Raw genomic sequence first — 55349 nt, forward strand, 5'->3', positions numbered from 1 at the left:
GTGTTCCAGGCGATCCAGGCCAGGATCACGATCGTCATGTAGACGAGGAACTTCGCCGTGCCCATGAAGCGCGCGATGCCCTCCGACCACTGGCCGAAGGCCTCCGGGTCGAACCGGGGCAGCGTGATGCGGCTGTCCCGCGGCTGGTCCAGGCCCCGCCGCCGCTCAGCCACGGTCGCCGCCGTTGCCGGGCGTGGTGGCCGGCGCCGGCGCACCGGCGACGCCGGGCATCGCGATGGTCAGCGGCTCGGCGTGGTCGCGGTCGCGCCAGTCCTCGGGCAGCAGGTGGTCGAGCACGTCGTCGACGGTGACGGCGCCGACCAGCTTGTCGTTGTCGTCGACCACGGGCATCACCACCAGGTTGTAGGTCGCCATCCGGCGAGTGATCTCGGCGAGCGTGGTGTCGGGGTCGAGCGGGTCGATGCCGTTGTCGACGACCCCGCCGAGCAGCGCCGACGGGGGCTCGCGCAGCAGGCGCTGGAAGTGCACGACGCCGAGGTACCGCCCGGTGGGGGTGGCCATCGGCGGCCGCGTGACGAAGACGCCGGCGGCGACCGCGGGGGACAGCTGCGGCTCGCGGATGCGGGCGAGGGCCTCCGCCACCGTGGCGTCGGGCGCCATGACGATCGGCTCGGAGGTCATGACGGAGCCGGCGGTCCCCGGCGCGTACTCCAACAGGGCCCGCACCGGCGAAGCCTCGTCCGGCTCCATCAGGTCCAGCAGCACCTCCTGCTCCGGCTTGGGCATCTCGGCCAGCAGGTCGGCGGCGTCGTCCGGGTCCATCTCCTCCAGGATGTCGGCGGCGCGCTGTGGCTCCAGCGCCGTGATGATCTCGATCTGGTCGTGCTCGGGCAGCTCCTCCAGGACGTCGGCGAGGCGCTCGTCGTCCAGCGCCGCGGCGACCTCGACGCGCCGGGCCTCGGACAGGTCCTGCAGCACGTTGGCGAGGTCGGCCGGGCGCATGTTGTCCAGCACGGCGAGCAGCCCGGCGGTGCCCTGCGTCTGCGGCTCGCCGGCCAGGCCAGACACCTCGTTCCACTCGAGCTGGTTGAGGTGGCCGCGGCGGGTGAGGCGGCCGGTGAACTCGCGCACCGCGACCCGCGACAGCGCCCACTCGCCGGTGCGGTCGGCGTCCATGGCCACATCGACGACGGCGCCGGTACGACCGGTCGCCACCACGGTGACGTGCCGGTCCATGAAGTCCTCGAGCACCAGCAGCTCGCCCGGGCGCTTCTCGAAGCGGCGCAGGTTGAGCGTGCCGGTGTTGAGCACCACGGCGTCGGGCTCGATCGCGGTGATGCGCCCGATCGGCAGGAAGATGCGCCGGCGCATCACCATCTCGGCGACCAGCCCGACCACGCGGGGCGGCTGGTTGCCGGTGCGGGCCCGCGCGACAGCATCGCGCACCCGCCCGACCTGGTCGCCGTTCGGATCGAACACGCTCAGGCCCGCGAGGCGCGCGATGTAGACCCGCGGCGCAGTGCTCACAAGAATCAAGCCTACTTAAGGAATCCACCGCGTTGCGGTTGGACCGAACCTGCCGGGCCCGCGCGGCCTAGGCTGCCAACTATGAGCCTCCTGCGGTACAGCATCGTCGACGTCTTCACCGACCGCCCGTTCACCGGCAACGCCCTGGCGATCGTCTTCGACGCGCAGGACCTCGCCCGGGAGCAGATGCAGGCGATCGCGCGCGAGTTCAACCTCAGCGAGACGATCTTCGTGCTGCCGCCGTCGAGCCCGGAAGCGACGTACCGTGTGCGGATCTTCACACCGGGCACCGAGCTGCCCTTCGCCGGCCATCCGAGCGTCGGCTGCGCGGTGACGCTGCTGCGCAACGGGATCGTCAAGGGCCCCGACGTGGTACAGGAGTGCGGCGCCGGCCTCATCCCGATCCACATCGACGAGGTACACGGCGCGGCGACCGTCACCGGCGGCAAGCCGACCGTCGGCCACGCGCTCGACCACGTGCCGCTCCTGTCCGCGATCGGGCTCACCGAGGCCGACTTCGCCGGCCCCGCGCCGCGCAGCGCCGGCTGCGGCCTGGAGTTCACGTTCCTCTCCGTCACCGAGGACGCCGTCGCCCGCGTGCGCCCCGGCTCGCTCGTGGACAACCTGAGCGTGTTCCACTGGGACGCCGAGCGGCGCTTCGCGCACGTGCGGGTGCTCGTGCCCGAGGTGGGCGTGGCCGAGGACCCGGCGACGGGATCGGCGGCGCTGGGGTTGGGGGTCTGGCTGGTGTCCAGCGGCTTGTTGCCGGGCGACGGCGTCTCGGAGTACGAGATCGCCCAGGGTTTGGAAATCCATCGGCCCTCGGCGCTGCACTGCTCGGTGACCGCAAGCGGCGGCTCGGCCGTGTCAGCCACCGTCTCGGGTCACGTCGTGCCGATCGCGTCGGGCGAGATGGTGGTCCCGCCGTTCGTGGGCTGACGGCGCCGTCACGGCATGCCGATGGCCTCGGGCGTGATCGCCACCTCACGCTCGGTGCGCGAACGGCGCCGGCCGCCGAGCACGACCACGGCCACGCCGGCCAGCAGCACCGCGATGCCCGGCAGCGTGCGCGCAGGCGGCAGCTGGTCCAGCCACAGCCACGCGATGCACAGCGCGCCCGGCACCTCCAGCAGAAGCAGCACCGCGACGGTCGTGGCACTCACCCGGTGTAGCGCGTAGTTGACCAGCGTGTGGCCGAGCAGCTGGGGCCCGGCCACCATGGCGGCGATGGCGAGCACGGTCCTTCCGTCGTACCCCCAGAGCTTCGTCGTGTCCGCCGCGCACACGATCGCGAGCAGGGCGGCGCAGACGGAGTAGCAGATCGTGGCGTACGTCGTCGTGGCGAGCTCCGTGCGGGCGCGCTCGCCGAGCAGCGTGTACCCGGCGGCGGCGATCCCGCCGGCCAGCGCCAGCGCGTCGCCCAGCAGGGCCCGCCCCGACAGCTGCGGGTCGGCGCCGGTGGCCAGCGCCACCCCGGCGACCGCGACCGCGATGCCGGCCCAGGTGCGCCCGGGGACCCGCACGCCGCGGGCCGCCGAGATCAGCGCCGTCCAGACCGGGGTGGTGCTGACCAGCGCCACCGACATCGCCACGCTGGTCAGCTTCGCGCTGGGCACCCACGTGCCGAAGTGCACCGCCAGGCAGACTCCGGACAGCGCGGTGACCCCCAACGTCCGCCGCCCGCCCGGCCGCAGCAGGTCGCGCAGCTGCCCTCGGCGGCGGATGAGCGCCGCCGGCGCGAGCACGGCCGCGCCCGCCGCGTTGCGCCAGAACGCGATCGCCAGCGCCGGCGCCGCCGCGAACGCAATCAGCGGCGCCGATGCCGAGACGGCGACGATCGCGATGGCGAGCGCAATGAACGTGGTGAGTCCGACCTGGCGCATGGTGCGAATTGTCGTTGATCCGACACCGGGTGCTCGCACGGCCAGGTAGACCGTTCGGAGGATGTGATGGGGGCCGAACGGTCGTTCGGCGTCGACCTGGCCGACCGGTTGCCGCTGCCGGTACGCCGGCGACGGCGGAGGCCGGGAGCTCACCGGCGCGTCCCGCTTCGGCCTGACCGCCGTTTAGCTGCGCCCCCGACGCCGAGACGGACCGGCGGGGCGCGGTGATCGAATCGCTTGACGAGGTACCGGACCTCGTGGGTGCGCCTATGCTGGTGCCGTGACCGTGACGGCGGCGCTGTCGCTGACGGATGGCCATTTTCTCGCCCGCCTGGCGGCGGACGCGGTCCACGCGCGGCTCACCGGCAAACGCCTCAGCGCGCGCATCCCGCCCGACAGCCCGCTCCACGACGACGGCGCCACGTTCGTAACCCTCGAACGCAACGGCGCCCTGCGCGGCTGCGTCGGCAGCCTGGAGCCGGTCCGCCCGTTGCACCGCGACGTGGTCCAAAACGCGATGCGCGCGATGAACGACCCGCGGCTGCCGCCGGTCACGCCCCTGGACTGGCCGTCGCTGGACGTCAAGGTCTCCGTGCTGGACCGCCCCGAGCCGATCGCCTCCGAATCCCGCGACGACCTGCTCGCCGCGCTGCGCCCCGGAGTGGACGGCCTGATCCTGCTCACCGACGACGGCCGCCGCGCGACGTTCCTGCCGTCGGTGTGGGCGAAGGTGACCGACCCGGAGCTGTTCTTGGCGGCGTTGCTGCGCAAGGGCGGCTGGCCCGAGGTCGGCTGGCCGGCGGGGCTTCGGGCGTCGCGGTACGGCTCGACGGAGTTCCACAACCACGCCCCGCGGGCGGCGCTGCCCCTGGTTGCGACGGCCGTGACCAGCAGCCCGGCCACGATCGACGGCGTCGCGCCCGACCCTGACGCCGCCGCAGGCGGCCCTGGTGGCGTCGCGTCCGGCCCTGACGGCGCGGCGTCCGGCCCTGACGGCGCGGCGGGCGGGCCCGGCGGCGCCTCGGGCGAGCCTGGTGGCGTGGCAGGCGGGCCTGGTGGCGTGGCAGGCGGTCCTGGCGGTCTTGCGTCCGGGCCTGGCGACGCTGCGGGTGGGATCGGCGGCGCGGCGGACGGTCCTGGCCTCGGGGCCGGTGGGCACGAAGCGTGACGACAGCGCTGCCGGCGGCGCCTGCGGCGTGATTGGATGAAGAGCGTGGACGCGCTCGTGGAGGAGGCGGCGAAGAAGGCCGCGGTCGCCTGGGTCGCCGTCGGCGGCCGCCCGGCGAAGCTGGTGTGGTGCGCCTGGCTCGGCGGCGCGCTGCTGGTCGTGACCGGCGAGGGCGAGCAGTCGGTGCCCGGCCTAGCAGAGGCCGCGGGCGTGCCAAGCGCAGCGATCGCGGACGGCCCGCGCACGGCAGGCGCCGCGACTGCGGACGGTGCGCGTGCAGCGACCGCAGGCGGGGCGCGCGCGGCCGTGGCAGGCAGGGCAGGCGCGGAGGCCGCCGCGATCGCGGACGCGGCGCGAGCGGACGCCGCGCGAGCAGGGGCGGCCGTCGAGGTGAGCCTGCGCGGCGACCACGGCGGGCGCATCGTGACGTTCCCCGCCGAGGTGAGCCGGATCGCGCCCGACGACGAGGCGTGGGCCGAACTCGTCCCGCAGCTGGCCGGCAAGCGGCTCAACGGCGCCGGCGGGGCCGAGGACCTCGCCCGGGCGTGGGCGGAGCGCTGCGTCGTCTGCCGGCTGACGCCGGTCGGCGGCACCGCGCCGATGCCGGACGACAGCCAGGCCGCGCCGCCGCGGCCGACGCCGGCGACGCGCATCCCGCGGCGGCCGTTCCGGCTTCACAAGGTGCGCGGCGCCACCCGCAACCCACGCCGCTAAAGCTGCCCGCCAACCCACGCTAAAGCTGCCCGCAATCCACGCCGCTAAAGCTGCCCGTGAACCGGCCGCCAAAGCTGCCCGTGAACCGAATGCCGACCGCAATCCACAAAGACGTCAATGACGAAGACGCGAGTGGAGAGCGATAGACGGCCTCGCGCGCCCCGGACCTTTCTGCTTGCAATGCTAGCACCCGCCGAAAAACTGATCTCGAAGGCGATTACGAGAAGTCACATCACGTTACGTTAAGTTGCCCAACGGTAGATGCCGCCGGTCACGCACCCGCGGAGTACGACGGCGCCTGCAGGGTGCGCTCCGGGCCAGCGCGGCATTATGTTTCCGCGATCATGCGTTTCTGCCCTGCTTTCGGGCCAGATTTTCATGATCGCGGAAACATAATGCCGTCGAGGGCCTGGAAACGCCGCGCTAAGCGAGGCCGACCGCGGCGAGGCTCTCGTCCCACAGGCGCGCCGCCAAAGTGGGGGAGGAGGTCTCGCGGTTCGGGCGGGAGAGCTTGCGGTCCACGTAGTAGCCGCCCGACGTGAGCTGAACCGGCGGCGTTGCCGCCAGCCACACCAGCGTGTCGGCGCCGCGCTCCGGGGTACGGGCGAACGGGGCCAGGCGCGCCATCCAAGGGATGCCGATCGTCGAGCCGAAACGGCTGCGGACGAAGCCGGGGTGGTACGACGCTGACATGATGTCCGGCCAGCGGCGGGCGGCCTCGGCGGCGAAGAGGATGTTGGCCTGCTTCGCCGAACCGTACTGGCGCCACAGGCCGTGGCGGTGGGTGCCGCGCAGGTCGGACGGGTCCAGGGCGCCCATCGCGTGCGCGCCGGAGGCGGTGCTGATGATCCGGCCGCCGCGGAGCTGCTCGCGCAGGAGGTTACTCAACAGGAAAGCGGCTAGATGGTTGGTTTGGAGGGTTGCGTCGAAGCCGTCGGAGGTCACCTGGTGGCCGCGCACGACGCCGCCCGCGTTGTTGGCGAGCACGTCGATGCGCTCGTACCGCTGGCGCAGGTGGTCGACGAGCACGTGCACGTCGTCGAGGTGGGCGAAGTCGCTGCGGTACGCCGGGACGGTGCGCCCGCCCGCGGCCTCCCGCACGGTGGCCGCCGCAGCCTCGAGGCGGTCGGGGTTGCGGCCCACGAGGACCGTGTTGGCGCCGCGGCGCGCCATGTCAATGGCGGCGGCGAGGCCGATTCCGGAGGAGGCACCGGTGATGACCACCGTACGCCCGGTGAGATCTCCCACAGGGGCATTCTGCGTACTCACGCGTCGAGGTTACCGTCTGGTATCCGCCCTTAACCCTTGCTAAGGAGCCTCGCCATGGCCGCCCTCGGACGTCCGCGCCGCTCGTGTCTCGCCGTGCCCGGATCGAGCGTGAAGATGCTCGGCAAGGCGCAGGGGTTGCCCGCCGACCAGGTGTTCCTCGACCTGGAGGACGCCGTCGCGCCGCTGGCCAAGCCCGACGCGCGCAAGAACATCGTGGCCGCACTCAACGACGGGGACTGGGGCGGCAAGGCCCGGGTCGTGCGGGTCAACGACCTGACCACGCCGTGGACGTACCGCGACGTCATCGAGGTCGTCGAGGGCGCCGGCGAGAACCTCGACTGCATCATGCTGCCGAAGGTGCAGAACGCCGGGCAGGTGCAGTGGCTCGACCTGACGCTGACCCAGATCGAGAAGACCATCGGGCTGCCGGTCGGCAAGATCGGCATCGAGGCACAGATCGAGAACGCGGCCGGGCTGGTCGACGTCGACGCGATCGCCGCGGCCAGCCCGCGCATCGAGACCATCATCTTCGGGCCGGCCGACTTCATGGCCTCGATCAACATGAAGTCGCTGGTCGTCGGGGCGCTCATCCCCGGGTACCCGGGCGACCCGTACCACTACATCCTCATGCGCATCCTGATGGCCGCCCGCATGCACGACCTGCAGGCCATCGACGGGCCGTTCCTGCAGATCCGCGACGTGGACGCGTTCCGGGAGGTCGCCGGGCGCAGCGCCGCACTCGGGTTCGACGGCAAGTGGGTGCTGCACCCGGGGCAGATCGACGCGGCGAACGAGGTCTACTCACCCGCGCAGGAGGACTACGACCACGCCGAGCTGATCCTCGACGCCTACGACTACTCCACGTCCGAGCAGGGCGGCCGCCTCGGCGCGGTCATGCTCGGCGACGAGATGATCGACGAGGCGTCACGCAAGATGGCGCTGGTCGTGTCGGCGAAGGGGCGGGCTGCGGGGATGAAACGCACCTCCGCGTTCACCCCGCCGAACTGAGAAACGCGCGTCGCATTGCCCGGCAGTGTGTCCGGCAGGCAGGATTTGCCCTATGGCACCCGACCTACGTTCCAGCGGCCCCGCCGGTAAGAGCGGCCGGCGCGACGCGAGCCGGCCGTCCTCCGCGCGGCGCACCCTGCGAGCCGTACCGTCCAGTGGCGGACCGGAGCTCGCTGGCGAGCCCGTCGGTGAGGAGACCCCGACCGCCGTCGACCGGCTCGACGGGCGGATCGCCCTGGTCACCGGCGCGGGCAGCCCCGACGGCATCGGCTACGCGACCGCCCGCCGGCTCAAGCAGATGGGTGCCGCGGTCGCGATCGTGTCCACCACGCGGCGCATCCACGACCGGGCCAGCGAGCTCGGCGTCATCGGCTTCGTCGCCGACCTCACCGTCGAGGCCGAGGTCGGCGCGCTGGCCGACGCCATCACCGACCAGCTCGGCCCGGTCGACGTCCTGGTCAACAACGCCGGCCTGGCCAGCAAGGCGAGCCCGGAGGTGCTGCGCCCGGTCGCGCAGCTGACCTACGAGGAGTGGCGCGCCGAGATCGACCGCAACCTCACCACCGCGTTCCTGGTCAGCCGCGCCTTCGTGGGCGGCATGGCCGAGCACGGCTGGGGCCGGATCGTCAACCTCGCCGCGACCGCCGGGCCGGTCAACGCGCTGCCCGCCGAGGCCGGCTACGCGGCCGCGAAGGCCGGCGTGGTCGGGCTGACCCGGGCGCTGGCGATGGAGCTCGTCGCCGACGGCATCACGGTCAACGCGGTCGCGCCCGGCATCATCCACACCGGCGCGTCCACGCTGGTCGAGCTGAAGCAGGGCTTCGGCACGCCGATGGGGCGCCCGGGCACGCCGGAGGAGGTGGCCTCGACGATCGCGTTCCTGTGCTCGCCGGGCGCGTCCTACATCACCGGCCAGATGCTCGTCGTGGACGGCGGCAACTCCGTGCGCGAGGCGCAGTACCGTTAATCGCCCCACAGCTCGGCGGTCAGCCAATCATCAGGTTGGCTGGCTAGGCTCGGCGGCATGGGGGCACGTGCCGGGGATTACGTGGTGCTGCTCGGCCCGCCGGTCGCCGTCGGGTCGGCGGTCGGCGTCGTGCTGCTCGCCGGCGAGCCCGAGGCGTTCCTGCCGCTGGTCCTGGTGCTGCAGCCGCTGACGACGCTCGGCATCGTCGTCGGGCTGGTGCAGCTCACCCGGACCACCCGCGGCCCCCAGACCTTTCGCCTGGTCGTGTACGACGGGACGGTCGTCTTCGGCGCCCGTCCCGCCTTCCGCCGCCAGTGCGTCTTCAACGGCCTGCTCAGCTCCGCGCTGCTGCTCATGGCGCTCAACGGCCTGCGGGTGCCCGGCCGGGTCGTGCCGACACTGTCCTGGGCCATCCTGGCGCTCAACGCCTGCGCGGTCGGCCTGCTGCTCATCCGCATGGTCCGCAGCGGGCCGCTGCTGATCACGCCCGACGGCGTCGCGATCGACGGCGGGCGCACGTTCGTGCCGTGGACGGCGCTGGAGGCCGGGCCGGACCGTCCGCAGTGGACGCTGGTACACCCGGAGCAGGTGCGCGGCCGGCCGATCAAGCGCTTCCAGCCGGGGCAGATCGTCCCGCTCGACGTGTCGCTGTGGTTCCTGTTCCGCTCGATCCACGCCTACCTCGACCACCCCGAGCGGCGGGCGGCGATCGGCACGCCGGAGGAGCTGGAGCGGCTGCGGGGCACGCTAGCCCGCCAGGCCACCTGATCGCCTGACGCGGCCGGGCCGGTGCCGTTCCTACTATCGAGGCATGCGCTGGCCCTGGGTCGTGATCCCCCCGCTGCTGGTGCTCGGCGCCGCCGCGCTGGTGCACGCGCTCGACCCCGGCGGGTACGTCCTCTTCGGCCTGGCCGGGCTCGCCGGTTTCGTCCTGAACCAGCTGCTCACCGACCTGCGCCGGCGCGATGAGCCCCCGGCCCGCCCCGGCTGGCAGTTCCACCCGCCGGCCAAGCTGGCCTCGGCGCGCGCCGGCCGCGCGTTCGCGGTCGCGATCATGGTCGTCGTCGTCGCGGTGCTGGCGGACGCGCGCCCGTTCGACCTGGGCGCCGCCGCCGTGCTCGCGACCGTGTCGTTCGTCACCGGCGCCCAGCTGCTCGTCCGGCTGGTCCGGCGCACGCCGGTGCTGCAACTGCAGGAATCCGGGGTGCGGTTGCGCGGCCGGGTGTACCCGTGGGAGGCCATCGCCGGCGTCGAGCTCAACGGCGACCGTGACAACCCGCGCCTCGACCTGCTGGTCGCCGGCCGCCGCCATCCGGTGGCCCTGCGCCCGGACGGCGTCGACGCGAACCTGCTCTTCCTCGTGGACCTGCTCGGGTACTACGCCTCGCACCCCCACCTGCGCTCCGCGATCGGCGACGAGGCCGAGGCGCGCCGCGTCCATGCCCTGCTGCTGGACGCCCGGATCGCGGCCGGGTTGCGCGGCGGCCCGCAGCCGATCCTGATCGCGCCGGCCGCATCCGTGGCGAGCTAACGTCGATGCATGCGCACCGCTGAGCAGATCCTGCGCGAGGCCCGGACGATCGCCGTCGTGGGTGCCTCACGGGATCGTTTCAAGACCGCCCATTCGGTACCGCTGCAGATCCAGCGCCACGGCTGGCGCATCGTGCCCGTCAACCCGCTCGCCGACGAGATCTTCGGCGAGCGCGCCTACGCGACGCTCGCCGACATCCCGTTCCCGGTCGACCTGGTCAACGTCTTCCGCCCGTCCGCCGACGCGACCCAGGTCGTCAAGGACGCGCTCGCGATCGGCGCCCCCGCGATCTGGCTGCAGCAGGACATCTACTCCCCGGAGGGCCGCGCCCTGGCCGAGGCGGCGGGCGTGGACTACGTCGAGAACTCCTGCATCGCCGTGATCCGCGCGGTGCACGCCATCAACGCACCCCGTATTCCTTGAGCAGCCCGCGGCTGATGATGGTCTTCTGGATCTCCGAGGTGCCCTCGCCGATGAGCAGGAAGGGCGCCTCGCGCATCAGCCGCTCGATCTCGTACTCCTTGGAGTAGCCGTAGCCGCCGTGGATGCGGAACGCCTCCTGCACCACCTCGGCGCAATACTCGCTGGCCAGCAGCTTCGCCATGCCGGCCTCGACGTCGTTGCGCTGCCCCGCGTCCTTCAGCCGCGCCGCGTTGACCATCAGCCCGTGCGACGCCTCGATCTTGGTGGCCATCTCGGCGAGCTTGAACGCGATCGCCTGGTGCTTGACCAGCGGCGCGCCGAACGTCTGGCGCTGCTGCGCGTAGGCGATCGCCAGCTCGAAGGCTCGGATGGAGATCCCGCAGGCCCGCGCGGCCACGTTGACCCGCCCGACCTCGATGCCGTCCATCATCTGGTAGAAGCCACGCCCGGCCTGGTCGGCGCCGCCGAGCACCGCGGAGGAGGGCACCCGGACTCCTTCGAGCACCATCTCGGTGGTCTCGACGCCCTTGTACCCCATCTTCTCGATCTTGCCCGGGATCGTGAGCCCCGGCAGCTGCTCGTTGAGCCCGAACCCGGGCTCCTTCTCCAACAGGAACGTCGTCATGTTCCCGTACACCGACGGCGCCCCGAGCTCGGTCTTGACCAGCGTCGCAACGACGGAGGAGTAGGCGCCGTTGGTCAGCCACATCTTCTGCCCGTCGAGCACCCACTCGTCGCCGTCGGCGACGGCCTTGCTGCGGATGGCGGCGACGTCGGACCCGGTGCCGGGCTCCGACATCGAGAACGCCCCGCGCACCTCGCCGGTGGCCATCCGCGGCAGGAGCCGGCGCTTCTGCTCCTCCGACCCGTGCTGCGACACCAGGTAGGCCACGATGAAGTGGGTGTTGACGATCCCGGACACCGACATCCAGCCGCGCGAGAGCTGCTCGACGACGAGCGCGTAGGTCAGCAGCGACTCGCCGAGCCCGCCGAACTCCTCGGCGATCGTGAGCCCGAACAACCCCATCTCGCGCATCCCGGCGACGATGTCGGCCGGGTAGACGTCGTCGTGCTCCAGCCGCTGCGCGTGCGGGATGATCTCCTTGTCGACGAACTCGCGGACGGTCTCGAGCATCGCCTGCTGTACGTCGGTAAGCCCGGGAGTCTGAGCAAGACGAGCCATACGAGAGACCTCCGTTGGTCAGCACAAAGTTACCCGCTGGTACTACCCCCCGAAGTATCGGAGCTTTCGCAGCCAGGGCCAATGTGAGCACCCCACGCAACCTTGTGAAATGGTTCTCAGGTGCGCCTGCATCCCCTCTCGATAGCCGCCCTGGCCTGCGCCATCATCCTCCCCCCGTTCGGCATCCTGATGGGCCACATAGCCTGGTCCCAGTGCCGCCGCGACCACCGCCCCGGCGCCGGCCTGGCCTTGGCCGCCATGATCGTCGGCTACACGGAGCTACTGATCTTCTGCGGCGTCCCAATCGTCATGGCCGGTTTCTAGAACGTCTTCCACGACCGCGCCCAGCGCCGGACGCCGAGCACGCATCCACGGACGCCGCCACAGCGCCCACCCACGGCCGCGAGCACGTCAGGGGGTTTAGAGGGCACACATCCCCCCGGCCCCCCGGAAGAGAAGGTTTTTGAAGCCCTCAGCCGGAGGACGACACAGCCTCCCAAGGCGCCCGAGCCGAGAACTCCTTCCCAGCCGGACAAACCCCCCGATAATCGCACCACGAACACTGAGCCCCAGCCGCCGTCGGGAACTCCGTGGACTCCTCCGCGGCAACGATGTCCGCCGCCGTCTCCTCAGCCCGCCGCAGGTGCCGCGCCAGCGACTCGTCGGTGTGCTCGAACGCCGCCACGCTCCCGGTCGGCAGGTGGTGCAGCTCCACCCGCCGGCAGGCCTTCCGGAACTGCCGGGCGGCGGCGATGGCATACAACGCCAGGGCCCGCGACCCACGGGCATCGTCTTCCGACGGCCGCCAGCGACCGGTCTTGTAGTCGACGATCACGAGCTCGTCGCCGCGCTGGTCGATCCGGTCCACCCGCCCCGACAGCGCCAGCGTCTCGGTCCGGGTCGCCACCGTCCGCTCCACCCCGAGCGGCTCCTCGTGCGGGTCGAGCCCGTCCACGTAGGACTCCAGCCACGCTAGGGCCCGCCGGTAGACCTCCCGCTCCTGCTCCTCGTCCCGGTAGCCCTCGCGGACCCAGGTCGCCTTGAGCAGCTTGGGCAGGGCCGCCGTCGTGCGCCGCTCGGGCTCCAGCGCATACCAGTTCTTCAGGGCGGTGTGCACCGAGGCGCCGAGGGAGTTGTGCGCCCACGGCGGCCCCTTCGGCGGGGCCGGGCGGTCGACGTAGGTGAATCGGTAGCGGCGCGGACAGTCCTCGTAGCTGCCGAGCTTGCTGGGCGTGCAGGTGAACAGCCGCCGCGGTGTTGCGAATAGTCCCAACTGCTCCACGCTCAGCATCCTGCCACCGGGGTACGACAAAACCGCATTCAGTGAGGTGAGTGCAGGTACGTGGTGACGAAGGCGCCGATCGCGTCGGCGAGCAGCTGCACGGCGATCGCGGCGACCAGCAGGCCGGCGATGCGCGTGACGACCTCGATGCCGCTCGGCCGCAGGATGCGCACCAGGACGCCGGAGAAGCGCAGCACGAGGTACACGATGATCATCACGGCGAGGATGCCGACGGCGACGGCGAGGTACCCCGAGAAATGGTCCGCCCGCCGCACGAACAGCATCGTGGCCACGATCGCGCCCGGGCCGGCCAGCAGCGGCGTGCCCAGCGGCACCAGCGCGACGTTCGTGGTGACCTGGTCGCGCGGGTCGTTCGTCTTGCCGGTCAGCAGCTCCAGCGCGACGAGGAGCAGCAGCAGGCCGCCGGCGCCCTGCAGCGCCGGCAGGTCGATGTGCAGGTAGCTCAGGATCTGCCGGCCCACCACCGCGAACGCCACCACCACGCCGCAGGCCAGGGCCACCGCCTGCAGGGCCGCCCGGTGGCGGTGCCGGCGCTCCATCTGGCCGGTGAGCGCGAGGAAGATCGGCACCGCGCCCGGCGGGTCCAAAATGACCAACAGTGTCACGAACACTTCCCCGAACAGCTTCAAATCCACGACCGGATTGTCGTGGCCGCCCTATATCGAGCGGAAACCAGGGTCTTGACGCCATCGATCACTGGCCCCTAATTTGCCTGGAGAACAGCAAACTTTCCTAACAGATGGAGAGTGTTATATGGGCAAACGCAGAGTCCTGGCCGGGCTCGCGGCCGCGCTCGCGGCCACGTCGCTGGCCCTCGCGCCAGGTACCGCGGCGGGCGCCCACGGCGCCCCGCATCAGGACCAGTTCAAGCGCGTCGGGTACTTCATCCAGTGGGGCATCTACGGCCGTCAGTACTACGTCAAGAACCTCGAGACGAGCGGGCAGGCCGCCCGGCTGACGCACATCAACTACGCCTTCGGCAACGTCGACGCCACCGGCAAGTGCGCCTCCGCCGACCCCTGGGCCGACTACCAGCGCCCGGTCTCGGCCGAGGAGAGCGTCGACGGCGTCGCCGACGCGCCGGGTCAGGCCCTCAACGGCAACTTCAACCAGCTCCGCAAGCTCAAGCTCATGCACCCCGGCCTCAAGGTCCTCCTGTCGCTGGGCGGCTGGACCCTCTCGGCCAACTTCTCCAACGCCGCGCTGACCGACGCGTCGCGCAAGGCCCTGGTGCAGTCCTGCATCGACACGTTCATGTCGACCGGCGTCTTCGACGGCTTCGACTTCGACTGGGAGTGGCCGGGCTCCGAGGGCAACCCCGGCAACGTGATCCGCCCGGAGGACAAGCAGAACTTCACGCTGCTCGTCGCCGAGTTCCGCAAGCAGCTGGGCAAGAACGCGACGCTGACCGCGTTCCTCCCGGCCGCCCCCGCCAAGATCGACGCCGGCTTCGAGGCGAACAAGATCTTCAAGTACCTCGACTTCGGCTCGGTGCAGGGCTATGACTTCCACGGCACGTGGGAGACGACGACCAACCAGCAGTCCGCGCTGTTCGTACCGCGCAACAACCCGACCAACCCGGACTTCAGCGGCGCCACCTCGCTGAAGGCCTGGACCGACCGTGGCGCGCCCAAGAAGCAGCTCGTGCTCGGCGTGCCCTACTACGGGCAGGGCTGGACCGGCGTCACCAACGCCAACCACGGCCTGTTCCAGCCGGCGACCGGCCCGGCGGCCGGCACCTGGGGCCCCGGCACCGAGGACTACAAGGTCCTCGCGACGCTGCCGCAGCAGGGCTACAAGGTGTACCACGACGTGCTGTCCGGCCACGCCTGGCTGTTCAACGGCACGACGTTCTGGACCTTCGACGACCCGGTCGTCGTGGCCCAGAAGGGCCTGTTCGTGCGCCTGTCCGGCTACGGCGGCGCGATGATCTGGTCGCTCGACGGTGACGACGCCAACGGCACCCTGACCAAGACGATCTACACGACTCTGCACTAAGAGCCGTGCACTAACGACGATCGCGTGGGCGACCCACGAACAGCTCGATCCCGTCGAGCACGCGCTGCAGCCCGAAGGCGAAGGCGCGCTGTGGGTCGCCCGCGCCGTACTCCTCGCCGGCGGCCGCCCCGATCCGCGCCGCGGTCGGGAACCGCGCCGGGTCGAGCACCTCGCCCAGCAGCGGCGCCCAGTCGGCCCACCACTGCGCGTCGCTGCGCCCCGTGCGCTGCTCGGCCTGGCCGGCCAGCACCGCGGCCCGCACCGCGCCGGTGACGTAGTCCAGCAGCAGGCCCAGCAGCTGGTCGGTGGCCACGTCGGGCACTCCGGCCCCCTCGAAGGCCCGCAGCTCGAAGTCGTACTTCGCGATGGCGTTCGGCCCCAGCACCGGCCGGCTGGTGGCCACCTGCAGCAGCCATGGGTGCGCCCGGTACAGCCGCCAGTTGCACTCGGCGACCTCCTGCAGCCGCTCCCGCAGCGTCGCGCCCGAGTGCTCGTCGAGGACCGCCTCGCCGCACACCGCGTCGACCATGACGTCGAGCAGCTCGGCCTTGCTGGGCACGTACGTGTACAACGACATGGCCGTGACGCCCAGCCGTTCGGCGACCCGGCGCATCGAGACGGCCGCGAGGCCCTCGGCGTCGGCCAGCTCGACGGCGACGGCGACGATCCCCGGCACCGTGAACTTGGGCCGCGGCCCGCGCCGGGAGACCGAGGTCGGCACCCGCCCCCACAGCAGGTCGATACTGCGGCGGGGGTCGCCGGCGCCGCTGTACTCCGTGGTCACTCCACCACGCCGCTTCCGCTCCCGGCGGCAACGATGCGCTCCAGCGTCTCCGGCGCGGTCGTGCACGCGCCGAGCCGGACGGTCTTGTTGGTGCCGTGGTAGTCGCTGCTGCCGGTGGTGACGAGGCCGAGCCGGGCCGCCAGCTGCCGCACGTGCGCCCGCTCGTCGGGGCTGTGGTCGGTGTGGTCGGCCTCCAGCCCGAAGAGCCCCGCGGCCGCCATCTCGGCGATGAGCGCGTCGGGCACGATCGGTCCGCGCACGCTGGCGCGTGGATGGGCGAAGACCGGCACCCCGCCGGCGCCGAGCACCAGGCGCAGCGCGAGGAAGACGTCGAGGTCGTCCTTCGGCACCCGGTAGCGCCGGCCCAGCCACTGCGGCTCGAACGCCTCCGACACCGTGCCGACGAGGCCCCGGCGGATGAGCGCCTGGGCGAGGTGCGGCCGGCCGACGGTCCCGCCCGCCGCGTCCTGCAGGACCTCGTCCCAGGTGACGTCGATGCCGTCGGCGTACATCATCTCGACCATCCGCTCGGCCCGCGTCTCCCGCGACAGCCGCACCCGCGCCAGCTCCGTGGACAGCGCGGCGTCGGACGGGTCGAACAGATACGCCAGCAGGTGCAGCGAGATCGGCCACGCGCCGCCGTGCCACCGGCACGACAGCTCGGCGCCCGGCACCAGGGTGAGCCCGGCCGGGCGGGCGGCGATCGCGACCGGCCAGCCCGCCGTGGTGTCGTGATCGGTCAGGGCGACGACGTCGAGCCCGGCCGCGGCCGCCTCCGCCACCAGCTCCGCCGGGGTCGAGGTGCCGTCGCTGGCGGTGGAGTGGGCGTGAAGATCGATCCGCACGCCCACCAGCCTATAGAGGCGCCGCCCGCGCTACTGGCCGTCGAGCAGTTCGATGAGGACGACCTGGTCGCTCTCCGGCGCCTGGTCGTCGTCCAGCGGATCGTACTCCGTGGTCTTCGCCGTCGGGTTGAGCTTGAGGAACTTCTTGCCGTTGTCGACCACGAACGTCGTCGCGTTGAGCCAGACGGTCTTGGCGGTCACCGAGAGGCTCCACAGCTTCGCCTTGGTGCCGGTGAACACCGTGGTGAGGTCGAGGATCGCGACCGACTTGTAGCCATCGACCGGGTAGGCGAGCCAGTGGCCGTCGGGGGAGATGCGCCCGCCGGCCTTGGCCGCCACCGGCAGGCCGCAGATCTTGCTCTTGATCGTGAACGGCTGGTCGAACTGCAGCTGGGCCAGGCACATCGGGGTGTCGGCGGAGGCCGCCTTCACCTCGGCGTAGACGCCGCTGTTGTCGGCCGTGCCACCGAAGACGCGAACCACCGTCTTGTCCCACGACGGGTTGTACCCCCGGTCGGTGTGCCAGACGTCGAAGCCCCGGCTCTCGCTGCTGATCACGAGGTTGTCCCCGACGAACGTGACCGGCTGGGTGTCCTGCGGCACGTCGGTGGAGGTCTGCTTGGTGATCTTCTTGTTGTCGTCCTTCTTGTTGCCGGCGCCGCCGTCGCCGCTGTTGCGGGAGCCGACGTTCATCTGCCCCTGCGCGGCCCACGCCACCGTCTTGCCGTCCTTGGCCACCGCGATGTTGCTCGCGTCGTCGACGAGCACCTGCTGCTGATCGCTGTTGTCCTGCAGGACCAGCTGCTTGTCGCCGTCGGGCTGGGTGTTGATCACCAGGTAGCCGTCCTTGGCCTGGTAGGCCGCGGTGACCGTGCTCGCCGCCGGCAGCTGGAAGCGCACGCGGGTGGCGACCTGATTGCTGGGCCCGATCGCCTCGACCTCGCGCGTGCCGCCCGGCGCGGTCGGCGTGACGGACGCCCGCCCAGCGGACGGGCGCTGCGCGGTGCTGGGCCGCTGGGAGCCCTCGGCCGACGTGCCACCGACGGCGCCCCCGGCCGTCAGCGTGTGCATGACGGCCACGGAGGCCGTGGCCACGGCGACGAACCCGGACAGCCCGGTGACCGCCAGGCGCCGCCGTCGGCGCACCCGGGCGGCGCCCAGCAGGGCGGCGTCGGCGACCCCGTGCAAGGACGCGAGCGGCCCTGACGGGACGTCGCCCGCCTTGGCCGCGAACGTCTCGCGGAGTTCGTCTTCCAGCATCGTCGTCACGTCCCCAGTCAGACTTCCACCGGCTCTTCGACCGGCTCTTCCACCAAGGTCTCCGCGGGTAGAAGCGCCTCAACCTCGTCGAAAGGTTGTTCGGGCTCCTCAACTGAGGCGATTTCCTCAGCCACGGGCGGGACGCCGGGCGGACGGGCGGGCTCGGTGGGCTGCTGCTGCTGGGTGCGTGTGGCGGGGCGGACACCCTCGGCGCTGAGCTTGTCGCGCAGCGTCGCCAGGGCGCGGGAGGTCTGGCTCTTGACGGTGCCGACGGACACGCCGAGCAGGCGGGCGGTCTCGGCCTCGGACTGGTCCTCGTAGTACCGCAGGACGAGCACGGCCCGCTGCCGGTTGGGCAGGGCGCGCACGTGCCGCCACATGGCGTCGCGCTCGAGGCTCTCCTCGAGCTGGTCGGCGGCCGCGCTCTCGGGCAGCACCTCGGTCGGGCGCTCGCCGTGCCAGCGGCGCCGCCACCAGCTGGTCGAGGTGTTCACGAGGACCCGCCGGGCGTAGGGCTCGACGGCCTCGATGTGCCCGAGCCGCTTCCACGCCAGGAAGGTCTTGGTCAGCGCGATCTGGAGCAGGTCCTCCGCGGTCGCCCAGTCGCCGGCGAGGAGGTAGGCGGTCCGCAGGAGCGCCTTGGAGCGAAGCGCGACGAACTCACGGAAGTCTTCCTCACGGAACCCTGCGTCGTCCGGCACCGGCCGCCCCTCCCCCTCCGCCCACGTACGAAGACGCAACGAACGGGTGCTGGGGTTGCATCCCCCCGGCGATTCTCAGCGAACTCTCAGGTGCCGTCGTCGTCGCCGCTGGCGGCTCGCCCGAGGCGGGCCTCCACGGCCTCCGGCTCGTACATCTCCTCGACGATGCGCAGGTAAAGCTCATTGGGGTTGGGCAGGTTGCGGATATTGCGCAGCGCCTGATCCTGACCCGCGGACTCGAGCTCGAAATGGCCGTAGCCGAACATGCGGCCCGTCAATGACTGCACGTATTTCATGTCGGTGACCCGCAGCAGCGGCATCATTGCGACATTGCGGGTAAAGATCCCCGAGACGACCATCACCCGCTTGTTGGTGAGGATGAAGCGGTCGTACCACCAGTCCGCGACCCGCCAGGCGCACCAGAGGATCACCAACGCCCAGATGATCAGCACGGCGGTGCGCAGCTGTGTCTGGTTGTGCTTGGTCAGCCAGCCCGCGATATAGCCCATCGCGATCGTCGCGAAAATCGCGATCAGGCCCTCTTTCGCCAGCTGAATCCAGTGCCGCTTCCATTCACCGCGGAATTTCTCCGTCGGGAACAAATAGCGCGCCGCGTGCCGGCTGGCCTCGTCCTCCAGGGGCGCCACGCGGCTGCCGGGCGGCACCGACGGTCCGGTGTCGCCGCCCTGGAGCCGGGCGAACTCGTCCTGCGAGAACGTGGGCGGTGCGTCGCCATACTGCCGGCCGGAACCGCCGCGCGCGTAGGCACCGTCGGTGAGCGGGTCGGCATAGGCGTCGGAGACGAAATCGTCGCCGTCCGCGCTGTAATCCGCCGACGCCGAGTAGGCGCCGGCCTCACCGGGCGCATCGAAGGGGTCCGAGAGCGGCTCGGGTCGTGCCTCGGGTCGGGCGCGTGGAATCGGCTCCGTGTCCCGGTCCTGGTTTCGACGGGCGTTCGGGTCGTCCTCGGGAGGCTCGGCGCCGGTGGACATCGACGTCAGGCAACCAGGCTAGAGAAGAAGTCGCCAAACCCGGTGGCGATGTCCATGATGCCCCCGCCGATGGACTTGAACACCTCGGCGGCCGACTGCGGCCGATATGCCACGAAGAAGATGAGGAAGGCAATGCTTCCCCAGGTGAGGACCTTCTTGACCATTGCCGTCAATCCCCTCCCCGAGGCGTTGCGAACCAACGTCCCGGCGAACTCAGCGTATCAGCTGCGCGGCTCAGGGTGCAGTTGCGCCGCGCCGAGCATCGACTCGGAGCTTGATCCTAGTCGCGGCTGTCTACGCCTTGCCGAGAAGATAGGGCGACGGCGCGCCGTACACGAGTTGGGGTGGCACGACATCGGAAAGATCGTGCAGGTCAAGCCCTTCTTCGAGGAGATATCCGGCCGCGGCGGGCCACGTGATGACATAGATCCACATTCCGGCCGCCTCGCCGATGTACGCGCACCGGTCCTCGGGCGATTTCGCCATCCACAGCGGGGTCGGCCAGCCGGAGGTCCGGACCTTTGCATGCGCGGTGGTGGTGGCGAGGTCCCCGTCGAAGAACGGCCCCGGATCGGTCCCCGGGATGCCGGCGAAGCGGGTGCCGAGCCCGATGCCGGGCTCCTCGGCGACGATCACGCAGTCGGCCGGCCCGTGCTCGACGGGCCCCGGCCCGCTGCAGGCCACCACGGTCGCGCGGACCCCGGAGCGCTCGTCGCCGACCCAGCCGACCCCGGTCACCGTCCAGCCGGTGGGCAGCGGCCACGGACACCACAGCGGCGTCGGCCGCTTGGTCCCGGCCCGCTGCGCGGCCGCGATCAGCCGGCTTCTCGCCGCGTCGACGATCTCGGGCCCGATGTGTTGCGCGACGTGCAGCGGCAGCACCGCGCCGTCACCGTCGCATCGCCACTCGGAGTGCATGAGGTCCGGCGGTCGCACCGGACCACCACAGCGGGGACAGCTGACTGCGACGCCCATATACCCACCGTAAGGCCGGTCAGGGGTTTGCGACCCCGTACTGACGGATCCAGGTATGCATGGCGATGCCGCTGGCCACGCCCGCGTTGATCGACCGGGTCGATCCGAACTGCGCGATCGAGTACACCGCGCTGCACGCCAGCCGGGCCTCCTCCGACAGGCCGGGCCCCTCCTGGCCGAAGAGCAGCACGCAGCGCTCCGGCAGGACGGCCCGCTCCAGCGGCCGCGCCCCCGGCAGGTTGTCGATCCCGATCAGCGACAGGTCCCGCTCCCGCGTCCACGCGAGGAAGCCCTCCACGTCCGGGTGGTGCCGCACGTGCTGGTAGCGGTCGGTGACCATGGCCCCGCGCCGGTTCCACCGCCGCCGCCCGACGATGTGCACCTCGGCGGCCAGGAACGCGTTCGCATTGCGAACCACCGTGCCGATGTTGAGGTCGTGCCGCCAGTTCTCGATCGCCACGTGGAACGGGTGCCGCCGCGTGTCGAGGTCGGCGACGATCGCCTCGAGCCGCCAGTAGCGGTAGCGGTCCACGACGTTTCGCCGGTCGCCGTCCGCGAGCAGCTGCGGGTCGTAGTGTGGCGCGGCGGGCCACGGACCCTCCCAGGGCCCGACCCCGACCTCGAGGTCCGTATCCGGTTCCATTTCCCCGCGACGGTACCTCAAGAGTCTCGTTCGATCCCGGCGGTATTTCACCCCGTATTTCCCCAGCGCCGCTCGCGGCCTCCCACAGCCGGCTTCTGGGCTTTTCCCGGCTCAGCTCTCGGCGGCGCGGGCGAAGAACCGGATAAGTTGGGCGCTCCGCGCCATGACTTATCCGACATTTCACGATTTTCTGCGCCGAGCCTGCTTTGTCGGAACTTCTGGAGCAGGGTTGGAGGCCGGCCGGGTGAGAAGGTTTGCTCAGCCCACCCGACCGGCGCTCGTCGGCGCCGCGCCCTCCGCTCAGCGGTGCAGGGCGCGCGCCAGCTCTCGGGCGATCCCGTTGACGAAGCGCCGCTCCGCCAGTGGGACCTCCACGCCGCCGAGCCGGATCCGCCCGGCCTGCCAGGCGGTCCGCCCGACGCTCGACGCGATGTCGATCAGCCACTCGCCGTAGGCGAGCGCGATGTCGGACCCGAGGCGCTCGGCCAGCAGCCGCGCCGCGTACCCGCAGTCGGCGAGCACCGTGGCCGGCGAGACGGCCTCGGCGTCGATGTCGTTGTCGGTGAGCTGCTCGGCGAAGATGGCCGCGACCACCCCGCGCACGAGCAGCGCTCGGGAACGCTGCCCCGCGGCGATGGCCTCGACCCCGGCGACGGCGTCCACCCGGTCGTCACCGGCGCAGGCCGCGACGAGCACGGTGCGGGGCAGCCGGACGAGCAGATCCCACTCCCGCCGCCGCAGCGGCAGGTCGAGCGCCACGGCCGGACGGCCGGACGGGCCGGATGCGGGCTGGCTCGGCATAGCAACCTCCCACTGCCGAGCGTATGCCGAAAAATCCGCCGATTACGGGTTTTCTCCCGCGCCTGACACGCCTTTTTGACCTTGGCCGTCCGGTTGCGTCGACCTTGGCCGTCCGGGCTCGGTCGCGGCCTTGGTCACTCGGCCCTGGACCCGCGCCGATCCGGCCGTGCGGGGCTGCTCCGCGCGGAAACCTGGCATCCGCCCGATGGCTCAGGCCTCGGTCGCGGTCGGCGTGCTCGCCGCCGGGGGAGCGGTGGCCGGGGGCTCCGGCTCCTCCGCGTGGAAACCCCGCATCCGCCCGATGCCTCAGGCCTCGGTGGCGGCCGGCGTGCTCGCCGCCGGGGAAGCCGTGGCCGGGCGCTCCGGCTCCTCGTCCGCGCTCCCGCGCCGGAGCCGCTTCAGCCAGCGGATCGGGGTCACCTTCTCCAGCGGCAGGAAGGCGGCCATCGCGATCTGGTGCGGGACGAAGGAGATCGTGATGAGGCTGAAGGTCAACAGGTGGAAGAGGTAGAAGCCGGCGACGATGAGGTACCGATGACGGGGCTTCAGGAAGAAAACGATCGGGCTGAACAGCTCGAAGCCCACGATGCCGAACTGCGAGACCGTCGTGAACCCGGGAATCTTGAGCAGCCACTGGGCCAGCAAGGTCCCGCGCCGGATGAACGACCTTGTCAGCGTCGCCCCGGTGAGCCACTCCAGGCCGCCGTAGCGCAGCTTGGCGATCGAGGCGAGGAAGTAGGTGCAGATCACCGCGATCTGGGTGGCGCGCAGGGCGAAGCCGCCGGCCTCGGACGGGGTCTGGTCGCCGTGGCGCGCGCGGCCGGCGGTGGGCAGGACGGCGAGGGCGACCAGGATGGCGTACCGATCATGGTCGATCTTGCCGTAGCTCATCGCGATGATCATCCACTCGAAGTAGAGGGCGAACACCGTCCAGCCGAGCAGGCGATGGGCGCGGCCGGTCGCGGCCAGCAGCGACAGCGCAATGAGCGCGTAGTAGATCGAGTCGACGATCAGGTGGGTCGGCGTCGGCAGGTGCAGCAGGCGGCCCACGACCAGCGGCTGGTAGAGGTTGCCGGGCAGGTTGCCGTGGCTCTTGATCCAGGCGCTGAAGAAGACCAGATCGAGCGGGACGAAGAGGTACACCAGCGTCCGGAACGCCGCGATCCGCGCCTTCGGCACGGGGGAGAACAGCCAGGTCACGGGCGGTACCTCGCGAGCACGACCTCGGTGATCTCGCCGGTCGGCTGTGCGTGGCGCAGGTGGTGCTGCACCTCGACGATGTCGACCTCGACGAGCGGGGGCTTGCCGGGGTTGCGGGCGGCGTACGACTCCTGGACCGAGTGCAGCAGGGACGGGTCGGCCTTGAAGCGCTCGATCTGCGCCTCGATCTCGGCCCGGCGCACCCCGGCGTTGCGCTCGTTGAGCTCCATCCGCCGCCCCGTGTTGTCGATGCCGTCGGTGCGCAGCACCAGCACCGGCTCGTCGGGCTTGTCGGCGGTGGAGAACATGCGGAAGGGCGCGAACGGGAACACCGTGTCGTCGCCCCAAAATGTCCCCGCGAGGGTGAGGGCGCCGAAGAGCAGCGTCGCCGCGACCCGCAGCACACGCCCCCGAGTGCTCAACCGTTCCATCGGCGCCAGACTTTACCGTACGGCAAACACATCACTCTCCGTAGTGAGAGGCCCATCACAATGCGTAGTGGACACGCTCAATTACCCGATTGTGTGACGCGCGTCTCTATACGGAGCGTTGCGATTGGGCGGGCTGCGGTACCAAGATACTCACCACAGAGCGTGGGCGGCGGGCTGCCAGGGAGAGCCCCGCCGCTCACTGCGTTTTGTCACACTTGCCCGCCTCCTCTATCGATTCGCCGGTCACGGCCTGCATGCTCCCAAACACATGACAGAGCTGTCAGAGCTGTTCACGAGGAGTGCGAGATGCAGTTCGGCCGATACTTCGAGGAGTTCGAGATCGGTGCCGTCTACCGGCACTGGCCCGGCAAGACGGTCACCGAGTCCGACGACCACCTCTTCTGCCTGCTGACCATGAACCACCACCCACTTCACCTCGACGCGCACTACGCGGAGACGTCGACGCACTTCAAGCGCAACGTGGTGGTCGGCAACTACGTGTACTCCATCCTGCTCGGCATGTCGGTCCCCGACGTGTCCGGCAAGGCCATCGCCAACCTCGAGGTCGAGTCGCTGCGCCACACCGCACCGACCTTCCACGGCGACACCATCTACGGCGAGACTGTCGTGCTGGACAAGCGCGAGTCGGAGTCGAAGGAAGACCGCGGTGTCGTGACCGTGGAGACCAAGGGCTACAAGCAGGACGGCACCCTCGTCTGCGTGTTCAAGCGCCGGGTGATGGTGCCGAAGAAGTCGCACGCGGGCCCGGAGGCGCCCAGCTTCCCGGAGCCGAAGTCGTAGGAGCGTCAAGGAGGACGGCGTGGGTTTGCTCCGCAGGCTGCTGGGGCGGGAACAGGCGTGGGTCGAGCGCTGGGCTGTCTACCCTGGCGAGGTCGGCGGCCGGCTCGCGATGTACAACATCGATCTCGGCGCGGTCGAGGCCGCCCCGGTGGCAAGGTTCCCGCAGCGCTACGACGTCGAGTTCGCCTACTCCGGCGACGGCGCGAGCGGCATGCCGGCGGCCGCGGAGCTGACCGCGATCCACGCCCTCGACGAGGCGGTACGCCAGGTCCTCCGCTCCGCCGGCGGCGCCGTGGTGGGCCGTGTCCTCTCCGACAACGCGGGCCGCATCACCGGTTATCTCCCTCCCGACGCCACCCCACCCCCGTTGGCCTCGATCGACGGCCTCGCTCCCACGACCGCCGTCAACTCCGACCCCGGCTGGACGAGGGTCCGCGAGGAGCTCACCCCCGATGCCTGGCAGCGCAACATCATGGACGACAACCAGGTCGTCCAGGAGCTCGAGGCCCACGGCGACCGCCTGAGCGCCCCGCGCGCCGTGGAGTTCCTCGCCTACTTCCCTGACCCGGACCGAGCAGAACTGTCGGCGCAAGATCTCCGCGAGGACGGCTTCGCCGTAACGGTGGAGCGCGGCGACGAGGGCGATTTCGTCCTACAGGCCATCCGCCGCGACTCGGTGGAGCCCCCCGCCCTGCACGAGGTCACCTGGAAGGTCCGCGGCATCGTAGAGAGCCACGACGGCATCTACGACGGCTGGGGCTGCATGGTCCAGACCTGACCCGTCACAGGGCGCAACGGCCCGCTACTCTCCGGTGACCTCGACGACTATTTGAAGATCGGACTTTTTCGAGTCCTGTAGCGTAGAAGGAGATCGGACGCCCGCCGCTCGCGGCATCACGAGTGCTCTATCGCGGCGTCGCCCGTGCGTACCAACGACATCGCCTTGCCCGGCCTGCTCGCCGCGCCACGAGCCCACGCGCGTCGCGCCCGCGCCCTGCGCGCGTTGCACGCGGCACCCGCGGCGCGTTACGCCGGGTCGGCCGTGCCGGCCCGGATGGTGCGCCGCCCTGGGTTGCGCAACGGTTGCCTGGGTTGCGTGCCCGGGTCGCGCATTGCCCGGGTCGCGCATTGCCCGGGTCGCGCATTGCCTGGGTCGCGCATTGCTTGGGCCGCGCATTGCTTGGGCCGCGTGCCCGGCTCGCTCGGTGCCTGGGCCGCCCGTTGGCCGGGTCGCGTGTGTGGGTGCGCGCTGACTGGGTCTCGTGTCGGCCTAGTCACGTGCTTCGGCGATGCGAACGGTGCGTGCCGGGCGAAGCCGCAGGGCCCGTATGTCGCGGCGCCGCAGGCTCGTCAGAGCAGCGTCAGCTGCTCGCCGACGACCTGCACGTTCCGCCGAGCCGCCGCGGACCCTTCGGCCGGTCGGGCCTTCTCGGCCGGCCCGGAAGTCCCGGCCGACTTGGAGGCCGCGGCCGTCCGTGACGCCTCCGGCCCAGACGCCGGCGGTGCCGACGAGGGCGACAGGTCGAGTTCGGACGGACCGAGCTGCGACGGGTCGGAGGGACGCGAATCGGGGGACGACGGATCGGAGGAGAGCGCGCGAGTCGAGCCGGTGCCGCCGAGGTGCAGGCCGTGGCGGCGGGCGGCCAGGCGGACGCGGGCGGCGATCTCGCGCTGGTAGGACTGCGGGGCGTAGGAGCCGCGCGCGTAGAGGTCGCGGTAGAGGGGGAGCAGCGCCGGGTGCTCGCGGGTCAGCCAGGTGCGGTACCACTGCCGGGCGCCGTGGCGGAGGTGGAGCACGATCGGGACGATGCTGGTCGCGCCCGCTGCCGACAAGGCCGCGACGGTGGCGTCGATCGACGAGTCGTCGTCGGTCAGTCCGGGCAGGATCGGGGCCATCAGGACGCCGACCGGGAAGCCGGCGTCGCTCAGGCGGCGGATGGCGTCCAGGCGGCGGCGTGGGCTGGGGGTGCCGGGTTCCACCGAGCGCCACAGCGTCTCGTCGACGAAGCCGATCGACATCGACAGGCCTACCGATGTCACCGCGGCGGCCTGGCGGAGCAGGTCCAGGTCGCGCAGGATCAGGGTGCCCTTCGTCAGGATCGAGAACGGGTTGGCGTGGTCGCGCAGGGCGGCCAGGATGTCGGGCATCAGGCGGTAGCGGCCCTCGGCGCGCTGGTAGCAGTCGACGTTGGTGCCCATGGCGAGGTGGGCGCCGGGCCAGCTGCGGGCGGAGAGCTCGCGGCGGAGGACCTCGGCGGCGTTGACCTTCACGACGATCTGGGAGTCGAAGTCGTGGCCGGGGTCGAGCTCCAGGTAGGTGTGGGTGTGGCGGGCGAAGCAGTTGTGGCTGACCACGCCGTTGGCGATGAAGTCGCCGGTGCCCGTTGTGATGTCGTACATGGGCAGGGTGATGCCGAGATCGTCCACGGCGGTCACGCGCAGGGTTTCGTCGCCGCGCACCAGGTCGCCGGCGATGCCGGGGGACAGGGCGGGGCGAGTTGCGCCGAACATCAGGGCGAAGCGGACGCGCTCGCGGACGCCGCCGAGCACGCGGACGCCGTTCCCGCCGAGGGAGGCGGTAGCCCCGTAAAAATCAGAAAAATCGGAAATGTTCGAAAAATCAGACACGTGACGAAACATTGAGGTCGTGCACGGGTCGTCGATCGTCGTTGCGAAGCCCAAGGCGGACAGGGACTCCACCAGGCAGTCGAGCACCGCCTTGTCGGAGGGCGCGAAGAACGGGAGACCGGCCGAAAGGGAGCCCGCCGCGTCGAAGAGGCCGGCCACGAAGCCCAGGCGCCACGAACGGGACGGGTGGTCCGGCCAGTCGAGCACGGCGCTGGCGTCGCGGACGCTGGCGCCGGCGAACTCGCGGTCCGTCGAGCCGGGAGCTGTGGTCAGGGCGTGCAGGCCGCCGAAGGACTCGGCGTAGTCGTGTGCGCGCTGCAAGGCCGCCGGTGGGACCGGGGACGCGTGGCCGTCGCCGTTGACGAAGCCGCACAAGTAGCCGCGGCGATAGTCGGGGGAGGACAGCGGCGGCGGCGCGGGGAGGGCGCCGATGCCGGCCAGGCGGTTCGCCGTCGTGAGGTGGGGGCGGCGGCTGCGGCCGTGGCGCGCGCCGGTCACGTGCTTCCAGCCGCGGTCGGTCAGGAAGCGGTGCTCGCCCGACGCGACCAGCGTCGTGCCGTCGGCGAGCGTGATGCGGTGGGCGGGCTTCGACGTGGACCAGTGCGCGAGGACCTTGGTGGTCGTGTAGCGGCGCTGGCGGCCGTCGCGGACGGTGCCGATGATCTCGTCGCCCACGCGCAGGTCGGCCAAGGGGCGTGTGGTGCCGTCGGCCATCAGGATGGCCGTGTCGCCGGTCAGGCAGTAGACGCAGGCGTGTGTGCAGCCGCGATACGGGTTCAGCGTCCACTCGAAGGGGACCCGCGCGCCGCCGGAGACGCGGTTGATGAGGGACTTCGCGCGGATCTCGTAGAAGGTGACGCCGCGGAACTCGGGGGTGTCGAAGGTGCGCACGACGGCGCCGGGCAGCGCGAGCGGTAGCGCCCGCGGCTGCCCGGTGTCACCGGTGCCAGGACCGCCAGTCGCCTTCAGGTTGTCCCATCGCACGCACCCATTCGAACACGCGTACGAACCAAAGACAAGGCGACCCGCGGACCGTTACGCCGTCTGAGCCTTCGCCTGGGCCTCGGCCTCGGCGACCTTCGCGCGGATCTCGGCCATATCGAGGTCGCGAGCCTGCTGGATCAGGGACTCGAGGGCCTGCTGCGGCAGCGCGCCGGGCTCGGAGTACAGGGCCACGCCGTCGCGGACGATCATGAGGGTCGGGATCGACCGGATGTTGAACTCGGCCGCGAGGGCCTGCTGCGCCTCGGTGTCGACCTTGCCGAACACGATGTCCGGGTTGGCGTCGGAGACCCGCTCGTAGACCGGCGCGAACATCCGGCACGGGCCGCACCATTCCGCCCAGAAGTCCACCAGGGTGATGCCATCACCCTGGACCTTCTCGGCGAAGTTCTCCGCGGTCAGCTCTACGGTTGCCATGCTTTTCAGCTCCGATCGTTCATGGCGTCGTATCGTGTATGCACCGTCATAACCACATACCCCTTACCGGCATTCCCAACCGGTGTCGGGGCTCACCCTCTCGCATGCACCCATGTGCGCGATGATGGATGGGTGGAACGCCCGACCTTCGTGTTCGACGGTGACTGCGCCTTCTGTTCATCATGCGCCCGGTTCATCGAGCGCCGCATCCGGCCCGACGCCGAGGTCCTGGCCTGGCAGTTCGCCGACCTCGACGCGCTGGGGCTGACCGAGGAGCAGGTGAGCTCGGCGGTGTACTACGTGGCGCCCGGCCGTGCGACCGGCGGCCCGGTGGCGATCGCCGACCTGCTCCAGCGGGCGCGGCAGCCGTGGCGCCTCGCCGGCGCCGTCCTCGGGTTGCGGCCGATCTCCGCGCTGGCCTGGCCGGTGTACCGCTGGGTGGCCCGCAACCGCCACCGCATGCCCGGCGGCACGGCGGCGTGTGCGCTGCCGCCCAACCATCCCGCACGAGCCGCGTAGACGTGCAACTTTCAGTGCCCGACCTGCGGCGATAGCCGCGAAGAGAGCGCTTCCCTCGTAAGCCGGTGCGACGGCGGGTTCAATCCGACCAGCCGCCGCAGGGAGGGAAGTCGATGCCCAAAAGCAGAATCGCGATACTGAGCGCCGTCGTGGCCGCCGCCGCCGCGCTCGTCGTGGCGATACAGCAGCCCGCCGCACACGCGGCGCCCGCGTTCAACTACGCCGAGGCGCTGCAGAAGTCGATCTGGTTCTACGAGGCGCAGCAGTCGGGGCCGAAGCCGTCCTGGAACCGCGTCGGCTGGCGCGGCAACTCCGCCATGAACGACGGCTCGGACGTCGGGGTGAACCTCACTGGCGGCTGGTTCGACGCCGGCGACCACGTCAAGTTCGGGTTCCCGATGGCGTTCTCCACCACGATGCTGGCGTGGGGCGCGGTGGAGTACCGCGCCGCCTACACCAACTCGGGCCAGCTGACGAACCTGGTCAACAACCTCAAGTTCGTCAACGACTACTTCATCAGGGCCCACCCGAGCGCCAACGTCCTCTACGGCCAGGTCGGCAACGGCAACGCCGACCATGCCTGGTGGGGTCCGGCCGAGGTGATGCCGATGGCGCGCCCGGCGTACAAGATCGATGCCACCTGTGGCGGCTCGGACCTGGCCGGCGAGACCGCCGCCGCGATGGCCGCCTCCTCGATCGTGATCCGCCCGACGGACCCGACTTACGCCGACACCCTCGTCACGCACGCGAAGCAGCTGTACTCCTTCGCCGATGCGGTCCGCAAGAAGTACACGGACTGCATCACCGATGCCGCGAGCTACTACAACTCGTGGAGCGGCTACAACGACGAGCTCGTCTGGGGCGCGATCTGGCTGTACCGCGCCACGAACGACGCCTCGTACCTGGCCAAGGCCGAGGCCGGCTACGACAACCTCAGCAACGAGAACCAGACGACGACGAAGTCCTACCGCTGGACGATCGCCTGGGACGACAAGTCGTACGGCTGCTACGTCCTGCTGGCCAAGCTCACCGGCAAGCAGCGCTACATCGACGACGCCAACCGCTGGCTGGACTACTGGACCGTCGGCGTCAACGGCCAGAAGGTGCCCACGTCGCCCGGCGGGGAGGCTGTCCTCGACAGCTGGGGTTCGCTGCGGTACGCCGCCAACACCTCCTTCGTCGCGTTCGTCTACAGCGACTACCTCACGGACGCGACCCGCAAGGCGCGGTACCACGACTTCGGCGTCCGCCAGATCAACTACATCCTCGGCGACAACCCGCGCAGCTCGAGTTACATGATCGGCTTCGGGGCCAACCCGCCGAAGAACCCGCACCACCGCACCGCGCACGGCTCGTGGACGGACAACATCCAGGAACCGGCGCAGTCCCGGCACACGCTCTACGGCGCGCTCGTCGGCGGCCCGTCGTCGCCGAACGACGCCTACACCGACAGCCGCCAGGACTACGTGATGAACGAGGTCGCCACCGACTACAACGCCGGGTTCACCAGCGCGCTGGCCCGCATGTACAGCGAGTTCGGCGGCACGGCCCTGACCAACTTCCCGGTCGCGGAGAGCCCGGACGGGCCGGAGATGTACATCGAGTCCTCGATCAACGCATCCGGCCCGGGCTTCACCGAGGTCAAGGCGCTGGTCTACAACAAGTCGGCGTGGCCGGCCCGGGCGCTGACCCAGGGCTCGTTCCGCTACTACTTCACCCTCGACGGCACCACCACCCCGAGCCAGATCACGCTGTCCAGCGCCTACAACCAGTGCTCGGCGCCGACCGGGCCGACCCTGGTGTCCGGCAGCACCTACTACGTCACCGTGAGCTGTGCCGGGCAGACGATCGCGCCCGCCGGGCAGTCCGCGTGGCGGCGCGAGGTGCAGTTCCGCATCACCTCGGCCGGCACCTGGGACCCGTCCAACGACTGGTCGCTGCCGGGCGGCACGACCCAGGCCGCGAACAGCCGCATGACGCTGTTCGACGGCTCGACCAAGGTGTGGGGCGACGCGCCGGGCAGCGGCCCGGTCGACTCCACGCCGCCGAGCACGCCGGGGAAGCCCTCGTTCACCAACGTCACCGCGACCGGGGTCACCGCGACCTGGACGGCGTCGACGGACAACGTGGCGGTGGCGAGCTACAACGTGTACTCCGGCAGCACCCTGGTCGGCACGAGCGCGACGAACTCGCTGGCGATCTCCGGGCTGACCCCGTCGACCGCGTACTCGTTCACCGTCGTCGCGCTCGACACCTCCGGCAACGCCTCGGCCGCCTCGGCCGCCGGCACCGTCACCACGTCGGCGCAGACCGGGGACGTGACGCCGCCGAGCAAGCCCGGCACGCCGGTCGCCTCGGCGATCACCTCCAGCGGCGTCACGCTCTCGTGGGCCGCGTCGACGGACACGGTCGGCGTCACGGGGTACGACGTGCTGCGCCTCGGCGGCACCGCCGGCCCGGTGGTCGTGGCCACCGCGACCGGCACGTCGGCGAACGTCACGGGGCTCAGCGCGAGCACGGCGTACCAGTTCGCGGTGCGGGCCAAGGACGCCGCCGGGAACCTCTCGGTGCTGTCCGACCCGGTGTCGGTGACCACGACCGGCGGCTCGACGACGCCGTCGTGCTCGGCGACGTACAAGGTCACCAACCAGTGGGGCGACGGCTTCAACGGTGAGGTGACGGTGACCAACAACGGCGCCTCGGCCATCGCCGGCTGGACGGTGACGTTCACGTTCCCGGGCAACCAGAAGGTGACCAACGGCTGGTCGGGCGTGTGGAGCCAGACGGGCGCGGCGGTGACGGTGAAGAACGCCGACTGGAACGGCTCGCTCGCGCCGTCGGCCTCGGTGGCCCCCGGCTTCGGCGCCAGCTACTCGGGCGCCAACACGGCACCGGCCACGGTGACCTGCACGGCCCGCTGAGCCTGCGGCGCAGACGGCGGACCAGGCGCACGTCGCCTGGTCCGCCAGACGCGGCGAATCGCGACATAGGTGATAGACACGGTGACATCCGAAATATCGGTACCCCGCGTAACAGGCGTTACCGTAACGGCTGTTCCGGCCGGTGGGCGCGGGCAGCGGCCGGGCCCCGGGTCAGTCACGCAGGCCGAGGCGCTCCATCGCGCGCTTGCGGGCCGGCGACTCGATCCACTCCACCGGCACCGCCCGCAGCAGCCGGCCGAGGACGAAGCTGTTCACCGCGGTCAGGCCGTCGGCGCCGGGCAGGGGCGGCAGCCCGTAGAGCCGGCGCGCCCACGACGGCAGCAGCCCGATCGCCAGCGCCGAGATGCCCAGCGACGCGCCGCGGACCGGGGTGAGCCCCAGGCCGTAGGGCAGCGGCGGCACCGTCAGGAACACGCCGGTCGCCGCCGAGTCGACGGTGAGCTCCAGCGACGGCTGCATCGCGGCGTAGTACTCCACGACCTCGGCCACCGACGCCGGCACCGTGGCCGGGTCCAGCCCGACGAGCGCGGCCGTGCGGGTCTGCTCCGCGTAGTAGGCGTCGGCCTCCGCCGTGGTGAGCCGCAGCCCGCCCCGGCGCACCGCGGTCAGGAACGACTCCACCTCGGTGACGTGCACCCAGCGCAGCAGCTCCGGGTCGTCGATGCGGAAGCGCTCTCCGGTGCGCCGGTCGACGGCGGTCATCCGGGCGTGCAGGGCGCGGACCCGCCGGCCGGCGCGCTCCGCCTCCTCGGTGGTGCCGTAGATCACGGTGGTCACGTACGTCGAGGTGCGGGCCAGCCGGCCCCAGGGGTCCTTGCGGTAGCGGCTGTTCTGCTCGACGCCGGCCACCGCCCGCGGGTGCAGGGCCTGCAGGTAGAGGCTGCGCAGCCCGCCGACGGAGACGAACGGCTCACGGTGCACGCGCCAGGTGATCGAGTCCGGGCCGAACAGCCCAACGTCGGTCACTGCAGGTCTTGGTCGCGTTTGGCCTGGCAGGCCGGGCACAGGCCCCAGAATGTGACCTCGGCCTCGTCCAGGATGAAGCCGTGCGCCTGCGACGGGGTCAGGCAGGGCGCGTCGCCGACCGCGCAGTCGACGTCGGCGATCTCGCCGCAGCCCCGGCAGACCACGTGGTGGTGGTTGTCGCCGACCCGCGACTCGTACCGCGCCGGGCTGCCGGCCGGCTCGATCCGGCGGGCCAGCCCGGCCCGGGACAGCGCGTTGAGCACGTCATACACCGCCTGGGTCGAGACCGTGTCCAGGCGCTGGCGCACCCGGGCCGCGATCTGCTCGACGTCGAGATGGCCGCGGGACTGCTCGAGGACCTCCAGCACGGCCAGCCGGGGTCGCGTGACTCGCAGACCCCGGGCGCGCAGCAGATCTTCACCCGACACGCTTCCATCAGACCACGCAGGCTGGAACCGTTCAAATGTTTCCGGACTCTTGAACCTTGGATCTTTTGGACGGGTACGCACCCCCGGGGGAGGATCGCAACCGAAAAGGAGGCACCGTGTTCGATCGTGTCCTAGGCATCCCGGCACACCCGCTGTACATCCACGCGGCGGTGGTGCTGGTGCCCCTGCTGGCGCTGACCGCGGTGCTGTACGCGGTCTGGCCGGCAAGCCGTCGGCACATTCGCTGGCCGCTCGTGGTGTTCGCGCTGGCCGCCCCGGGAGCCGTGTTCTTCGCGAAGGAGTCCGGCGAGCAGTTCAGCGCCAACCGCGCGTTCCAGTCGCCGGACATGAAGAAGCTGATCACGGACCACGAGGGCTACGCCGACAAGCTGTTCTGGTTCATCCTCGGCCTGGCCGTGGTGGCGCTGATCATGGCGTTCATGATCGCGGCCAAGGGCGGGCGCGCGCAGATCAAGGCGCCGTCGGCGGCGCATTGGGTCGCGTCCGGGCTCGCGGTGGTGCTGGCGGTCGTGTCGGGCTACTACGTGTACAAGACCGGTGACTCCGGCGCCCACATGGTCTGGTCCGGGTTCTAGAAGAGCACCCGGCCGCAGAGGATCAGCAGCAGGACGAGCGCGACGGCCCCGGCGAAGATGCCCATGCCCTTGGTCAGGATCGTCGCGGCCTGTTCCTCGCGCTCGATCCGCTCGACGTCCTGCGCCGGCAGGCGGCGCGGCGGAGCCGGGTTCTCGACCACGGGGGGTCGCCAGCCGGGCGGTGGCGGGGTGCTGCGTGGCGCACCGGTGTAGGGGACGCTCGGCGGGGCGGCGGGCGCGGGAGGGGGCGCCTCGGCGCCCTCCGCCGGGCGCCGCCAGTACGCGTCGTCGCTCACAGCACTGAGATTACCCACCTGACCCGCTCACCCTTGGCTCGGTAAGCGGGTCAGGCGCCGTGTGAGCGGCTCAGTCGAGGTTGAGCTCGCGCAGCTCGGCCAGCGACATCGGGCGGGTGGAGTCGGGGTCCTGCTGGTCCAGGCGCTGGGTCTCCTGGTCGTCCGCGGGCGCCTCGCCGAGGGGGAGGTCCGGCGCCGTCTCCGGGGTGGGTTGTGTCATGCCGCCGAGTGTGACCGGTGTACCGCAGAGGCGACTGTCGTCATTCGGCCACTTTCTCGCAAACTGCCAGGAGTAGTCTCGCTGCCGTGGCAGGTACGAACGGGTGGGCTCCCACCGATGAACAGCGTGAAGTGTCCTTCGAGGACTTCGCAGACGAGCTGGTCGTGCTCCCGGACCACACGACCGACGACACGGACGCGGGGTGGGGCGAGCGCGCGTCGACCAACGACGACCGGCTGCTCTCCGACCGCCCGCCGCACTGGGACTGATCTCACACACATGTCAAAAAGCGCCCGGTCTCCCGGGCGCTTTTTCGTGTGATCCAGGCCTCAGGCCGCGGGCGTCGAGCTCGTCGTGGCCGGCTTCGAGTCGGTCTTGGTCTCGCTCTTGGTCTCCGTCTTCGTCGACTCGCTCTTCGTCTCCGTCTTGGTGGACGACGAGCTCGACGACTTCGCGGCGGAGCGCGAGTCGGTGCGATAGAAGCCGGAGCCCTTGAACACCACGCCCACCGCCGAGAACTGCTTGCGCAGCCGGCCCTGGCACTCGGGGCAGACGGTCAGCGCGTCGTCGGTGAACGACTGGACAGCTTCCAGCTGGTGGCCGCACTCCGTGCAGGCGTACTGGTAGGTCGGCACCGCTCAGCCTCCATCATTGGCACTCCGATACTTCGAGTGCCAATGTTGCGTCATTGAGCACCCCTTCGTCCAGTGGACGTGCGCGGTTTCATAACGCTCCGCGCTCGCCTCGATCGCGCCGCAGACGTGCTGGTCGTGCGGCTCGGAGGGGACGTCGGCCAGGAATTCCCCGGGGTACAGCAGAACGACCGTCGGCGCCTCCACCCTTTGCAGTACCCGGTCGTAGGAGCCGCCGCCCTGCCCCAGCCGTGTCCCGTCAGGCGAGACGGCCAGCCCGGGCAGCAGGACGAGATCGGCGCCGGCGACCGCCTCGCGGCCCAGCCGCGGGCCGGTCGGCTGGAGCAGGCCGAAGCGGCCGGGCGCGAACGAACCGTCGTGCTCGGCCCAGTCCAGGTCGTTGTCGTCCAGCAGGACGGGCAGCAGGAGGCGCTCGGCCGCCCCGGCGAGGGCCGGCACCAGCTCCCCGCCGCCGGGCTCCCCGGCCAGCGGCACGTAGGCGGACACGGTGCGGGCGCCGGCCTGACGTACCAGATCGGAGGCTGCGGCGGCCAGGGAGCGGTCCGCGGTCGTCCGTTCGAGGTCCGGCATGGCGCGGCGCACGGAGCGGATATGCGCTCTGAGCTCGGATTTGGGGGACACCCTTGGTGGGACCACTCGATTCCTCCTGAATTTGTGACAGCATCGCATCAACCGATGTGTTGGAGGACGGGACGTGACGCTGCGTGCGCGGCTCACCGCCGCCTTTCTCGCGGTCGTCCTCGGGCCGGTCCTGCTCGGCGCGGTGTTCGTCGGGATCGCCGTGGCGGCCGTGAGCGACCAGCGTGCCTCCGAGCGGCTCGAGTCCGGCGCCGAGAACCTGCGCGCCGCCCTCGCCCTCACCTGCCAGCGGCTTCGGCTGGCCGCCGAGACCGCGGCGCTGCCGGGCGAGCGGCCCGACGCGGCGCAGGCGGCGATCTCCCGTGGCCTGGCCCGCGCGGTCGAGGTGACCCGGGCCGACGGGACCGTGCTCACCTCCGCGGGCGACCTGCCGGCCCGGCCGTGGGCCGACTGCGCGGCGCCCACCACCTCGGTGTTCGCGGCCGTGTCCGCCTCCGTCGACGTCCTCGACGCGCAAGGGCGGCGGGTCGGGTGGTCCTACGCGGTCGAGCCCGTCGACGCCGACCTGCTCGGCTGGCTCGCCTCGGCCAGCGGCGTGCGGATCAACTCCCTCGCCGGCGGCGCGCAGCCCACCGCCGAGGATGCCGGCCTCGTCGCCCTGGCCCGCGCCCTGGTGCCCGGCGCGACCGGCACGACCGACGACGGGCGGCTGGTGCGCCGGCTCGACCCGCAGCCGGGCCAGCCGCTCACCCTGGCCATCAGCGTGCCCGCGCCCGACACGCAGGGACTCTATGGGGTGCTCGTGGCCGTCGTGGTCTGCGCCGGGCTGGTCGCGATCAGCGTCGCCTGGTGGCTGGCCCGCTCCACGACGCAGCCGCTGACCGAGCTCGCGCAGGCGGTCGAGCGCGTCGCCGCGGGCGATCTCGGGGCGCGGGTGCCGGTGCGCAGCCAGGACGAGGTCGGGCGGCTCGGGCAGACGTTCAACCGCATGACGCGGGAGATGCAGGGGTACGTCCAGGCGCTCACGGCCAGCCGGGACCAGCTGCGCGGCCAGCTCGGCGTGCTCGGCGACACCCTGGCGGGCACACACGACCTCGACCGCATCCTGCAGGTGATCCTGCAGACGGCGACCGCCGCGACCGGGGCACAGGCCGGGGTGGTGCTCATGGTCGACCAGGCCGGCTCGGAGCTGCGCGGGCAGGTCGGCGAGGGCCGGCTCGCGATGCCGGGCGGCGCCGACGTCGCCGACCTGCGCCTGCCGGCCGGCGAGGGCCTGCTCGGCATGGTCGCCGCGTCCGGCGAGCCGATGCGCGGGCGCGTCGAGCGCGACGGGCCGGTCCTCTCGCCGCTCGAGCCGTGCTGCGTGACGTACGTCGCGGTGCCGATCGCCGCGCCGGCCGCCGGCCCGACCACCGGGCTGGAGCCGCAGTCGGACCGCCCGCCGGCCGCCCGCGGCGTGCTAGCCCTCTACGACCGGCACGGCTTCGACGAGTTCGACGACGCCGACCTCATCACCCTGCGCACGTTCGCCGGGCAGGCCGCCGTCGCCGTCGACAACGTCCGGGTCCACGAGGAGGCCCAGCGGCTGTCGCTCACCGACCCGCTGACCGGCCTGTCCAACTACCGCTACCTGCGCGAGTCGCTGCGCCGCGAGGTCGAGCGGGCCAGCCGCTTCAGCCGGGCGCTCGCGGTGCTCGCCCTCGACCTCGACCACTTCAAGGAGGTCAACGACACCTACGGCCACCCCGCGGGCGACGCCGTGCTGGCCGAGTTCGCGCGGCGGCTGCGCGCGGAGATCCGCGAGGTCGACTTCGCGTTCCGCCAGGGCGGGGAGGAGTTCGTGGTGCTGCTGCCGGAGACCGACGCGGGCGGCGCCTCGGTGCTCGCCGAGCGGCTCGGTGCCGCCGTGCGGCGCAGCCCGGTGCTCGTCGTGTCGTCCACCGGCGGACCGCCGCCACGTCGGATTCCCGTCACGGTATCGATCGGTATCGCAGTATTTCCGTATCATGGCACGACCGGCGCGGCCGTGCTCGAGGCGGCCGATGACGCGCTGTATGCGGCGAAGGCCGGAGGTCGCGACACGTATCGCCTGGCGGCCGGTGTGATCGGCGGGAAGGCGAGTGCTGAGGTGACGCCCGGCGCGGCGAAGGCGGCGCAACCACCGCGACAGAGCCGCGGCGGCTAGCCTTTCTACATGCCTGACACGACTCCTCACCAGTCCGCCACGCGCCAGCGGGCTGTCAAAGCCGTGATCCCGGCGGCGGGGCTAGCCACCCGCTTCCTCCCGGCCACCAAAGCCGTCCCGAAAGAGCTGCTGCCGGTCGTCGACCGCCCGGTGCTGCAGTACATCGTCGAGGAGGCCGCCGCATCCGGCATCAGGGACATCCTCCTGGTGACCGGCCGCGGCAAGACCTCCATGGTCGATCACTTCGACCGCCGCCCCGACCTGGAGGCGCGCCTCGCGGAGAAGGGCGACACCAAGCGCCTCGAGGCGATCAAGCGCCCCGCCGAGCTCGCCGAAATTTACACGTGCCGGCAGGGAGAGCCGCTCGGTCTGGGGCATGCCGTCTCGTACGGCGAGTCGCACGTCGGCAACGAAGCCTTCGCGGTCCTGCTCGGCGACGAGTTCGTCGACGAGGCCGAACCCCTGCTCCCGGCGATGCTCGACCTGCAGGCGCAGACCGGCGGCATCGTCCTCGCCTTCATCGAGGTGGACCCCGAGGAGACCAACCGATACGGCATCGCCGCCGTCGAACCCTCCGATCACACGGTCGACGCCGGCGAGACGGTGAAGGTCACCGCGCTGGTGGAGAAGCCCAAGCCCGAAGAGGCGCCCAGCAACCTCGCCATCGTCGGGCGATACGTGCTGCCGCCGGAGGTCTTCGACGCGATCCGGCGCATCGGCCCCGGGGCCGGCGGCGAGATCCAGCTCACCGACGCCATGGCGCTGCTGCTGGCGGAGGGGACCCCGGTGCACGGCATCGTCTATCGCGGCACGCGGTACGACACCGGCATGCCGCTGGGGTATCTGCAGACGGTCGTCCAGCTCGCGGTGAAGCGCGACGACCTCGGTAAGGCGTTCAGCCACTGGCTGACCCAGTTCGTGGAGAAGGATCTGCGCGGGTGACAGCGGTTCCAGCGACGGGCTCCCACCACGACGCGGCGCGCGACGCCGGCGTCGGGCCGAACGCGCGCGTCCCCCTCGCCGGCTACCTCGCCGGCGTGCTCCGTGGGCTGCGCCCGTTGCCCCCGCTGGACCTGGAGATCACCGCCGCGCACGGCAACGTCCTCGCCGAAGACGTGGTCGGGCCGGGCCCCGTGCCCGCGTTCGACCACGCCGCCATCGACGGCTACGCCGCGCGCTTCGACGACATCAGCGACGCTCAGCCGGGCCGCCCGGTCCGGCTGAGCGTCGTCGGTGACCTGGTCGCCTCGAGCTGGCGCCCGGTTCGCCTCACCCCCGGCACCTGCTTCTCCGTCGCCGCCGGCGCGCTCATGCCGGTCTCCGCCGACGTCATCGTGCCGCCGGGCATGACCGACCAGGGGATGGCGGCGGTCGAGGTGTACCACCCGACCAAGCGCGGCCACGGTGTGCGCCGGGCCGGTGACGAGCTGCCCGCCGGCGCGGTCCTGGCCCGGGCCGGCGCCTACGTCACGCCCCCGCTGGTCTCGGTCCTCGCCGCCAGCGGCATCGGCCACGTCGTGGTCCGCCCGAGCCCGCGGGTCGTGGTCATCGCCACCGGCGACGAGCTCGTCGACGTCGGGCGGGCCAGCCAGCCGGGCCAGGTCGTCGACGCCAACTCCCACGCGCTGACCGCCGCGGCGGCCGAGGCCGGCGCGCACGCGTACCGCGTCGGCATCTGCGACGACGACCCCGAGGGCCTGCGCGGCCTGCTCGACGACCAGATGCTGCGCGCCGACCTGATCATCACCACCGGCGGCACCGGCACCGGCCCGGGCGACATGGTCCGGCGCATCCTGTCGCGCACGGTGGTCTTTTCGGACCTTTCGGTGTACCCGTGCTCGTCCATCGGCTACGGCACGGTCGGCGGCCCCAACGGCGTGCCGATCGTCTGCCTGCCCGGCGACCCCGGCGCCGCCCTGATCGGCTTCGAGGTGCTCGCCCGCCCGGTGATCCAGCTGCTCGCCGGCGCCGACCCGGTCTTCCGCCCGAGCGTGCGCGCCCACCTGCTGGAGACGGTCAGCTCACCTTCCGGGATGCGCGAGTTCCGTCCCGCGTACATCACGGAGCGCCGCGGCGGCGGGTACACTGTCGCTCCGCTGGCCGGCGGCCCGTACACCCTTTCCGGCCTGGCCGACGCCAACGGCCTCATGGTGCTGGGGGAGAAGGTCATCAGCGCGGCCGCCGGCTCCACCGTGGACGTCATACTCTTGGATAGGCGGCGATGAGTCAGCCCGGATGGCCTGCGGTTCTCACCGACGGACCGGTCACGCTGCGCCCGTATCGGCGCTCCGACGCACGCGCGTGGTCAGAGGTGCGCCGGGCCAACGAGCAGTGGCTCGGCAAGTGGGAGCCGACGCCCTACGGCACCTGGTACGACCTCAACTCCATCGCGGCCTTCCGCGCCGTGCACGCCGACCTGCGCCGCGCCGCCCGCCACGGCAGCGCGATGCCGTTCGCGGTCTGCTACGAGTCGCAGCTGGTGGGCCAGCTCACCCTCGGCAACATCGTGCGCCGCGCCTTCTGCTCCGGATACGCCGGCTACTGGGTGGACGCCCGCTACGCCGGCAAGGGCATCATCCCGACCGCGCTCGCCCTGGTCGTCGACCACGCCTTCAGCGTCGGCGGCCTGCACCGCATCGAGGTGAACATCCGCCCGGACAACCTCGCCAGCCGACGGGTCGTGGAGAAGCTCGGCTTCCGTCAGGAGGCCTACCATCATCGGTACCTCCACATCGACGGCGACTGGCGCGACCACCTCGGCTACGCGATGACCACCGAGGACCTCGCCGACGAGGGCGGCTCCTTGCTGCAGCGCTGGCACAAGTCCTCAGCGAACGCCTAGCCCCGTCTTTCGGACTTTTCGGTTATGCCCGGTTTGCTCGACCGGGCGTTTCGTCCTGCGTGTTGACGTGGTAGAACGCCGCGCGCGACGTATGGTCATGTGTCGGAGTTACCACGATGTAACTTCCACAGGCTTGAATGGCTCGCGCGCCTGGGGGACCGGCGCGAGAGGCTTGGATTAGGAGGCGTGAGGGTGCCGACCTCGGTGCTCCTCGCCGTCCTCGCCGCTGCTGGGCTTCTCGCCCTGGCGCCCGCGTTGGTGCGCCGATACGACGCAACAGAGCGGCTGGTGGCGGAGCGGGCGTTGTCGACCGCGCGGGTGCTGTCCCGCGCCGACCGACGTCGCCGCACCGTGCCCGGCCGCCGCCCGGTCAACCCGCCGCGCCTGCTCGTGCAGCGCGTCTCCTCGGCGTCGGGGCCTCTGCCACCGCCGCGCCGCGCCCTGACCCCCGTGCCCCCCACGGTCCGCCGCCGCGTGCACCGGGCGCCGCGGGCGATGTACCGCCGCCGCCGGGTCCTGCTCGCCCTGGTCCTGCTGAACATGGTCGAGGTGTGCGGGATCACGCTCGTCAGCCCAGGCTTCTGGGTCGGCTTCGCCGTCACCGGCGTCCTGCTGCTGACCTACCTGGCGCACCTGCGGACCCGGGCCCTGCGCGACCGCCGTCGCCGCCGCGAGGAGGCCCGCTACGCCGCGTGGATCGCCCGCCGCCAGGCTTTGGTCCGCCGCGAGCAGCTGCGCCGCGCGGCCGCGCGCCGCGAGGCCCTGTCCCGCCAGCTCGCCGAACGCGACCGCGCCCGCCGCGAGGCAGCGCGCATGCAGTCTCTGCGCGGCCGCCCGTACGACACCCGCGCCTCGGGCCAGTGACCCCCCGATACGGGGTATCTGATTCGCGTGCGCCTCAAGCCCTCTGTTACTCTTAGCGCCGGTCCGCTTCGGCGAACCGTTAAGGGGTTGTGGCGCAGTCTGGTAGCGCACCTCGTTCGCATCGAGGGGGTCAGGGGTTCGAGTCCCCTCAACTCCACCACAGGTCAAGGCCCGCTTCCGCATCTGGGAACGGGCCTTTCTGATCTTGTACAGCAGTGGCCTCGTTCACCCGACCGAGGCCCCTTCGGGCGGCGGGTGATTTGCTCGGGGTGGTTCACGCGCAGCTTGGTGAGGCGCCGTCACCGCGTGCCGGTGATCAACCGTTCACGGTTGAGGGTCACCGCCAGAGTTCGCCACCCGAGGCCGTCGAGGAGCAGCAGCAGGGCGGCGCAGCCGATGGCCAGCCCGACCGTCGCGTGGATCACGTCGAACGCGACGAGCGAAGTCACCACGGCGGTCGGGAGGCTCGCGACCATCCCGAGCTGCTGCGCGACCCGGACGTCGCCCACCCGCGCCGAGATGCCGATGCCCAGCCAGATCGACCATGCGGCCAGCAGCGGTGTGAAGACGATCTGGGCGACGATGTCCGGCCAGCGCAGCAGGGCCGGCACCAGGGCCGGCGCCGCGAACAGCTTCACGATCACGAGGAACGCGGTGTAGACGGCGTACGCGACCGCGACCGACGGAACGAGCGCCGCCAGCGCCTTGCCCAGCAGAAACTCCTCGCGACGAATCGGGGTGCTCAGCACCGGCTCCAAGGTGCCCTGTGTCCGCTCGCCCACCACCGAGTAGGCAGCGACCAGAGCGGGCACCAGCGCCGGGATGGCCAGCATGTACAGCAGCGCGTGCGCGTGCGCGATCGTCCCGGCCGCCGAGCCGGACAGCTTGAGGACGATCACCAGCGGTTGGACCAGGAAGATCAGCGGGATGATCGCCATCGCCGCCACGATCGAGTTGTTGCGTCGGTAGTCCCGTAGCTCCTTGCGGAAGATCGCCCGCACCCGCCGGCCACTGAGACTCATCCGCGTCGCGCCTCGCTGTCTTCGTCGACGAACTGGAGATAGACGTCTTCCAGCGAGTGGTGCGACTCGCCGATCGACAGCACGTCCGCGCCGGCCGTGACGAGGGCCCGGGCGACGGCCGGCGCCGCGACCGTCGGGTCGGTCACCGCCAGGACGTACCCGGCAGAGCCGTCCGGGTGCCACCCGTCGACTGCGGGGAGGCCCGCGAAGACACGATCGGGGTCCGGCAGCACGGCAGCTACGCGGACGGTGAGCGTCCTGGTGAACAGCTGTTCGCGAAGCTCGGACGGGCGCCCGATGGTGCGAAGCGTCGTGTTCAGGATCGCGACGCGGTCGCACAGGCGCTCGGCTTCCTCGAGGCGGTGCGTCGTGAGGAAGATCGTGACGCCGCGCCGCCGGAGCCCGTCGATCAGCTCGTGAACATCCCGGGCCGCGACCGGATCGAGGCCCGATGTCGGTTCGTCGAGGAAGAGCACCTCAGGGTCGCTGAGCAGTGCCCGGGCCAGGGCGACCCGCTGACGCAGGCCCTTGGACAGGGTGCCGCAGATGTCACGCGTCCGCTCGGCCAGATTGACGGCCCGCAGGGCGCTGTCGATGCGTTCACGCGGCTTGGGTACCTCGTAGAGGTCCGCGAAACAGGCGAGGTTCTCGGCGACGCTCAGGCGCAGGTACAGCCCCGGCGACTCAGGCATGATGGCGATCCGCCGCCGGATGGCCACCCCATTGTCCGGCGTCAGCGGGATCCCGGCGACCGTCCCCGAGCCCGAGGTCGGCGCGATCAGCGTGCCGAGGGTTCGCACCGTGGTCGTCTTCCCGGCGCCGTTGGGCCCGAGGAAGCCGAAGATCTCGCCGCGGGCAACCTCGAAGGAGACGTGCTCGAACGCAACCCGGTCGCCGAAGCGCTTGCTCAGATCACGTACGGACAGCGCCGCCGTACCTTCCGCTGTGCCACTGCTCATCGCCGACCCCGTCCGAGAAGCTGGTACCACCGCGATGTTGGCCCTGCCACCAGAGATGGTCAATGACCGAACGTCTGGTGTGGCCTGGGCGCCAGCAGGGTAGAAGGTGCGTTTCGCGCCAACTCAGCGACGTGGGAGGAAATCATGCCCGGGAAGCTGGAGGGCAGGGTCGCCCTCATCACGGGCGGCGGCACCGGCATCGGCCTGGCCACCGCCAGAGAGTTCGCCCGGGAGGGTGCCCACGTCTACATCGTCGGCCGCCGCAAGCCCGAACTGGACGCTGCGGCGGCCTCCATCGGACCCGCCGTCACCGCCATCCAGGGAGACATCACCGAGCCGGTGGACCTCGACCGGATCTACGAGCAGATCGGCCAGGAACAGGGACGCGTCGACATCGTCTTCGCCAATGCCGCCACCCTCGATCGGGTCCCGTTCGGCTCGATCACCGAGGAGCACGTCGACCGCGCCTTCAACACCAACGTCAAGGGCACGCTGTTCACCGCGCAGAAGGCCCTGCCACTGATGCCTGACGGCGGCACGATCATCTTGGCCGGCTCTGTTGTCGCCATCAAGGGCTACCCCAGCCAGGGCGTCTATGCGGCCACCAAGGCGGCGGTGCGGTCGTTCGCCCGCACGTGGACGACGGACCTGTACGACCAGGGCCGCGACATCCGGGTGAACGTGGTCAGCCCGGGCCCGGTCGGCACCGCGATGCTCGACGGACACCCCGAGGGGATGGAGATGCTCCCCGGCCGGCCCGAGGGGATGGAGGTGCTGGCCTCGCGCGTCAGCATGAAACGCCTGGGCCGCCCCGAAGAAATCGCGAAGGCCGTCACGTTCCTCGCCTCCGACGACGCCAGCTTCATCACCGGCGCCGAGTTCTTCGTCGATGGCGGGAATGCTCAGGTCTAGGACGACACGTTGTGAACTCGGCGGATCATTCAAATAGCGCATCCGCTCAGGCGGAAGCCGCGAACGATGAGACGGATGCCAACCTTGCCGCCGACGGCCTGGACCACCGACTGATGACCCGCACGACCCGGGCGGCGGCAGACGGTCTGGAGGAATGACCGTGGGCAGGGTCGGACCTGGACCACTGTGCCCCGTTGAAAAGGGCAGGCCGAAGGCGCCCGCCACCATCGGCCGAGCGTCGTTTGCCAGCCCCTCGTCCAAGTGAACGTGCGGTCTTGCCACGACGGCCCGCAACGGCCGCGCGGATGGCGACCGGAACAGGGCAGCGCAGCGGGACGCGGTTGGCCGGACAGCTTGTAGCGGCAACGCCAGAGGCCAGGCCGTGGCCGCGCCTTTCTCATGCGCCGTGTAGTGGGCGGCCTCAGGGGTAGCGCAGGGATGTCAGAGCGCCGGACCGGATCGAGGGGGTGATTGTCGATGGCCGAGGTGCTGTTCGTTCTGCCAGCGGCGAGCTACTGGACGTTGAAGGATGGGCACAGGCATCCCACCGGCTACTGGGCCGAGGAGTTCGTGGCCCCGTACAGCGCCTTTACCGAGGCCGGCCACGAGGTCACCGTGGCCACGCCGGGCGGCGTGGTACCCACGGTGGACATGCTGAGCCTGCGGCCGGACATGGCCGGTGGTGAGCAGAAGGCGCGCGAGGAGGAAGACGTCATCGAGCGGGCCGACGAGCTGCGGCGGCCGATCGCGCTGACGGACGCTCGCGTGGAGGACTACGACGCGGTGTACTACCCGGGCGGCCACGGGCCGATGGAGGACCTCGCGTTCGACGCCGACTCCGGAAAGCTGCTGGTGGACGCGCTGGCATCGGGCAAGCCGCTGGCCGTGGTGTGCCACGCGCCGGCTGCGCTGCTGGCCACCCGCGACGCGGAGGGCGGGTCGCCGTTCGCCGGCTATCGGATCACCGGCTTCACCGACGACGAGGAAGAGGCGGTGGGCCTGGCGTCCAAGGCGAAGTGGCTGATGGAGGACGAGGTCAAGAAGCTCGGCGTGGACTTCTCCCGCGGCCCGATGTGGCAGCCGTACACCGTGGTGGATCGCAACCTGTACACCGGCCAGAACCCCGCGTCCGCCGGACCGCTGGCCCAGCGGGTCTTGAGCGTGCTCAACTGAACGATGAGCCGTGACGAGGACAGGGAAGCCCTGGCCGCGCAGTTGCGGTCGTTGAGCCTGCCGGACCTGGCACGAGGTCGGTCATAGCGCCGGCTGGGCGGTCAGGTCGGCGAGGCGGGTCAGGGCGGCCGGCCTCGGCAGGTCGGCGCCCGCGGCGTACGCGTCGCGGTAGCCGTCCGGGCCGAGGCGGTCGGTCAGGGCGGCGACCAGCGCGCGCAGCGCGGGCTCGCCCTCGTCGAAGGCGCCGCGGATCGCCTCGCTCAGGCCCAGCGCGGTGGCCGCTTCGGCCGGGCGGTCCTCCAGGGCCAGGAGCTCGCCCACCTGCTCGGCGGCCCAGGCCAGGCCGTTGCTCTGGGCGCGGGTGAAGTTCGGGCGGACGGCACGGGGGAGCAGGGCGCGGGCCTCCGGAGCGGACCGGGCCGCCAGGCGGTTCATCAGCCTGGTGCCGGCGATCAGGTCCCGAGCCATCTGTTCCGGGTACGGCAGGCGGTGCACCTGGCCCTCCAGCGCGTCGAGGGTCTGCTCGGACGCCTCGAGCCGGCCCGCGCGCCGCTGCCAGTTGGCCAGGCTGAACTGCAGGCTGGCCTCGCGGCGGCGCTGGCCCGAGGTTGCGGCGCGATCCAGCATTGCGCGCAGGTCGCGGTGGGCGCCGTCCAGGTCGCCGCCGCGCATCCGTTCGCGGGCCAGGCGGTTGCGGGTCCAGTACAGGTACTCCTCGGTGCCGAGCTCGACGCTCAGCGCGACCGCGCGCTCGAAGGCGGCGATCGACGTGGCGAAATCGCCGCGCAGGGACGGGACCCGGCCGAGGGCCAGCAGGCTCATGACGAGGCCCCAGCGGTCGCCGGCCTCCTCGAAGCCGCGCAACGCCACCTCGCGGGCCCGGGCGCCGCCCTCGAGGTCGCCGGCCTCCACGAGGGTGAAGTTGTGTGCCCAGTTGGCGGTGGCGCGCTGCCACGGGTCCGGCGAAGTCAGGGCCAGCCGGAGGTGGCTGTCGGAGGAGTCGGCAGGCTCGGCGAGCTCGCCGGAGAAGGCGCGTTGCGTGATCCACAGGAGGCGGGCGGGGTGGACCTCGCGGGCCGCCGAGGCGGATCGGAGCAGGTCGAAGGCGCGGCGGGCCTCCGGCGGGACGGCGTCGCCGAGCTCGAGCAGGGCGCCCATGAACGTTTCCAGCTGGGTGTTCAGGCCGCGGTTCGCCCAGTACCAGAACAAGGCCCTGACGAAGCGGTACGCCCGAGGGGCGTCGCGGGCGGCGAGGGTGGATCGCAGGGCGGCGACCAGGTTGTCCTGCTCGGCGTCGAAGACCGCGATGGCGGCCAGCTGGTCGCGGGTGCGCAGCAGCGGCTCGTGGCGCTCGGCCAGGGCCAGAAAGTAGTCGGCGAAACGCGGGGCGATGTCCTCGGCGGCGTCGGACAGGCGGTCGGCCATGTAGGCGCGGACGGTCTCCAGCATGCGGTAGCGGTCGCCGACCTGCTGGACGATGGACTTCTCCACCAGGGCATCCACGACGTACAGCACATCGTCCGCCGGCAGGGACGCGTCCGAGCAGACCGCCTCCAGCGCGGCCAGGTGCGCGCCGCCGGGAAAGACCGACAGGCGGCGGGCCAGGGTGCGCTCGGCCTCGTCCAGCAGGTCCCAGCTCCACTCGACCATGGCCAGGAGGGTGCGCTCGCGCGGAAGTGCCGCGCGGCTGCCCGACGTGAGCAGGCGGAAACGGTCGTCGAGGCGGCGTTCGACCTGCTCCACCCGCATCGAGCGCAGCTTGGCCGCGGCCAGCTCCAGCGCCAGCGGCATGCCGTCCAGGCGGCGGCAGATCTCCACCACGGCGTCCATCGTGGACTCGTCGAGCGTGAAGCCGGGGCGGACGCCGCCGGCCCGGTCGACGAACAGGCGCACCGCGGCCGCGCCGGACGCCTCGGCGAGGTCCGGCTCGCCCGTCGGCAGCGCCAGCGGGCCGAGGTGGCACAGCGCCTCGCCGGTGATCGCGAGCGGCTCGCGGCTCGTGGCCAGGATCCGCAGCTGCGGCAGGCGGACGAGCAGCGCGTCCGCCAGCTCGGCGGCGGCGTCGACGAGGTGCTCGCAGTTGTCCAGCAGCAGCACCGCGTCGCCGACGTCGAGCAGCTCGGCCAGGCGGTCGGCGGCGGTCATCCTCGGCTGGCCGCCGCCGTCGTACAGGCGGCCGTCCGACGCGCCGACCACGCCGAGGACGGCGTCGGCGAGGCGGTCGGGCTCGCTCAGGCCGGCCAGTGGCACGAACCAGACCCGGCCCCGGTTGTACGCCACGTCCCGCGCCGCCACCTCCAGGGCCAGCCTCGTCTTGCCGGCGCCGCCGGGGCCGACGATGGTGACCAGGCGGGCCGCGGTCATCAGGCGGGCGAGCGCCGCGATCTCGTCCTCGCGGCCGACGAAGCTGGTCACGCTCGCCGGAAGGCGGCTCGGCGGGGCCTCGGCCGGCTGCGCCGCCGGGCGCTCCAGCTCGCCGCGCAGCAGGGAGAGGTACACCTCCCGCAGCTCCGGCGACGGATCGACGCCCAGCTCCTCGCCGAGCCGGGCGCGCATCTCCTCGTAGACGGCCAGCGCGTCCGACTGCCGCCCGGCCGCCGACAGCGCGCGCATCCGCAGGCCGGCCAGGCGCTCGCCGAGGGGGCGCTCCGCGGCCGCCGCGCCGAGGTCCGCCAGCACCTCGGCGTGACGGCCCAGGTGTACCTCGGCCTCGAAACGGTCCTCGACGACTCCCGCCCGCACCTCCTGCAGCCGCGTGGCCGCGTTGCGGGCGAAGGGCGCATCGAGCACGTCGGCCAGGGCCGGGCCCTGCCACAGCTCCAGCGCCGCGCCCAGCAGGGACGCGGCCTCCCGGGCCCGGCCCGCGGCCAGCTCGCGCCGGCCCTGCCCGGCCAGCTCCTCGAAGCGGTGCACGTCCACGTCGGCGGGGCGCACCGGCAGCCGGTAGCCGCCGGGCGCCAGCTCGACCGATCCGACGCCGTGCAACGCCTTGCGCAACCGGGACACGAGGCCCTGCAGCGCCGCGGCGGCGCCCGACGGCGGCTCCTCGCCCCACAGGTCGTCGATCAACGACTCAGCCTGCACCGGGCGCCCCGCCTCCAGGGCGAGCCGTGCCAGCAGCATCCGCAACCGGACACCCGGCACATCCACCGGTACCGCATCATCCGAAACCACTGCTACCGGACCAAGCAACGCAACTTGCACCCCGGCATGATCGCAGACGGCGTCAGCGGCTGACGAGCGCTGACGCGGGCCGGGCGGGCGTATCGGTGCGCTGTCAGAGCCCTGTGAGTGGCGAAGGCCATGGTTTCTCCATGCCTGCTTACGCCACTCCTGAACCGATCTCCGTCACCATCGAGCTCGCCGTCGGCGACGTGCGGCTCATCGCCAGCGACCGGACCGACACCGTCGTCGAGGTGCTGCCGAGCAACGCGGCCGACGACTCCGACGTGCAGGCCGCGGGGCAGACCCGCGTCGAGTACGCCGACGGCGCGCTGACCGTCCGCGGTCCGAAGTCCCCGGTGTTCGACTTCTCGAAGAAGACCAGGTCGGTCGCCGTGCTCGTCGAACTGCCCATCGGCTCCGCGGTGCGCGGTGAGATGTCCGTCGCGGACGTCCACAGCGCCGGCGTGCTGGGGGAGTGCCGCTTCAAGACCTCCGTCGGGGACTTCCGGCTCGACCGGACCGGGCGGCTCCGCCTGGACACCACCGGCCACGTCGAGGTCGGCGCGGTCGTCGGCGACGCCGAGGTCTCCACCGGCAGCGGGCGCGTGCACATCGGCGAGATCGACGGGGCCGTGGTCGTCGAGAACTCCAACGGCCACACCGACCTCGGCACCGTCACCGGCGCGGTGCGGGTGCGCACGGCCAACGGCGACATCCACGTTGAGCGGGCCGAAGGCGGCGTGGACGCGAAGACCTCCAACGGGACCATCCGCGTCGGTGAGGTGGCGCGCGACTCGGTCACGCTGCGCACCTCGACCGGCGACCTGGAGATCGGCGTCGCCGCCGGCACCGCCGCACAGCTCGACCTGAAGACCGGGCACGGGCGCGTGAACAACGCGCTGAACGGGCTCGACGGGGCACCGGGCGGGGCCGACGCCACCGTCAACGTCCGTGCGCACACCGGCTTCGGCGACATCACCGTCCGCCGCGCCTGACCACCAACCGCGAAGGGAGCCTTCCATGATCACAGCGACCGGACTGCGCAGGTCCTACGGCGACCACGTCGTGCTCGACGGCGTCGACCTGAACGTCCCGCGGGGCACCATCTTCTCGCTGCTCGGCGCGAACGGCGCGGGCAAGACCACCACCGTCAAGATCCTGTCGACGCTGATCCGCGCCGACGGCGGCAGCGCGCGGATCGCCGGCCACGACCTGGCCGCCGAGCCCGACGCGGTCCGGGCCGCGATCGGCGTCACCGGCCAGTTCTCCGCGGTCGACAACCTGCTGACCGGCCGGGAGAACCTGGCGCTGATGGCCGACCTGCACCACCTCGGCCGGGCGGCGGGCCGGCGGCGGACCGCCGAGCTGCTCGAGCAGTTCGACCTGGTCGACGCGGCCGGGAAGCCGGCCTCGACGTACTCCGGCGGCATGCGCCGGCGCCTCGACCTCGCCATGACGCTGGTCGGCACGCCCCAGGTCATCTTCCTCGACGAGCCGACCACCGGGCTGGACCCGCGCAGCCGGCGCAGCATGTGGCAGATCGTGCGCGAGCTCGTCGCGGGCGGCGTCACGATCTTCCTCACGACGCAGTACCTGGAGGAGGCCGACGAGCTCGCCGACCGGATCGCGGTGCTGGACAAGGGCAGGATCGTCGCCGAGGGCACGGCCGACGAGCTCAAGCGCCGCATTCCCGGCGGCCACGTCCAGCTGCGCTTCGCCGACCCGCACGACCTCGAGACCGCCGCCCGCGCCGTGGGTCAGGCGACCCGCGACGGCGAGGCGCTCGACCTGCGGGTGCCGCACGACGGCAGCCTCCGCGCACTGAAGGCCCTGATCGACCGGCTCGACGCGCACGCGGTCGAGGTCGAGTCGCTCAGCGTGCACACCCCGGACCTCGACGATGTCTTCCTGGCCCTGACGGGCAACTCCGACAAGGAAAAGGTGGCAACCCGATGAGCTACGCGCTGGCCGACTCCGCGACGATGGTGCGCCGCAACCTCAACCGCATGGTGCGGTACCCGTCCATGACGATCACGCTCGTCGGCATGCCGATCGTGTTCCTGCTGCTGTTCGTCTACGTCTTCGGCGGCACGCTCGGCGCCGGGCTCGGCGGGGCGTCCGGCGGGCGGTCGGAGTACGTGAACTACGTGACCCCCGCGATCATCCTGATGACGATCACGGCCGCGGTGCAGGGCACCTGCATCTCGGTCGCCATGGACATGACCGAGGGCATCGTCGACCGGTTCCGCACCATGGCCATCGCCCGGGTCTCCGTCCTCACCGGGCACGTCATCGGCAGCCTCATCCAGACCATGCTCGGCATCGCGATGGTCACCGGCGTCGCCCTGCTCATCGGCTTCCGGCCGACGGCGAGCCTCGTCGACTGGCTGGCGCTCACCGGCGTCCTGGCGCTGATGGCCTTCGCCTTCATCTGGCTGTCGGTAGCCCTCGGCCTGGCCAGCAAGACCGTCGAGTCGTCGAGCAACGTGGGCATGCCGCTGATCCTGCTGCCGTTCCTGGGCAGCGGGTTCGTCCCGACCGACTCGATGCCCACGGCGCTTCGCTGGTTCGCCGAGTACCAGCCGTTCACCCCGCTCATCGAGACCATCCGCGGCCTGCTGATGGGCACGCCGATCGGCAACAACGCGGCGATCGCCGTCGGCTGGTGCGTCGCCATCGCCCTCGGCGGCTACCTGTGGTCGAAGAAGCTCTTCAACCGCGAGTCCACCCGATAGACGCACTCGCAAACGGCCGCCGACCGATGAGGTCGGCGGCCTTTGCCGTCAAGGCGCTGCTGCCGATGAGTTTGCCCGCCGGACGACGTAGCAATGGGTATGACCTACACGATCGCGCTACCCATCGCGGACCGCCGCGCCGCACGGGACTTCTACACGGCCGCGCTCGGCCTCGAGCCGTTCGGCCCGCCCGGCGGCGACGGCATCCCCGAGCCGCTGCAGTTCGCCCTCGCCGGCGGCGTCTCGCTCATGCTCATACCCACCGGCGGCTTCGGCTGGGTGGTCGGCGAGGGCCGCCCCGCCGAGCCGGGCCGCAGCGAGTGCCTGCTCAGCATCGTCACCGCCGACGTCGACGCGGCGGTCGAGCGCGCCCACGCGGCCGGCGCCCTGATCGTGGCCGAGCCCGCCCAGCAGTCCTGGGGCTACGCCGCCACCTTCGAGGACCCGGACCGCCACCTGTGGATGATCCTGCGGCCCGACGAGCCCCGGTTTTGACCGGGGCCCGCCGGGCGGGGGCGATCAGTAGTTGCTGGTCTGGCCGGTGTAGGTCGCGCCCTGGTACTGGATGCCGCCCTTGGCGTAGGACGTGACGTCCTTGTCGTTGAGCATCGCCGTCAGGCAGTAGTAGGCGCCGAGGTTATCGCTCCAGCCGGACTCGCTGCACTGGTAGTACGCGCCGTCCGAATTGCGCTGGACGTAGCCACCGATGTAGGCCGAGCTGACCGCCGTGGACGTGACGCGCGTCCATACCGTGCGGCAGCTCGAGCTGTACCGCAGCTCGACCTTGCCGATCACCGTGCCGAGCTGGGTGTTGGTCGAGATGGTCCGCTGCACCGCGGTGGTGGCGCCGTTTGCGCACGACGTGTTCGCGGCCATCTGGCCGTCCCAGGTGGCCGCGGCGGCGCGGCCCGGCGTCACGACCAGCGCGGTGGCGACGACAGCGGCCGCCACCGCGACCGTCCTCAGGCGAGCGAGCATCGAAACATTCCCCTTCAGAAGATCAATGAAGCGGAGTCGATGTTGCGGCACGCGGGGGCGCGGGCGCAAGACTCCAGTGTCGGGAATGCGACGTCGTTTCGCGGGCCCTGATCGGCCGGCGCCGCCCCGCGGTCGGCGCCGGCCGGTCAGTTGCTCACGAACGTCAGCCCGTACCAGCCGAGGGACTCCTGGATGTCGGCGTAGTACGACCGCCACGTGCAGGTGGTGCCGGCCCCGCAGCTCACGACGGTGCCGTTGTCGCCGCCGGAGATGATGCCCTTGGCGATCACCTTGCCGTTGTCGGGCGAGGGCAGCGAGAAGACCGGGCCGCCGCTGTCGCCGCTGCCGCTGGCGACGGCGTGGTCGACTCTGCTCAGCCTCACGTCATGCGCTCCTTTGCTTGGTCGACGAACTTGATCGACGAAGAGGGATGGTGCATATCCTCCGAGCGCCGGTTGCCGCCCGGTTGTCGCCGGGTTACCGGCCGCGGTTGACGGCGCCCGCGCGGCGGCGCAAGCTCCCCGCGTGGCGAACGCGGGGGGTCGTGACGGGCTGTGGTTCGGTGTGCTCGGCGAGCTGGTGGCGCGCGACGGCGACCGGGAGCTCGACCTCGGGCCGCCGCTGAACCGGCAGCTGCTGGCCGCGTTGCTGGCACACGTCGGCGAGCCGGTGCCGGCCGGGGTGCTGGCCGCGCAGCTGTGGCCGGCGCTGGACCCGGCGGCGACCCGCAAGCGGCTGCAGATCGTCGTGCACCGGCTGCGCCGCGTCCTCGGACGGCCGGACCGGCTGCGGTACCGGGGCGGAACGTACACGCTCGTCGCGTCGGCGGACGAGGTCGACGCGCTGACCTTCGCCGAGCTGATCGGCGCCGCCCGGGGCACCCGCGCCGGCGGTGACCTGGCGGGGGCGCTCACCCGCCTGGAGGCGGCCCTGCGGCTGTGGCGCGGTCCGGCCTATGCCGACGTCGGGCACGGCCCGCGCGTCGCCGCCGAGGCCGACCGGCTGGCCGAGGAGCGGCTGCTCGCCATCGAGGAGCGCGTGAGCGTCGAGCTCGGGCTCGGCCGCGGCGCGCAGCTCGTGGCCGAACTGCGCGGCCTGGTCGCCGACCATCCGTATCGCGAGGTACTGGCCGGGCAGCTGATGCTGGCCCTGTTCCGCGCCGATCGCCAGGCGGCCGCCCTGGAGGTGTACCGGCAGGCCCGGGCGGTGCTCGTCGCCGACCTCGGCGTCGAGCCCGGCGCCGCGCTGCAGCAACTGCAGCACGCGATACTGCGCCGGGATCCGGACCTCGCCGCGCCCGCGCCCGCCGCGTCGATCCCCCGGGCGCTGCCGCACGCCGTCGCGGGCTTCGCCGGGCGGGAGCGGGACCTCGCCGCCCTGGACGCGATGCTGCCGCCGCCCGGTGAGACCGCCGCGCCGCTGGTGATCTCCGCGCTGTCCGGCATGGCCGGGGTGGGCAAGACCGCGCTGGCCGTGCAGTGGGCGCAACGGGTGGCGCACCGCTTCCCCGACGGCCAGCTGTACCTCAACCTCTCCGGCTACTCGACCGCCGGCGCCGTGCGGCCGGCCGAGGCCCTCACCGGGCTGCTGCGGATGCTCGGGGTGCCGCCGGAACGGGTGCCCGCCGACGTCGAGGCCGCGGCGGCGCTGTACCGCAGCACGATCGCCGGCCGCCGGATGCTGGTGCTGCTGGACAACGCCCGCTCCGCCGAGCAGGTTCGCCCGCTGCTGCCCGGCGCGCCCGGCGGCCTGGTGCTGATCACCAGCCGCGCGGCGCTCGGCGAGCTGGTCGTCCACGACGGCGCCCGGCGGGTGACCCTCGACGTGCTGGGTCCCGGCGAGGCACTGGAGCTGCTGGGCCTGCACCTGGGGCGGTCACGGGTCGACGCGGAACGCGACGCCGCCGCCGAGCTGGCCGAGCTGTGCGCGTACCTGCCGCTGGCCCTGCGGGTCGCGGCGGCGGCGATCGCGGACCGATCGTGCGGCGGCATCGCCCGGTACGTCGCGGAGCTGCGCACGCGCGATCCGCTCGCGGTGCTGGTGATCGACGGCGACCGGCCGGCGGTCCGGGCGGCGTTCGACCTGTCCTACCGGGCCGAGGAGCCGGCGACCCGGCGGGTCTTCCGGCTGTTCGGGCTCGTACCGGGCCCCGATGTCACGGTCGCCGCGATGGCCGCACTGGCCGGCGCGCCCGCGGCCGACGCCCGCCGGCACCTGGACCGCCTCGTCAGCGCGCACCTGATCCAGCGCTCCGCCGGCGAGCGGTACTCCGGCCACGACCTGCTGCGCAGCTACGCCCGCGAGCGGGCGCTGGCCGAGGACGACGAGCCGAACCGGGCCGGGGCGCTGGTGCGGCTGCTGACCTGGTACCTGACCGCCGCCGACGAGGCCGCCCGGCTCATGTACCCGAACGTGCTGCGGATGTGGGCGCCGCCGCCCGGCGCGGCCGGCGCGGGCCTGGAGCTGAGCGGAGCGAGCGCGGCGGCGCAGCTGCTGGACGCGGAGCTGCCCAACGTCATCGCGGCCATCCGCCACGCCGCCGAGCACGGGCCCGCGTCGATGTCCTGGCTGCTGGCCGACGCCGTCCGCGGCTACCTCGGTCGCCGGGGTCACATCGGCGACTGGTTCGCGATCGGCCAGGCCGCGCTCGACGCGGCCGGTGCCGCCGGCGACCCGCGCGGCCGCGCGACGGCGCACCTCAGCCTGGCCAACGCTCACTACACCATCGGCGAGTACGACGGCGCGGAGGAGCACATGCGGGCCGCGGTGCGGCTGGGCGACGAGCTGGCGTGGGAGCAGCTGCAGGCGACCGGGCTGGCCAACCTCGGCGCCGCCCTCTCCGACGCCGGCCGGCTGCGCGACGCCGTGCGCATCGCGGCGCGCGCCCGATCGATCGCCGA

The 55349-nt window shown here is 71.7% G+C and carries 59 protein-coding genes and 1 tRNA gene (2 of these 60 running past the window's edge); 29 read left to right on the forward strand and 31 right to left on the reverse strand.

Annotation, left to right across the window (positions count from 1 at the left end; genetic code table 11):
- Positions 1 to 173, reverse strand: the 5' portion of a protein-coding gene (locus tag ABD901_RS10885; RefSeq protein WP_345124006.1) for a DUF1003 domain-containing protein. Its footprint begins 427 nt before the window's first position; 173 of the gene's 600 nt are visible here — the first part of the coding sequence; the start codon lies at positions 171 to 173; its stop codon lies off the left edge, out of view.
- On the reverse strand, positions 166 to 1488 hold the full coding sequence (locus ABD901_RS10890; protein WP_345124007.1) for a magnesium transporter MgtE N-terminal domain-containing protein: 1323 nt from the start codon (positions 1486 to 1488) through the stop codon (positions 166 to 168). Before ABD901_RS10890 ends, ABD901_RS10885 begins: the two co-directional genes overlap by 8 nt.
- Before the next feature lie 81 nt (positions 1489 to 1569).
- Here ABD901_RS10890 and ABD901_RS10895 point away from each other — a divergent pair, with 81 nt between their 5' ends.
- Positions 1570 to 2427 carry a PhzF family phenazine biosynthesis protein gene (locus ABD901_RS10895; RefSeq protein WP_345124008.1) on the forward strand — a complete coding sequence of 286 codons (858 nt, stop codon included), beginning with the start codon at positions 1570 to 1572 and terminating at the stop codon, positions 2425 to 2427.
- 8 nt (positions 2428 to 2435) lie between these two features.
- Here the strand turns inward: ABD901_RS10895 and ABD901_RS10900 are convergent, their stop codons facing one another.
- Complete coding sequence (locus ABD901_RS10900) at positions 2436 to 3371, reverse strand: DMT family transporter (protein WP_345124010.1); 936 nt, start codon at positions 3369 to 3371, stop codon at positions 2436 to 2438.
- 280 nt (positions 3372 to 3651) lie between these two features.
- Here ABD901_RS10900 and amrA point away from each other — a divergent pair, with 280 nt between their 5' ends.
- Both amrA and ABD901_RS10910 read left to right on the forward strand, forming a co-directional pair.
- Entirely contained in the window at positions 3652 to 4539 is an 888-nt protein-coding gene (gene amrA, locus ABD901_RS10905; RefSeq protein WP_345124012.1) for an AmmeMemoRadiSam system protein A, read from the forward strand.
- Positions 4540 to 4575: 36 nt separating this feature from the next.
- Complete coding sequence (locus tag ABD901_RS10910) at positions 4576 to 5253, forward strand: hypothetical protein (protein ID WP_345124014.1); 678 nt, start codon at positions 4576 to 4578, stop codon at positions 5251 to 5253.
- A 423-nt stretch (positions 5254 to 5676) separates the two neighbouring features.
- Here ABD901_RS10910 and ABD901_RS10915 read toward each other — a convergent pair whose 3' ends face one another.
- Positions 5677 to 6501, reverse strand: coding sequence for an SDR family NAD(P)-dependent oxidoreductase (locus ABD901_RS10915; protein WP_345124016.1), 825 nt, complete (start codon positions 6499 to 6501; stop codon positions 5677 to 5679).
- A 75-nt stretch (positions 6502 to 6576) separates the two neighbouring features.
- Between ABD901_RS10915 and ABD901_RS10920 the strand changes: the two genes are divergently transcribed.
- From ABD901_RS10920 to ABD901_RS10940, 5 genes are read left to right on the forward strand one after another with little or no spacing between them, the layout of a single operon-like run.
- Entirely contained in the window at positions 6577 to 7530 is a 954-nt protein-coding gene (locus ABD901_RS10920; RefSeq protein ID WP_345124018.1) for an HpcH/HpaI aldolase/citrate lyase family protein, read from the forward strand.
- 52 nt (positions 7531 to 7582) lie between these two features.
- The gene (locus ABD901_RS10925; RefSeq protein WP_345124020.1) at positions 7583 to 8497 is read left to right on the forward strand and encodes an SDR family NAD(P)-dependent oxidoreductase; all 915 of its coding nucleotides are present in this window, start codon (positions 7583 to 7585) and stop codon (positions 8495 to 8497) included.
- Between the two features lie 57 nt (positions 8498 to 8554).
- On the forward strand, positions 8555 to 9265 hold the full coding sequence (locus ABD901_RS10930; RefSeq protein ID WP_345124023.1) for a hypothetical protein: 711 nt from the start codon (positions 8555 to 8557) through the stop codon (positions 9263 to 9265).
- Positions 9266 to 9308: 43 nt separating this feature from the next.
- Positions 9309 to 10028 (forward strand): hypothetical protein, encoded by a 720-nt coding sequence (locus ABD901_RS10935; protein WP_345124025.1) that lies wholly within the window; start codon positions 9309 to 9311, stop codon positions 10026 to 10028.
- A gap of 9 nt (positions 10029 to 10037) precedes the next feature.
- A complete protein-coding gene (locus tag ABD901_RS10940) occupies positions 10038 to 10451 on the forward strand; it encodes a CoA-binding protein (RefSeq protein WP_345124027.1) in 414 nt (137 codons plus the stop codon).
- Here the strand turns inward: ABD901_RS10940 and ABD901_RS10945 are convergent.
- Positions 10429 to 11634 (reverse strand): acyl-CoA dehydrogenase family protein, encoded by a 1206-nt coding sequence (locus ABD901_RS10945; protein ID WP_345124029.1) that lies wholly within the window; start codon positions 11632 to 11634, stop codon positions 10429 to 10431. The two genes, ABD901_RS10940 and ABD901_RS10945, sit on opposite strands and share 23 nt — an antisense overlap.
- Positions 11635 to 11754: 120 nt before the next feature.
- Here ABD901_RS10945 and ABD901_RS10950 point away from each other — a divergent pair, with 120 nt between their 5' ends.
- The gene (locus ABD901_RS10950) at positions 11755 to 11958 is read left to right on the forward strand and encodes a DUF4190 domain-containing protein (protein ID WP_345124031.1); all 204 of its coding nucleotides are present in this window, start codon (positions 11755 to 11757) and stop codon (positions 11956 to 11958) included.
- 148 nt (positions 11959 to 12106) lie between these two features.
- Here ABD901_RS10950 and ABD901_RS10955 read toward each other — a convergent pair whose 3' ends face one another.
- Both ABD901_RS10955 and ABD901_RS10960 read right to left on the reverse strand, forming a co-directional pair.
- The gene (locus ABD901_RS10955; RefSeq protein WP_425556677.1) at positions 12107 to 12925 is read right to left on the reverse strand and encodes a RecB family exonuclease; all 819 of its coding nucleotides are present in this window, start codon (positions 12923 to 12925) and stop codon (positions 12107 to 12109) included.
- A 29-nt stretch (positions 12926 to 12954) separates the two neighbouring features.
- A complete protein-coding gene (locus ABD901_RS10960; protein WP_345124035.1) occupies positions 12955 to 13572 on the reverse strand; it encodes a MarC family protein in 618 nt (205 codons plus the stop codon).
- A gap of 118 nt (positions 13573 to 13690) precedes the next feature.
- Here ABD901_RS10960 and ABD901_RS10965 point away from each other — a divergent pair, with 118 nt between their 5' ends.
- Entirely contained in the window at positions 13691 to 14935 is a 1245-nt protein-coding gene (locus ABD901_RS10965; protein ID WP_345124036.1) for a glycoside hydrolase family 18 protein, read from the forward strand.
- Between the two features lie 10 nt (positions 14936 to 14945).
- Here ABD901_RS10965 and ABD901_RS10970 read toward each other — a convergent pair whose 3' ends face one another.
- The 11 genes from ABD901_RS10970 to ABD901_RS11020 form a co-directional block, all read right to left on the reverse strand.
- Entirely contained in the window at positions 14946 to 15719 is a 774-nt protein-coding gene (locus tag ABD901_RS10970) for a TetR/AcrR family transcriptional regulator (protein WP_345124037.1), read from the reverse strand.
- Complete coding sequence (locus ABD901_RS10975; protein ID WP_345124038.1) at positions 15716 to 16570, reverse strand: PHP domain-containing protein; 855 nt, start codon at positions 16568 to 16570, stop codon at positions 15716 to 15718. Before ABD901_RS10975 ends, ABD901_RS10970 begins: the two co-directional genes overlap by 4 nt.
- 24 nt (positions 16571 to 16594) lie before the next feature.
- Positions 16595 to 17824, reverse strand: coding sequence for a hypothetical protein (locus tag ABD901_RS10980; protein ID WP_345124040.1), 1230 nt, complete (start codon positions 17822 to 17824; stop codon positions 16595 to 16597).
- A gap of 17 nt (positions 17825 to 17841) precedes the next feature.
- Positions 17842 to 18525, reverse strand: a complete 684-nt coding sequence (locus tag ABD901_RS10985) for a SigE family RNA polymerase sigma factor (RefSeq protein WP_345124042.1) — start codon at positions 18523 to 18525, stop codon at positions 17842 to 17844.
- Positions 18526 to 18611: 86 nt separating this feature from the next.
- Positions 18612 to 19517: a PH domain-containing protein gene (locus ABD901_RS10990; RefSeq protein ID WP_345124044.1), complete on the reverse strand. Its 906-nt coding sequence runs from the start codon at positions 19515 to 19517 to the stop codon at positions 18612 to 18614.
- Between the two features lie 5 nt (positions 19518 to 19522).
- Entirely contained in the window at positions 19523 to 19681 is a 159-nt protein-coding gene (locus ABD901_RS10995) for a hypothetical protein (RefSeq protein ID WP_203853873.1), read from the reverse strand.
- Positions 19682 to 19811: 130 nt separating this feature from the next.
- The gene (locus ABD901_RS11000) at positions 19812 to 20492 is read right to left on the reverse strand and encodes a DUF6758 family protein (protein WP_345124046.1); all 681 of its coding nucleotides are present in this window, start codon (positions 20490 to 20492) and stop codon (positions 19812 to 19814) included.
- Between the two features lie 19 nt (positions 20493 to 20511).
- Positions 20512 to 21135, reverse strand: a complete 624-nt coding sequence (locus tag ABD901_RS11005; RefSeq protein WP_345124048.1) for a TrmH family RNA methyltransferase — start codon at positions 21133 to 21135, stop codon at positions 20512 to 20514.
- 300 nt (positions 21136 to 21435) lie between these two features.
- Entirely contained in the window at positions 21436 to 21936 is a 501-nt protein-coding gene (locus tag ABD901_RS11010) for a hypothetical protein (protein ID WP_345124050.1), read from the reverse strand.
- A 306-nt stretch (positions 21937 to 22242) separates the two neighbouring features.
- Complete coding sequence (locus ABD901_RS11015; RefSeq protein ID WP_345124052.1) at positions 22243 to 23136, reverse strand: MFS transporter permease; 894 nt, start codon at positions 23134 to 23136, stop codon at positions 22243 to 22245.
- Entirely contained in the window at positions 23133 to 23567 is a 435-nt protein-coding gene (locus ABD901_RS11020) for a hypothetical protein (protein WP_345124054.1), read from the reverse strand. Before ABD901_RS11020 ends, ABD901_RS11015 begins: the two co-directional genes overlap by 4 nt.
- 306 nt (positions 23568 to 23873) lie before the next feature.
- On the opposite strand from ABD901_RS11020, the gene ABD901_RS11025 reads away from it, so the two are divergent.
- Together ABD901_RS11025 and ABD901_RS11030 are read left to right on the forward strand one after the other, a co-directional pair.
- The gene (locus ABD901_RS11025; protein WP_345124056.1) at positions 23874 to 24368 is read left to right on the forward strand and encodes a MaoC family dehydratase; all 495 of its coding nucleotides are present in this window, start codon (positions 23874 to 23876) and stop codon (positions 24366 to 24368) included.
- Positions 24369 to 24387: 19 nt separating this feature from the next.
- Positions 24388 to 25146, forward strand: a complete 759-nt coding sequence (locus ABD901_RS11030) for a DUF695 domain-containing protein (RefSeq protein WP_345124058.1) — start codon at positions 24388 to 24390, stop codon at positions 25144 to 25146.
- A gap of 572 nt (positions 25147 to 25718) precedes the next feature.
- On the opposite strand, the gene ABD901_RS11035 is transcribed toward ABD901_RS11030, so the two are convergent.
- Positions 25719 to 27980 (reverse strand): intein-containing Rv2578c family radical SAM protein, encoded by a 2262-nt coding sequence (locus ABD901_RS11035; protein ID WP_425556678.1) that lies wholly within the window; start codon positions 27978 to 27980, stop codon positions 25719 to 25721.
- 51 nt (positions 27981 to 28031) lie between these two features.
- Entirely contained in the window at positions 28032 to 28415 is a 384-nt protein-coding gene (trxA, locus tag ABD901_RS11040; RefSeq protein WP_345124061.1) for a thioredoxin, read from the reverse strand.
- 132 nt (positions 28416 to 28547) lie between these two features.
- On the opposite strand from trxA, the gene ABD901_RS11045 reads away from it, so the two are divergent.
- Together ABD901_RS11045 and ABD901_RS11050 are read left to right on the forward strand one after the other, a co-directional pair.
- Positions 28548 to 28934, forward strand: a complete 387-nt coding sequence (locus ABD901_RS11045; RefSeq protein ID WP_345124063.1) for a thiol-disulfide oxidoreductase DCC family protein — start codon at positions 28548 to 28550, stop codon at positions 28932 to 28934.
- 113 nt (positions 28935 to 29047) lie between these two features.
- Positions 29048 to 31855, forward strand: a complete 2808-nt coding sequence (locus tag ABD901_RS11050; protein WP_345124065.1) for a glycoside hydrolase family 9 protein — start codon at positions 29048 to 29050, stop codon at positions 31853 to 31855.
- Between the two features lie 171 nt (positions 31856 to 32026).
- Here ABD901_RS11050 and ABD901_RS11055 read toward each other — a convergent pair whose 3' ends face one another.
- Together ABD901_RS11055 and ABD901_RS11060 are read right to left on the reverse strand one after the other, a co-directional pair.
- Complete coding sequence (locus ABD901_RS11055; RefSeq protein WP_345124067.1) at positions 32027 to 32842, reverse strand: oxygenase MpaB family protein; 816 nt, start codon at positions 32840 to 32842, stop codon at positions 32027 to 32029.
- On the reverse strand, positions 32839 to 33270 hold the full coding sequence (locus ABD901_RS11060; RefSeq protein WP_345124069.1) for a Fur family transcriptional regulator: 432 nt from the start codon (positions 33268 to 33270) through the stop codon (positions 32839 to 32841). Before ABD901_RS11060 ends, ABD901_RS11055 begins: the two co-directional genes overlap by 4 nt.
- 116 nt (positions 33271 to 33386) lie before the next feature.
- On the opposite strand from ABD901_RS11060, the gene ABD901_RS11065 reads away from it, so the two are divergent.
- Positions 33387 to 33866 (forward strand): DUF2231 domain-containing protein, encoded by a 480-nt coding sequence (locus tag ABD901_RS11065; RefSeq protein ID WP_345124070.1) that lies wholly within the window; start codon positions 33387 to 33389, stop codon positions 33864 to 33866.
- Here the strand turns inward: ABD901_RS11065 and ABD901_RS11070 are convergent.
- Positions 33863 to 34162 (reverse strand): translation initiation factor 2, encoded by a 300-nt coding sequence (locus ABD901_RS11070; protein WP_345124071.1) that lies wholly within the window; start codon positions 34160 to 34162, stop codon positions 33863 to 33865. The two genes, ABD901_RS11065 and ABD901_RS11070, sit on opposite strands and share 4 nt — an antisense overlap.
- A 70-nt stretch (positions 34163 to 34232) precedes the next feature.
- The gene (locus ABD901_RS11075; RefSeq protein ID WP_345124072.1) at positions 34233 to 34382 is read right to left on the reverse strand and encodes a hypothetical protein; all 150 of its coding nucleotides are present in this window, start codon (positions 34380 to 34382) and stop codon (positions 34233 to 34235) included.
- An 86-nt stretch (positions 34383 to 34468) separates the two neighbouring features.
- Here ABD901_RS11075 and ABD901_RS11080 point away from each other — a divergent pair, with 86 nt between their 5' ends.
- Positions 34469 to 34651, forward strand: a complete 183-nt coding sequence (locus tag ABD901_RS11080; RefSeq protein ID WP_345124620.1) for a hypothetical protein — start codon at positions 34469 to 34471, stop codon at positions 34649 to 34651.
- A 60-nt stretch (positions 34652 to 34711) separates the two neighbouring features.
- On the opposite strand, the gene ABD901_RS11085 is transcribed toward ABD901_RS11080, so the two are convergent.
- Complete coding sequence (locus tag ABD901_RS11085; protein WP_345124074.1) at positions 34712 to 35017, reverse strand: FmdB family zinc ribbon protein; 306 nt, start codon at positions 35015 to 35017, stop codon at positions 34712 to 34714.
- A gap of 3 nt (positions 35018 to 35020) precedes the next feature.
- Positions 35021 to 35704, reverse strand: a complete 684-nt coding sequence (locus tag ABD901_RS11090; protein WP_345124076.1) for a 5-formyltetrahydrofolate cyclo-ligase — start codon at positions 35702 to 35704, stop codon at positions 35021 to 35023.
- A gap of 25 nt (positions 35705 to 35729) precedes the next feature.
- Between ABD901_RS11090 and ABD901_RS11095 the strand changes: the two genes are divergently transcribed.
- The 6 genes from ABD901_RS11095 (at position 35730) to ABD901_RS11120 (ending at position 41665) form a co-directional block, all read left to right on the forward strand.
- Positions 35730 to 37799, forward strand: a complete 2070-nt coding sequence (locus ABD901_RS11095; RefSeq protein ID WP_345124078.1) for a diguanylate cyclase — start codon at positions 35730 to 35732, stop codon at positions 37797 to 37799.
- Positions 37800 to 37808: 9 nt separating this feature from the next.
- Positions 37809 to 38741 (forward strand): UTP--glucose-1-phosphate uridylyltransferase, encoded by a 933-nt coding sequence (locus ABD901_RS11100; protein ID WP_345124080.1) that lies wholly within the window; start codon positions 37809 to 37811, stop codon positions 38739 to 38741.
- Positions 38738 to 40024, forward strand: coding sequence for a molybdopterin molybdotransferase MoeA (locus ABD901_RS11105; RefSeq protein ID WP_345124083.1), 1287 nt, complete (start codon positions 38738 to 38740; stop codon positions 40022 to 40024). Before ABD901_RS11100 ends, ABD901_RS11105 begins: the two co-directional genes overlap by 4 nt.
- A complete protein-coding gene (locus ABD901_RS11110) occupies positions 40021 to 40641 on the forward strand; it encodes a GNAT family N-acetyltransferase (protein WP_345124085.1) in 621 nt (206 codons plus the stop codon). The genes ABD901_RS11105 and ABD901_RS11110 overlap by 4 nt, the downstream gene beginning before the upstream one ends.
- Positions 40642 to 40827: 186 nt before the next feature.
- On the forward strand, positions 40828 to 41505 hold the full coding sequence (sepX, locus tag ABD901_RS11115; protein ID WP_345124087.1) for a divisome protein SepX/GlpR: 678 nt from the start codon (positions 40828 to 40830) through the stop codon (positions 41503 to 41505).
- A gap of 83 nt (positions 41506 to 41588) precedes the next feature.
- Positions 41589 to 41665 (forward strand) — tRNA-Ala (locus ABD901_RS11120).
- Positions 41666 to 41804: 139 nt separating this feature from the next.
- Here ABD901_RS11120 and ABD901_RS11125 read toward each other — a convergent pair.
- Both ABD901_RS11125 and ABD901_RS11130 read right to left on the reverse strand, forming a co-directional pair.
- Positions 41805 to 42527 (reverse strand): ABC transporter permease, encoded by a 723-nt coding sequence (locus tag ABD901_RS11125; protein WP_345124088.1) that lies wholly within the window; start codon positions 42525 to 42527, stop codon positions 41805 to 41807.
- A complete protein-coding gene (locus ABD901_RS11130) occupies positions 42524 to 43486 on the reverse strand; it encodes an ABC transporter ATP-binding protein (RefSeq protein ID WP_345124090.1) in 963 nt (320 codons plus the stop codon). The genes ABD901_RS11125 and ABD901_RS11130 overlap by 4 nt, the downstream gene beginning before the upstream one ends.
- A gap of 144 nt (positions 43487 to 43630) precedes the next feature.
- Between ABD901_RS11130 and ABD901_RS11135 the strand changes: the two genes are divergently transcribed.
- Both ABD901_RS11135 and ABD901_RS11140 read left to right on the forward strand, forming a co-directional pair.
- On the forward strand, positions 43631 to 44398 hold the full coding sequence (locus ABD901_RS11135; protein WP_345124092.1) for an SDR family NAD(P)-dependent oxidoreductase: 768 nt from the start codon (positions 43631 to 43633) through the stop codon (positions 44396 to 44398).
- 477 nt (positions 44399 to 44875) lie between these two features.
- Positions 44876 to 45571 carry a type 1 glutamine amidotransferase domain-containing protein gene (locus ABD901_RS11140; protein WP_345124094.1) on the forward strand — a complete coding sequence of 232 codons (696 nt, stop codon included), beginning with the start codon at positions 44876 to 44878 and terminating at the stop codon, positions 45569 to 45571.
- Between the two features lie 81 nt (positions 45572 to 45652).
- On the opposite strand, the gene ABD901_RS11145 is transcribed toward ABD901_RS11140, so the two are convergent.
- Positions 45653 to 48721 carry an AfsR/SARP family transcriptional regulator gene (locus ABD901_RS11145; protein WP_345124096.1) on the reverse strand — a complete coding sequence of 1023 codons (3069 nt, stop codon included), beginning with the start codon at positions 48719 to 48721 and terminating at the stop codon, positions 45653 to 45655.
- Positions 48722 to 48885: 164 nt separating this feature from the next.
- On the opposite strand from ABD901_RS11145, the gene ABD901_RS11150 reads away from it, so the two are divergent.
- From ABD901_RS11150 to ABD901_RS11165, 4 genes are all read left to right on the forward strand, one after another.
- Positions 48886 to 49731, forward strand: a complete 846-nt coding sequence (locus ABD901_RS11150) for a DUF4097 family beta strand repeat-containing protein (RefSeq protein ID WP_345124098.1) — start codon at positions 48886 to 48888, stop codon at positions 49729 to 49731.
- A gap of 25 nt (positions 49732 to 49756) precedes the next feature.
- Entirely contained in the window at positions 49757 to 50692 is a 936-nt protein-coding gene (locus ABD901_RS11155; RefSeq protein ID WP_345124100.1) for an ATP-binding cassette domain-containing protein, read from the forward strand.
- A complete protein-coding gene (locus ABD901_RS11160; RefSeq protein WP_345124102.1) occupies positions 50689 to 51471 on the forward strand; it encodes an ABC transporter permease in 783 nt (260 codons plus the stop codon). Before ABD901_RS11155 ends, ABD901_RS11160 begins: the two co-directional genes overlap by 4 nt.
- 99 nt (positions 51472 to 51570) lie before the next feature.
- Positions 51571 to 51966 carry a VOC family protein gene (locus ABD901_RS11165; protein WP_345124104.1) on the forward strand — a complete coding sequence of 132 codons (396 nt, stop codon included), beginning with the start codon at positions 51571 to 51573 and terminating at the stop codon, positions 51964 to 51966.
- 24 nt (positions 51967 to 51990) lie between these two features.
- Here ABD901_RS11165 and ABD901_RS11170 read toward each other — a convergent pair whose 3' ends face one another.
- Both ABD901_RS11170 and ABD901_RS11175 read right to left on the reverse strand, forming a co-directional pair.
- Positions 51991 to 52449, reverse strand: coding sequence for a DUF2690 domain-containing protein (locus tag ABD901_RS11170; RefSeq protein WP_345124106.1), 459 nt, complete (start codon positions 52447 to 52449; stop codon positions 51991 to 51993).
- Between the two features lie 146 nt (positions 52450 to 52595).
- Complete coding sequence (locus tag ABD901_RS11175) at positions 52596 to 52832, reverse strand: hypothetical protein (RefSeq protein WP_345124108.1); 237 nt, start codon at positions 52830 to 52832, stop codon at positions 52596 to 52598.
- A gap of 142 nt (positions 52833 to 52974) precedes the next feature.
- Here ABD901_RS11175 and ABD901_RS11180 point away from each other — a divergent pair, with 142 nt between their 5' ends.
- Positions 52975 to 55349, forward strand: the 5' portion of a protein-coding gene (locus ABD901_RS11180) for an AfsR/SARP family transcriptional regulator (RefSeq protein ID WP_345124110.1). The gene runs 889 nt beyond the window's last position; 2375 of the gene's 3264 nt are visible here — the first part of the coding sequence; it begins with the start codon at positions 52975 to 52977; its stop codon lies beyond the right edge, outside the window.

Origin of the sequence: Dactylosporangium darangshiense (genome assembly GCF_039537565.1) — a bacterium.
GTDB classification, from domain to species: domain Bacteria; phylum Actinomycetota; class Actinomycetes; order Mycobacteriales; family Micromonosporaceae; genus Dactylosporangium; species Dactylosporangium darangshiense.

Excerpts from the sequence above, each read along its gene's own strand:
- ABD901_RS10895 (WP_345124008.1), top strand. The coding sequence starts at position 1,570 with ATGAGCCTCCTGCGGTACAGCATCGTCGACGTCTTCACCGACCGCCCG.
- ABD901_RS10900 (WP_345124010.1), bottom strand. The coding sequence starts at position 3,371 with ATGCGCCAGGTCGGACTCACCACGTTCATTGCGCTCGCCATCGCGATC.
- ABD901_RS10910 (WP_345124014.1), top strand. The coding sequence starts at position 4,576 with ATGAAGAGCGTGGACGCGCTCGTGGAGGAGGCGGCGAAGAAGGCCGCG.
- ABD901_RS10920 (WP_345124018.1), top strand. The coding sequence starts at position 6,577 with ATGGCCGCCCTCGGACGTCCGCGCCGCTCGTGTCTCGCCGTGCCCGGA.
- ABD901_RS10925 (WP_345124020.1), top strand. The coding sequence starts at position 7,583 with ATGGCACCCGACCTACGTTCCAGCGGCCCCGCCGGTAAGAGCGGCCGG.
- ABD901_RS10930 (WP_345124023.1), top strand. The coding sequence starts at position 8,555 with ATGGGGGCACGTGCCGGGGATTACGTGGTGCTGCTCGGCCCGCCGGTC.
- ABD901_RS10935 (WP_345124025.1), top strand. The coding sequence starts at position 9,309 with ATGCGCTGGCCCTGGGTCGTGATCCCCCCGCTGCTGGTGCTCGGCGCC.
- ABD901_RS10940 (WP_345124027.1), top strand. The coding sequence starts at position 10,038 with ATGCGCACCGCTGAGCAGATCCTGCGCGAGGCCCGGACGATCGCCGTC.
- ABD901_RS10945 (WP_345124029.1), bottom strand. The coding sequence starts at position 11,634 with ATGGCTCGTCTTGCTCAGACTCCCGGGCTTACCGACGTACAGCAGGCG.
- ABD901_RS10955 (WP_425556677.1), bottom strand. The coding sequence starts at position 12,925 with ATGCTGAGCGTGGAGCAGTTGGGACTATTCGCAACACCGCGGCGGCTG.
- ABD901_RS10965 (WP_345124036.1), top strand. The coding sequence starts at position 13,691 with ATGGGCAAACGCAGAGTCCTGGCCGGGCTCGCGGCCGCGCTCGCGGCC.
- ABD901_RS10980 (WP_345124040.1), bottom strand. The coding sequence starts at position 17,824 with ATGCTGGAAGACGAACTCCGCGAGACGTTCGCGGCCAAGGCGGGCGAC.
- ABD901_RS10990 (WP_345124044.1), bottom strand. The coding sequence starts at position 19,517 with ATGTCCACCGGCGCCGAGCCTCCCGAGGACGACCCGAACGCCCGTCGA.
- ABD901_RS10995 (WP_203853873.1), bottom strand. The coding sequence starts at position 19,681 with ATGGTCAAGAAGGTCCTCACCTGGGGAAGCATTGCCTTCCTCATCTTC.
- ABD901_RS11000 (WP_345124046.1), bottom strand. The coding sequence starts at position 20,492 with ATGGGCGTCGCAGTCAGCTGTCCCCGCTGTGGTGGTCCGGTGCGACCG.
- ABD901_RS11005 (WP_345124048.1), bottom strand. The coding sequence starts at position 21,135 with ATGGAACCGGATACGGACCTCGAGGTCGGGGTCGGGCCCTGGGAGGGT.
- ABD901_RS11010 (WP_345124050.1), bottom strand. The coding sequence starts at position 21,936 with ATGCCGAGCCAGCCCGCATCCGGCCCGTCCGGCCGTCCGGCCGTGGCG.
- ABD901_RS11020 (WP_345124054.1), bottom strand. The coding sequence starts at position 23,567 with ATGGAACGGTTGAGCACTCGGGGGCGTGTGCTGCGGGTCGCGGCGACG.
- ABD901_RS11025 (WP_345124056.1), top strand. The coding sequence starts at position 23,874 with ATGCAGTTCGGCCGATACTTCGAGGAGTTCGAGATCGGTGCCGTCTAC.
- trxA (WP_345124061.1), bottom strand. The coding sequence starts at position 28,415 with ATGGCAACCGTAGAGCTGACCGCGGAGAACTTCGCCGAGAAGGTCCAG.
- ABD901_RS11050 (WP_345124065.1), top strand. The coding sequence starts at position 29,048 with ATGCCCAAAAGCAGAATCGCGATACTGAGCGCCGTCGTGGCCGCCGCC.
- ABD901_RS11075 (WP_345124072.1), bottom strand. The coding sequence starts at position 34,382 with ATGACACAACCCACCCCGGAGACGGCGCCGGACCTCCCCCTCGGCGAG.
- ABD901_RS11090 (WP_345124076.1), bottom strand. The coding sequence starts at position 35,704 with ATGCGATGCTGTCACAAATTCAGGAGGAATCGAGTGGTCCCACCAAGG.
- ABD901_RS11100 (WP_345124080.1), top strand. The coding sequence starts at position 37,809 with ATGCCTGACACGACTCCTCACCAGTCCGCCACGCGCCAGCGGGCTGTC.
- ABD901_RS11110 (WP_345124085.1), top strand. The coding sequence starts at position 40,021 with ATGAGTCAGCCCGGATGGCCTGCGGTTCTCACCGACGGACCGGTCACG.
- ABD901_RS11125 (WP_345124088.1), bottom strand. The coding sequence starts at position 42,527 with ATGAGTCTCAGTGGCCGGCGGGTGCGGGCGATCTTCCGCAAGGAGCTA.
- ABD901_RS11130 (WP_345124090.1), bottom strand. The coding sequence starts at position 43,486 with ATGAGCAGTGGCACAGCGGAAGGTACGGCGGCGCTGTCCGTACGTGAT.
- ABD901_RS11135 (WP_345124092.1), top strand. The coding sequence starts at position 43,631 with ATGCCCGGGAAGCTGGAGGGCAGGGTCGCCCTCATCACGGGCGGCGGC.
- ABD901_RS11140 (WP_345124094.1), top strand. The coding sequence starts at position 44,876 with ATGGCCGAGGTGCTGTTCGTTCTGCCAGCGGCGAGCTACTGGACGTTG.
- ABD901_RS11150 (WP_345124098.1), top strand. The coding sequence starts at position 48,886 with ATGCCTGCTTACGCCACTCCTGAACCGATCTCCGTCACCATCGAGCTC.
- ABD901_RS11155 (WP_345124100.1), top strand. The coding sequence starts at position 49,757 with ATGATCACAGCGACCGGACTGCGCAGGTCCTACGGCGACCACGTCGTG.
- ABD901_RS11160 (WP_345124102.1), top strand. The coding sequence starts at position 50,689 with ATGAGCTACGCGCTGGCCGACTCCGCGACGATGGTGCGCCGCAACCTC.
- ABD901_RS11165 (WP_345124104.1), top strand. The coding sequence starts at position 51,571 with ATGACCTACACGATCGCGCTACCCATCGCGGACCGCCGCGCCGCACGG.
- ABD901_RS11170 (WP_345124106.1), bottom strand. The coding sequence starts at position 52,449 with ATGCTCGCTCGCCTGAGGACGGTCGCGGTGGCGGCCGCTGTCGTCGCC.